The following is a 55901-nucleotide window of genomic DNA, read 5'->3' as shown; positions in this document are numbered from 1 at the left end:
CGCTCGGCGCCGACACCGATGCGGGGGAGAGCACCAACGACGTCGTGCTCACCAACACCTACGACGTCGGCGGGCTCGACCTGCTCAAGGTCGTCGACGGCCGGGGCGCGCCCACCTACGGGGCCGGACCGTTCACCCTCGCGGTGCGGTGCACGTTCGACGACGACGGCACGGGGCCCGGCGCCCCGCGCGTCGTCTACGACGACACGGTCGTGCTCGGTGCGGGGGCGCCACTCGAGGCGCAGGTCGCCAACCTGCCCGCGGGCGCGGTCTGCGACGTCACCGAGCCCGACGACGGCGGCGCGACGTCGACGTCGATCGCCCCCAGCCCGGTGACCGTGGCCGCAGGAACCACCGTGACGGTCACGGCGACCAACACGTTCGACGTCGGTGCCGTCTCGGTGGACAAGGTCGTCGACGGCGAGGGCGCCGATCTCTACGGCACCGGCCCGTTCACCGTGACTCTGACCTGCACGGTCGACGGCGAGCCGCTCACCGTGCCCGGCGGACCCACGCGCACGCTCGTGCCGGGAACGCCCGTCCTCTACGACGACCTGCCCGTCGGCGCGGCCTGCACGGTCACCGAGACCGAGGACGGCGGGGCGTCCGCGTCGACCATGACCGTCACGGTCGACGGCGGCGAGCCCGTCGAGACCGACGGCCCGTCAACCGACGTCGTCGTGACGCCTGTCGATGCCGAGGGGGCGCCCACCACGGTGGGCGTCGTCGCGACGAACACGTTCGACCTCGGGTCGCTCGTGGTCGACAAGGTCGTCGACGGCGACGGGGCCGCGCTGTACGGCGCCGGCCCGTTCGAGGTGTCGCTCGCGTGCACCGTCGACGGCCAGGCGGTCGACATCCCCGACGGCGCCGCGCGCGGGCTCGTCCCGGGCGAGCCCGTGACGTACGACGGCCTGCCCGTCGGCGCGCAGTGCGAGGTCACCGAGACGGCGACGGGCGGCGCGACCACCACGGCGGTCTCTGCGGTCGGGGAGGGCGAGCCGGGCGCCGTCGTCGTCCCGGCAGGGGACGTGGGGAGCGTCACCGTGACGAACACGTTCGACGTCGGTGAGGTCCGCGTCGTCAAGACGCTGGCCGGTGCCGACGCCGCCGAGCACCGTGGGGACGTCTTCACCGTCTCGCTCGCGTGCACCCAGGACGTCGACGGCGACCTCGTCGACGTCGTGATCCCGGGCGGACCCACCCGCACGCTCTCGGCGTCCGACGACTGGGTCGCGGTGTACGAGGACCTCCCGCAGGGGGCCACCTGCGTCGTGGCCGAGACGGACGCGGGCAGCGCGGACACGGTGCAGATCGTCGTCGACGGCGAGAGCACGCTCACGGACCCGTCGACGGCCGTCCCGGAGTCGGTCGAGTTCGACCTCCCCGTGGGGCCGGACGTCTGCGAGCCCGTGGAGGTGGTCAACACGTGGTCGCCGACGAGCGGTGGCATGGGCGGCGGGACCGTGGTCCGCAACGCGCTGACGACGGCGCTGACGCCCGCCGAGGTGGCGGTCGCGGCAGGGTGCGACGGCGCTTCACCGGACCTGCCCGGGACCGGCGCCGACCTCGCTCGGGCCGGGGTCCTGGCCGTGATCCTGCTCGTGCTCGGGACGACGGCCCTGCTGGCGGTGCGTCGCCGGGGCGCCTAGCAGGGTCGGCGGGGCGCACGGCAGAGGGGCGTGCCCCGACGAGCCTGTCGCCCGGGTGGCGAGTCGGGCCAGGTCGCCTAGGTTCGAAGGTGGTCAGGAAGTGGCCGACCGGGAGCCAGGTGCACCGCACCGCTCGACCTGGTCTCCCGGGACCAGCACGCCGGAGGCCTGCTCCTTCGCCCGTCATCATCGTGGGTTCGGCACGGTCGCGTCGCCCACGAGGAGGATCTGCATGAACGACTCAGACGCTCGCCGGCCGCGCCCGGAGCCCGCTCCCGACGACCCGCGCAAGCCGGACTCGCCCACGGATCTGCCGGTGCGTTCCTGGAAGCACGTCGCCCGGACGACCATGCGTCAGTTCTCGCGCGACCAGTGTCTCGACCTCGCGGCAGCCCTGACGTACTACGCCGTGCTCGCCTCGGCGCCCGCGCTCCTGGCCGTCGTCTCGCTGATCGGCCTGGTCGGGGACAGCCAGAAGATCGTGGACCAGGTGCTGGACGTCGCGTCGTCGGTCGTCCCCGCCGACGCGATGGCGACGCTCGAACCTCTCGTCGAGCAGGTCGTCGGCGGCAGCGACCGGGCGGGGCTCGCGCTGGTCGTCGGTGTCGTCGTCGCGCTCTGGTCCGCGTCCGGGTACGTGGGCGCGTTCGGGCGGTCGATGAACCGCATCTACGAGGTCGAGGAGGGGCGTCCCGTCTGGAAGCTCCGGCCCGTGATGCTCGTGGTGACCGCCGGCGTGGTGCTCATGGCCGCGCTCGTCGTGGTCGCGCTGGTGGTGTCCGGACCGGTCGCCCGGGCAGTCGGGGACGCCGTCGGGCTGGGCGCGACGGCCGTGACGACGTGGAACGTCGTCAAGTGGCCCGTGGTGCTGCTGCTGGTGATCCTCATCGTGGCCGTGCTCTACCACACGACGCCCAACGTCCGTCAGCCCCGCTTCCGTTGGCTGAGCGTGGGCGCGATCGTCGCGATCCTCGTCTGGGTCCTCGCGTCGGTCGGTTTCGGCTTCTACGTCGCGACCTTCGCCTCGTACGACTCGACCTACGGCGCGCTGGGAGGTGTCATCGTCTTCCTGCTGTGGCTCTGGATCACCAACCTCGCCCTGCTGTTCGGCGCGGAGCTCGACGCAGAGCTCGAGCGGGCTCGCGAGCTGGAGGGCGGGATCGCGGCCGAGCAGTCCCTCCAGCTCCCGCCCCGCGACACGCGCGCGAGCGAGAAGCGGGCGCAGAAGCTCCAGGAGGACGTCGAGCGAGGCGCCGAGATCCGCAGGGCCGCGCAGCAGGAGACGAAGGAGGAGTCCACCGGTTCCCCGACGGGGCGGGACTGAACGTCGCGGCCGGGACCTCCCGGCCGGGACGTGGCACGACCATCCGACAGGACGACGCACGAGAGGACGACGCACATGCGAGCACTGACATGGCAGGGGCGGGAGAAGGTCTCGGTCGAGGAGGTCCCCGACCCGCGGATCGAGGAGCCCACGGACGCGGTCGTCCGGGTCACGTCGACCGCGATCTGCGGCTCCGACCTGCACCTGTACTCGGTGCTGGGCATGTACCTGGACCCGGGCGACGTGCTCGGCCACGAGACCATGGGCGTCGTCGAGGAGGTCGGCGCGAACGCGACCCGGCTCAAGGTCGGCGACCGCGTCGTCGTCCCCTTCGGCATCGCGTGCGGGACGTGCTGGATGTGCACCCACGGACTGCAGTCGCAGTGCGAGACGACGCAGGTCCGCTCGCAGGACAAGGGCGCGGCGCTCTTCGGGTACACCAAGCTGTACGGCCAGGTCCCGGGTGGGCAGGCGGAGTACCTCCGGGTACCGCAGGCGCACTACGGCCCCGTCGTGGTGCCCGCCGACGGCCCGGACGAGCGGTACCTCTACCTGTCGGACGTGCTGCCGACCGCGTGGCAGGCCGTCGAGTACGCGGCGGTGGCGCCCGGCGGGACGGTCGCCGTGGTCGGGCTCGGACCGATCGGTCAGATGGCTGCGCGGGTCGCGCGGCATCGCGGGGCCGGGCAGGTCGTCGGGCTCGACCTCGTGCCCGAGCGCCTGGAGATGGCCAGGCGGCACGGGATCGAGGTCGTCGACCTGTCGGTGGTCGACGACGTCGTGGGCGCGGTCCGGGACCTGACCCAGGGGCGGGGCGCCGACGGGGTGATCGACGCCGTCGGGATGGAGGCCCACGGGTCTCCAGGGGCGTCCTTGTTCCAGAAGGCGGCAGGAGTCCTGCCGGACACCGTCGCCGGCGCGATCAACGAGAAGGTGGGCGTCGACCGCCTGGCCGCGCTCCTCACCGCGATCTCGCTCGTCCGCCGCGGAGGCACCCTGTCGATCGCCGGTGTCTACGGCGGCGCCAAGGACCCCCTGCCGATGATGGACCTCTTCGACCGGCAGGTCACGCTCCGCATGGGACAGGCGAACGTCCGCCGGTGGATCGACGACCTGCTGCCCCTCGTCTCCGACCCGGCCGACCCGCTGGGCGTCCTCGACCTGCGGACCCATCGGCTGTCGCTCGAGGATGCACCCCGCGGCTACGACCTCTTCCAGAAGAAGGAGGACGGGTGCATCAAGGTCGTCCTGGACCCCACGGTGCGGACGGCGTCCGCTCCGGACGCTCCGGACGACACGGGGTCGCGATGACCACGCCGGTCGACACCCGCCTGCTCGCGATCTATCTCGACGACCACGTGGCCGGGGCGACCGTGGGGGTGCAGCGGGTCCGGCGCATGGCGAAGGTGTACGACGGCACCGTGGTGGGCCACGCGATCGCTCCGCTCGTCCGCCAGCTCGAGGACGAGCGAGCATGGCTGGTCCGGTGCGTGCACCGGCTCGACCTCCCCGTCCGGACGTACAAGGTCGTCGGTGCGGCCGTCGCCGAACGGATCGGACGCCTCAAGCCCAACGGGCACGTGAGCAGGACGTCGCCGCTGAGCGCACTGCTCGAGGTCGAGCTGCTCCGGGGTGCGGTCACCGGGAAGAAGAGCGGGTGGCAGACCCTCCTGGCCCAGAGCACGGGCCTGGGTCTCACCCCTGAGCAGGTCGTGGACCTCGACGGCCTGGTCGCCCAGGCGGACGAGCAGGTCCGGGTACTCTCCGACCTGCTCGAGATCCTGCACGCCAGGGTGTTCCGGCGCCGGTCGCCCGACGGGGGAGGGTAGTCGCCCGGCTCACGGCGCCGCGGGGGACGACCGGTCGCGCCTGGCGCGCCGCCGCTCGGCGATCCGCGCCGCCCATCGCTCCCACGGCGGGCTGATCGACCAGTTCACGGCGAGAGTGTGCCAGGCCCAGCGGAACCGTCGGGCCAGAGCCTGCCGGGACTCGAACGTGCGCCCCGAGACCCCGACGACCAGCCGACCGTCGTACCGCACACGAGCGTCGCTCCCGAGCTGGAGGCTCAGGTCGGTGTCGTCGTGGACGTGCGGGTCGTCCCGGTGCACGAGATGCCTGACCTCGCGCCACGCGTCGACACGGATCGCCATGTTGGACCCCCACAGGGGCACGTTGCCCGACGCGGCATGCATCCCCCAGTAGTAGCAGCGCATGTAGAAGAGCTGCGCGAGGCGAGCGCGGACGACAGGCAGGTCGTAGAACCGCCCGGAGCCCGTGAGTGCCGTCAGACCAGGGTCCGCCGCGAAGGCGTCGTGCACGCGCTCCAGCCAGTCCGGCGGGGGCATCGTGTCCGCGTCGCAGCGCACGATGACACCGGACGCCACGGCGTCGTAGCCCGTCGAGGCGGCCGCCGGGATGCCGGGAGAGGGCTCGACGACCAGCCGGGCGCCCGCCCGCCGAGCCACGTGGGCGCTGTCGTCCGTCGAGGCGTTGTCGACCACCACCACCTCGCGGGGTGGCCGGCTCTGCCGGGCGACGGCCTCGAGGCAACGTTCCAGGTGCCGTGCGTCGTCCTTCACGGGAATGACGACGGTCAACGGCAACGCGTCGGCCCGGGACGTGGGGCTCATGACCCGCGCACCAGGAGGACGCCGGCGGCGAGTGCCCCGATCCCACCTGCCACGAGGTCGCCCAGCGTGTCGAGGTAGCCCACGTCGATCGCCGGGTCCACGAACGTGGTGCCCGCCCACTCGCCGACCTCCCACAGCAGGGCGAGCAGGGCCCCGAGCGCCGTCGCCGTGACGACGGCGCCGAGCCGAGGGCGCGAGAGGCCGTCCATGACAGAGCGGGTGGGTCTGCCGCCCAGGCCGTCGAGCAGGGGGCCTGGCGAGGGAAGCGCCCCCAGGAAGACGAGGACCGCGTACGCCAGGACCGTGAGCACGGCGGTCGCCACCAGGTGCACCGCGAGGTCGAGCCAGGAGAGCTGGGCGTAGAGGTCGAGCAGCGCGATCCAGGCGGCGGCGCTCAGGACGAGGCCGACGAGCGGATCGAGCGGCCCCTTGAGACCGACGGCCCGGGGGATCACCGCGCCCAGCAGGACGAGGGAGAGCAGGGCGGTCGCCACGAGCCCGTAGAGAAGGGAGCCCACCGGGATCGCGATCCCTGCGAGGACACGCACGACGTCTCCCACGGCGGTGGACACCGTGGAGCGTCTCTCGATCTGGCCGGTGGTCATCGAGCAAACGTAACGACCCCCGCGGAGTCCCGCTCAGCGGCCGGGGCGCGGGAGGTCGCGAGTCGCGCGCACCCGTGCGAGCCTGCCCAGATGTCTGCCACGACCACTGCCTCCCCGTCCACGCCCCTGAACCGCTCGGTCGGGGGCCGCCTGCTCTACGTCTTCATCCTGGGTGACGTGCTCGGTGCGGGGGTCTACGCCCTGGTCGGCGAGATGGCCGGGAAGGTGGGCGGCGCCGTCTGGCTGCCCCTGCTCGTCGCGCTCGGACTGTCCCTGCTGACCGCGGGCTCGTACGCCGAGCTCGTCACGAAGTACCCGGCCGCCGGGGGCGCCGCGGTGTTCGCCGAACGCGCCTTCAAGGTACCGATCGTGTCCTTCCTCGTGGGGTTCTGCATGCTCGCCGCGGGCGTCACGAGCGCGGCGGGTCTGTCCCTCGCCTTCGCCGGCGACTACTTCGGCTCGTTCGTGGACCTCCCCGTCGTGCCGGTCGCGCTCGTGTTCCTGCTCCTCGTCGCGGCGCTCAACGCGCGCGGCATCCAGGAGTCCTTGCGTGCGAACGTCGCGATGACCGCGATCGAGCTCTCCGGGCTGCTCCTGATCGTGGTGCTCGCGGCCGTCGTCCTCACCCGGGGCGACGCGTCACCGGGCCGGGCCCTCGAGTTCACCCAGGGCACCACCCCGGCGCTCGCGGTCCTCTCGGCCTCGCTCATCGCGTACTACTCGTTCGTCGGCTTCGAGACCTCGGCCAACCTGGCCGAGGAGGTCAAGGACGTCCGGCGGGTCTACCCCCGTGCGCTCTTCGGCGCACTGATCACCGCAGGCGTCGTGTACGTCGCCGTCGGTGTGGCCGCCGTCGCGGTGGCGCCCCCCGAGCAGCTCGCGGGCTCGACCGGGCCGCTGCTCGAGGTCGTGAAGGTCGCCGACGTCGTACCGGAGCGCGTCTTCGCCGTGGTGGCTCTCGTCGCGGTCGCGAACGGCGCCCTGCTCACCATGATCATGGCGAGCCGCCTCACCTACGGCATGGCGCGACAGGGACTGCTGCCCGCAGGTCTGGCCCGGGTGCTCCCCGGCCGCCGGACCCCGTGGGTCGCGATCGTCGCGACGACCGTCGTCGCGATGGGGCTCGTCTTCACGGGAGACCTGGGTGCGCTCGCGGAGACCGTGGTGCTCCTGCTCCTCGTGGTGTTCATCAGCACCAACGTCGCGGTCCTGGTCCTGCGCCGGGACACCGTGAAGGAGGACCACTTCCGCGTCGCGACGATCGTGCCCGTGCTCGGGACCGCAAGCTGCGTCCTGCTCCTGACGCAGCAGGCCGGGCAGACCTGGCTCCGCGCGGGGGCTCTCGTCCTGGTGGGTGTCGTGCTCTACCTGGTCACGCGGCTCGTCCGCCGGCGGACGGCAACGCCGACCCGCGGGGACTGATGATCGACGGCGGTCCCCAGATGCCGGTGGGCAGGGAGGGGCGCACGTACCTGCACGTGCAGCGACCGATCAACGACATCGTGGCCGACGAGCCAGGCGACCGCGGACCTCGAGACGGCCGACGCCGCCGACCCGCTGTTCGCGCCGACGAGCAAGGCCTAGGTGCAGGCACCGAGCCACGGTGACGAGACCCTCCGGTGCGCGTGCGGAGGGTCTCAGCCGGCCCTCACCGGCAGGACGAGGTCCTCGCGCAGGTGCCGTGCGTACCCGCCGGGAGTGCGGCCCGTCGTACGACCTGAGGTGAGGACCCGGCCCTCGTCGGAGGCCACGACGCGCGCTCCCGCGCCCCGGGCACGGGCCACGAGGTCGACGTCCTCGTGCTCGGCGACCCTCAGGAAGCCGCCGGCGGCCAGGTAGCGGTCGCCGCGGATCCCCAGGTTCGCCCCGTGCACGTGCCCGTTCGCCTGCCCGACGGGATGCGTCGCCACCCAGGCGGCCTGCTGCGCGGGGGAGAGGTCGTCGAAGTCGGGACGCACGGTGCCGATCACCAGGTCGGCCCCTGCCTCCGCGAGCGCGACCTGGTGCGTGAGCCAGTGCGGGGGCACCGCCGAGTCCGCGTCGGTGCTCGCGATCCACAGCCGTGCCGGGCGGCCCCTGCCGGTCAGCTCCGTCGCCGCCTCGACCCCGGCGGCGCGTGCTGCCCCGACCCGCCGGAATCCGGTCTCGAGCACGGTGTACGGGGACGAGCGTGCGAGCGAGGCCGACCCGTCGGTGCAGTCGTCGAGGACGAGCACGACCTCGACCCGCACGGCCGGTCGCTCGTCCCGCATCCGCGCGACGGCCGCGTCGAGCGCGGCCAGGCAGCGGGGGAGGAGCTCCTCCTCGTCGTTCACCGGCACGACGACGGCCAGTCGCGTCACGCGGTCCGGTGCGCTCATGCCAGCCCCGCCTCGGCGGCGACCGAGCGTCCCGGCGGTCGGACGAAGACCTCCAGGACGAAGTCGTCCTCGAGGTGATGCACGAGGCGCACGAGCTCGGCGCGCGCAGCGAGGGCTGCATGGACGTCGTCGCCCCGCAGCGGGTACTCGGGTACCGGGTGCCGCCAGTGGCACGCGACCAGGACGCCGTCTGCGGTGAGAGACCCGACCGCACGGGAGATCGCGGTCTCCAGGTCGCTCGCGCCGTAGTAGTACCCGACCTCGGAGAGCACCACGAGGTCGAAGAGCCCTTCGGGCCACTCGGCAGGAGTCTGGAGACGCAGGAGCTCGACCTCGTCGCCGAGGCGCTCCCGGGCCGCTGCGAGCGCGGCCGCGGCGACGTCGACCCCCACGAGACGGTCGCAGCGGGTGGCGAGATCCGCGGTCAGGACACCGGTCGAGCAGCCGATCTCCAGGCCGGCCCGAAAGCGTGCGCGCGGCAGCGACGCGAGCGTCACGGCGCGCTTGCGTTCCTCGTACCAGCGCGTCTCGAAGCCCCACGGATCGGGGCGGCCGCGGTAGAACGCGTCGAAGAAGCCGGCAGGCAGGCTCTCGGAGGACGTCGACCCCGACCCGGGTCCACGCCCCGACCCCGGTTCGGGCTCCGCCGTCGGGGACGGTGCGGACGCTGAGGGCGGGGCGGGCGACGGGCACGGTGCCTCGACGAAGACCTCCACGTCGCGGTCGGCGTGCCGCAGCATCTCCGGCCCGACGGTCGCCGCGTCTCGAGGGTCCGGGGACAGCGGCTCGACCTGCGACCGGTGCGCGGCCAGCGCGAGCCTCTTGGCTGCTCGCTCCTGCGGCGTGAGCGTGAGCGCCCGCATGTCCTTGGTGGCGGTCCGGTCGTCCGGGTTGCCCCAGTGCCACCACCAGATCGGGTACTCCAGGAGCCGTGCGCCCTGCTCGCCGGCGACCGCGGCCGCGACCTCGCCGGCGATGCGGTGGTCGCGGTGGCCGTCGCTGCGCCACGGAGCGCACAGCATCACCGGGGCGCGCTCTCCGCGTCCAGGCTCGTCCTCTGCCAACGCGCCGAGGATCGCGGACAGCTGTCGGTGCAAGGTGGGGCGGTGCTCCCGCAGGCCTCCGTCCGGCAGCCCCAGGAAGACCACGGCGGCACCGGGAGCTGCCACGTCGACCGCGTCCACGAGCTCGCGACGTCGTAGGCGCGCGAGCCGAGCAGGTGAGAGCGTGGGGGAGTCGGGGTGGGACGCCTCGCCGTCCGTCGCGACGACGACCGTGACCGGCGCGCCCCGGCGGGCGAGCCGTGCCAGGAGGCCGCCGGCGCCCAGCGACTCGTCGTCGGGGTGTGCGGCGAGCGCGACGAGGTGGGGCACGTCGTCGGGAAGGTCCAGGGGAGGCAGCCGGTCGAAGAAGCCGTCGGCTCTCCAGGCGTCCTCGGTGGTGCCCGGGTCTCGATGGTCGAACGTCACCACGGCGCGGTCCCGCGGGCCACGAGGTCACGGCCCAAGGAGGCGTCGTCGCGCTCGGCGTGGTGCTGGCGTACGTAGAGCTGCAGGTCGGCCAGACGACGGGCGTAGGCCTCGTCGGCGGTCATCGGACCCGGACCCAGGGCGTGCGAGCACCGCTGCACGGTCTCCTCGACCGTGCGCGCGACGGCGCCGCGCACCCGCCGGGCGAGCACCCCGGGGGCGACCTCGGCGTCCGCGGTGCCGTCCACGACCCGGCTCGCCTCGACGAGCGTCGTCCGTGCGCTGGTCAGCGCGATGTCGACCGCGCCCAGGTGGGCGAGCGTGAGCTGGTCGGGCTCGCGACGCGCGGTCGCCGCATACAGCTCACGCGCGAGGCCCACGGCGCCGCCCCACCAGCAGGCTGCGACACCGATGCCACCCCAGGCGAAACCAGGGCGGTCGAGGTACCACCCGGGACCCCCGACCGGGACGGCTGCTGCGCCGTCGAGACGCACGGGGGCGCTGACGATCTCCGGGAACCCGCGCGCGACCCACGGGCCGTCGTCCGGGCGGACGCCGGGAGCGCGCAGGTCGACGGCGAACAACCGCCGACCGTCCACGGTCCACGCGGTCACCAGGGCGTGCGAGAGCGTCGCGGCGAGCGAGCACCACGGCTTGACCCCCGTGAGCCGCCAGCCGTCCACGCCCTCCTGAGCCTCCAGGCGTACGCCCGGACCTTCTGCCGCGAAGACGCCCCAGGTGCTGGTCTCGTCGGCGCCGATCGAGTGCAGGTCCACCTCGTCCGGGACGTGCGCCAAGATCGCGAGCGCATCGAGGTGCGGCTCGAGGACCCGAGCGACACCGACGTCGGCCGCGGCGGTCGAGGCGAGCAGCTCCCACAGCTCGAGCGTCTGGCCGGTACCCGGGGCAGGCGTGGACCTGCCGACCTCGGCGGCCCAGGCCAGGGACTCCATGACGTCCCCGCTCATCGTCGGTACGCGCGCGACGGTCGTCGCCAGGCGCCGGGTGCGCTCGTCGTCCCGGCGTGAGGGGTCGAGGACGACGGTGAGGTGCTCGAGGACGGTGGTGCTCGGATCGGTCACGACTGCTCCTGTGGTCTACCGGGGGTTCCCGCAGACTAGGCGTGCTCCGGGTCCCTCGCACGCCGCCGGTACCGCGCGCGGACGTGAGGACGACCACCACGGCGGGCCGCGTCAGGACAGGACCGGATGGATGCCCTGACCGTTCGTGCTCGCCGGCGGTTCGCCTGCCGCCTGCCGAGGTACCGGGGCCGTCTCGAAGAACAGGTCGAGGTCGTCGGCCGTGGGCGCGGCGATGCCGGAGCCTTCTGCGAGGGTCTCCATGAGGCGGCGGGCGAGGTGCCGGATCGACTCGTTGGTGACGTTCGAGTGGTGGCGCAAGAGGTCGAAGGCCTCGTTCTCGGTCATGCCGTACACCGTCATGACCGCGCCCTTGGCCTGCTCGATCACGGCCCTGCTCTGTGCGGAGGACTTGATGGCCGCCGTCGCTTCGCGCTGGGACAGCTCGCGTTGCGTGATCGTGAGGTCGACGAAGTACCCGGAGACCTGCGTGACCTCGTCCGACCCGGGCTCCTTGCGAGCCCGGCCGACGACCCCGAGGGTCCGGGTGTGGCCGTGCGCGTCGATGATGCGGTGCACGCACGCGAACGGCTCACCCGACGAGCAGGCGTTCGTGAGGACCGCCTCGACGCGGGCGCGATCGTCGGGATGCTTGTGGGCGAGCATCAGGGCGGTGGTCGGTACCACCTCGCCCGGCGTGAAGCCGTGCATCTCGTAGAGCCCGTCCGACCACCACCAGGTTCCCGTGCGGACGGTCAGGACGAACTGACCCACGGGTTGGGGCGTCCCGGCGAGGAGGACCTCCATGAGGTCTGCGTCAAGAGGGCGATCCAGGTCGTACGAGGTCGTCATCTCAGCTCCTAGGGGGCAGGGAAGCTCAGGGAGCCTCCTTCCGGACTCCTGACCGGATGTTAGCGCCGGACCGCGACCCAGGCACGGGCGCTTCGCGGACCGCGAACGCCGGGCCGTCCGACACGAGTGCCTTCTCCGCCCGCGGCTAGAGGTGGCCGTCGGCGACGTCGGTGATCGCGATGTCGACGGTGACGGTGTCGGCCTCGGGAGCGAGGTCGCCGAGGACGATGGCAAGGTGCGAGGTGGCCGCCCGACGCACGGCTGAGGCGAGGGGGAGGAGGGGTACGTCGAACGCTGCAAGGACCTCGATCGTGGCGGTCGCGAGACGGCCGTGGTCGTCGGTCAGGTGATCGTGAGGGGAGACGCACTCGGCAGGGTGTGCGGGGCGTGCCTCCGGTCGACGAGGCGCACGGCGTCCGACGAGGTGGTCGGCCCGTGCTGCACCGCGCGACGACCGACGGCGACGACCGCGACGTCGTCCTCACGGCCCGCGTCGTCGAAGGCGGAGACGAGGCGTTCGCACATCGTCGCCGGGTCGACCCCGGCGTTCTCGGCGGCCAGCAGGGCCAGCCGGTCGAGGGCGTCGGGCAGGGAGGCCCCTCGACGCTCTACGAGCCCGTCGGTGACGAGCACGAGCAGGTCGCCGTGTTGCAGCACGTCCTGGTGCACGGGCCGACCGTCCGGGTTCGGCAGGCCGAGGAGGCGTGAGCCTTCCTTCACCTGGAGCACCGTGCCGTCCGCACGGACGACGAGAGCGGGCAGGTGGCCGGCGTCGGTGATCTCCACGGCGCCAGTCCGGGGGTCGAGCACACAGACGCACACGGTCGCGTACTCGGTGTGGTCGCAGCGCAGCGCATCGTTCAGGAGGTTCAACGCGTGCTGGGCGTCATGACCTTCTCGGAGGTAGGCGCGGAGAGTCACGCGCACCTCTGCCATCACCGTCGCTGCGCGGAGCGAGTGGCCCTGGACGTCACCGATGACGACGGCGACCCGGCCGTCCGGGAGGTCGAACGCGTCGTAGAAGTCCCCGCCCACGTCGAGGCGCGCGTCGGAGGCGTCGTACCTGGCGGCCACCTCGAGGCCGCTCACCTGCAGGCTCGACGGCAGGAGGGCGCGCTGGAGGGCGAGCGCGATGCGCTGCTCCTCCGCGAACGTCCGCAGGTTCGAGAGCGCGACGGTCGCGGCCTCGGCGAACCGTCCGACGGCCGCCTGCTCCTCGTCCGTGAGGCTCTTGTCCCCGTCCACGACCTGGATCCCGAGACCGCCGACGAGGGCACCGCTGCTGTCGACGAGCCACATGGTCCACCACTGCGACGGGCTGATCCCGGCCTCCTTCAGCAGGGGGAGCCACGGAGCCGGGACCTCGTCCGCGCCGAACATGGCCGGGTTGACGTCGCCGGGGGCGAGGACGGCCGACGGCCCGCGGCCACGGACGAGTGCGGAACCTTCCGTCACGCAGACCGAGCGCAGCACGAGCCCGGCATCGGCGACCACCATCGCGACCACGGCCCGGCCGAGGACGGCGCAGGCGCCACGGGCGGTGTGGTCCACGACGGCCTCGTACGAACGGGCCTCGTGCAGGGGGACCAGGGCGTTGGTGAGCGCTTCGAGACGGCGAGCCGTGCGCCCCGCGCCTCGCTGGGCGTCGTGGCGTCGGCACAGGGCGCTGATGGTCGCGATGAACTCGTCCCGATCGAGCGGCTCGGGCAGGTACGCGTCCGCGCCACCCTCCAGACCGGCGGTCCGGGAAGCGGCGTCGACGGCCGTCGCGGACACGTGCAGCACGGGGATGTGGGCGGTCGACGGTTCGGCCTTGAGCCTCCTGCAGACCTCACCGCCGTGGATGTCCGGCAGGTTGACGTCGAGAACCATCGCGTCGATGTGCGGGTTCGTGCGGACGAGCGCCTCGGCACCGGTCGCCGCCTCGATCACCTCGAAGCCCGCACGACGGAGCCAGCTCGACATGATGTACCGGTGCGCGGCGGTGTCGTCGACGACGAGCACGGTGTGGGGGGAGGTCACCGGGCCTCCTTCGCCCGCCGCAACGTCGCGACGAGGTTGTCACGGGAGATTCCCGCCTTGGGGAGGAAGAGGACGCCGTCGAGGTCGTCCCGCACCGGCAGGGACGCGCTCGACATGAGCACCGTCCCGGTCGCCGGGTGCACCTCGCGGATCCTCGATCGGAGCGTCGGCCCGTCCGTCCCCGGGAGACGGACGTCCAGGAGCGCGAGGTCCGCCGCGCCGTCGTGCAGCAGGGCCAGGGCGTGCGACGCGTCGTGCGCGACGCTGACGCGCGCGGCGTGGCCCTGGAGCATCGCGACGACGACCGACGCGAACGCCCGGTCGTCGTCCACGACGAGCACGTGCCCGAGGTCGCCGCCCTGAGGGACGACCTCGGCGCGCGCCGGCCTGGACGACGCCTCGGACGGGAGCGACGGCAGGCGGAGCGTGAACACGCTCCCGACGTCCGGCTGCGACGAGGCGACGAGCGTCCCACCGAGCGCCTCCGAGGTCCGCCGTGCGTACGGCAGCCCCAGACCTGTCCCGCGCACCGAGGGCTGCAGACGGTTCGGCACCTGGACGAACTCCTCGAAGACCGACTCGACGTGCTCCTCGGCAATCCCGAGGCCGGTGTCACGGACGTCGAACCGCACCAGGTCGCCCTCGTTCGCCGCGCGGAACTCGATGTGCCCCTCGTCCGTGAACTTCGCCGCGTTCGCCAGGAGGTTGCGCAGCACCCTCGCAGCGAGACGCCGGTCCGTCACGAGGACGAGGTCGGGCGGGCAGGAGGTCCTGAGCGTCACCCCGGGCCGAAGGAGAGGGAGGGTCGTCCCCTGCAGCTCGTCGAGCAGCCGGGCGACGTCGACGGGTGCCGGCTCGACGTCCTCGTGGCCGGCCTCTGCCCGTGCGAGGTCGAGCAGCTCGTCGACGAGCTGGAGCATCGTCGTGGCGCTCTCCCGCAGGTAGGTCGCCTGCTGGGCCTGGTCCGCGTCGAGGTGGGAGTCGGCGAGCAGCGACGTCAGCCCGAGGATCGAGTTGACCGGGGACCGCAGTTCGTGGCTCACGTTGCGCAGGAAGCGGGTCTTCGCCTCGTTCGCGGCCGCGAGCTCACGACCGCGCTCGTCGAGCTCGGCGTAGAGGGCGACGACCCCCGTGTTCGTCTCCTCGAGCTCGGACGAGAGCTGGTCGTACATCGCCAGCACCCCGCGGTTCGTCTCCTCGAGCTCCTCGTTGAAGCGCCGGAGCTCCTCCTTCTGCTGCGTCAGCTCGTCGAGGGTGCGCACGAGCTCGGTGTTCTGCACGCGCAGCTCGTCCAGCGCGTCGGCGACGTGGGCCGCGGCCGTGGACCGTCGGACGCGGGCGAGCGAGGCCTCGTCGACGCGGGCCGTGACGCTCAGCAGCTTCGTGAGGACGACCCGGGTGCCGGTCGGTTCGATCTCGAGGTCCCGGACGAGCCGCCGCGCCGCCGGGACGCCACCGTCGCTCGAGTCCCCGTCGAGCACGAACGCGACGTCGGGGGTGATCTCGGCGCGGAGGGTCGCCTGGGGTGTGCCCGGGACGACGGCGATGACGACGTCGGCGGTCCCGGTGGCGACCGCTGCTCTGCCCATCTCCGACAACGCGGTCGCGACACGGACCTGGTCCTGGACGTCCAGCCCGAGCTGGCGGCAGATCTCACGGCCGGCGCGGCGCAGGGCGATCACGTCGGCGTCGGAGCGGAGCTGTGTGGCGAGGATCGGCATGGTCAGGTCTCCGACCACGTGACGGGCAGCACCGCCACGCAGGAGTCGTCGGGGCGCACCGCATGGTCACGCAGCAGGACGCCGGCGACGACGAAGGGGGATCGGGCGGCGAGGCCCGGATAGTCCGCGAGCGACCAGCGGTTGGTGAGTCCGTCGCTGTGCATCACGACGACGTCACCCCGCTCGACCGGGTACGTCGTCTCGCGCAGCTGGCGCGTCGGCACACCGGCGATGCCGGGGTGGGACACCAGGCCACGAGCGCGGTCGCCGTGGACGGTCCCGGAGATGTTGCCGAGGCCCGCGTAGTGCAGCACACCATCGCTCACCTGGGCGATCGAGACGGCGGCCCCGCGCGTTCCGGACAGGGCGCGGTGCACCCGCTCGAGGAGTGCGACGGGCGATCCCGGGGGAGCGTCGAGGAACGTCCGTACCGCAGCACCGGAGGCCGCTGCGGCGAGAGGCCCGTGTCCCAGGCCGTCCGCCACCATCAGGGTCGCGACACCGGCGTCGTGCCGGACGGCGAACGCGTCTCCGCACGCCTCCTGGCCGGTCATGGGTCGGGTCACGCCGGTCGGGCGACGGGGCCCTGCCACCGTGCCCCGCCCGGTGAAGGTCGCGGCGATGACCGTGCCCTGTCCGGGCGAGGTCCACGCGTCCCACGAGGAGGCGAGGCGGGGGACGGTGCCGAGCCCGATACCGAGGGTTCCGCGGGTGGAGACTCCGTCCTGCATGGCTGCGGTGATGTCTCGCATGCCGGGGCCGGAGTCGACCGCGAGCATCTCGAGCTCGGCGGCGTCCCCGGTCCGGCAGACTCGCACGAGCACCCTCCCGGACCCGGCGTGCTTGACCTGGTTGGTGGCCAGCTCCGAGACGACGATCCCGACCTTCGCCGCACGGTCCTCGTCGAACCCCAGGTCCCGGGCGACGACGCTCGCCGCACGGCGCACGCGACCGACCGCCGACGGGTGGTCCACGGTGTACCAGGTGCCGTTCTCGACGATGCTGCGGCGCTCGTCGACTCCGCTCGATGCCGTCATCGTGACCAGGTCGCAATCTCGACGCGCGTACCGGCCCCGGCCGCGGTGTCGATCGCGAAGTGCTGGACGAGCCGGCGCGATCCGGACAGGCCCAGGCCGAGCCCGCCGCCGCTGGTCCAGCCGTCCGTCAGCGCCAGGTCGAGGTCGGGGATGCCGGGCCCGTCGTCCTTGAACACGGCGCGCACGCCTGTCCGCGGGCCGTCGGTGACCAGCTGCACCTCGGCGTCGCCGCCGCCCCCGTACACGAGCGTGTTGCGTGCCAGCTCGCTCGCGGCCGTGACGAGCTTGGTCTGGTCGACCAGGGAGAGGCGCGCCTGCTGGGCGAGGGTTCGCACGAGCTGACGCACCTTGACGACGTCGGAGTCGGTGAGGATGGGCACGCGTTCGACGGTCGCCGTCGGGGTGCTCATCTCTCCTCGCGCTCAGCGGCCGCGAGGAGGATGTCCTCCGCAGACTCCTCGACCGTGCCCAGGAGCGCGAGGGCACGTTCGACGTCGAGCGCGGTGCGGACGTTCCCGAGGGAGAGCCCCAGCTCGACCATCGTGATCGCGACGGCAGGCCGCATGCCGACCACGACGGTCGTCGCGTCGAGCACGTGGGAGATGCTGGCGGCCGAGGCCAGCATGCGCCCGATGAACGAGTCGACGATCTCGAGGCCGGAGATGTCGATGATGACCCCGCGCGCTCCGGTCTCCGTGATCCGCGTCGCGAGATCCTCCTGGAGCTGCAGGGCGGTGTCGTCCTGCAGGTCCACCTGGATCGAGACGAGGAGCGTCGAGCCGATCTTGAGGACGGGAACGCCGTCGGTCACGCGGGCAGGCCCTTCTGACGTGCCCCGCGGCCTGAGCGGAGTGCGTCGACGAGGGCGTCGGCGAGCGTCGCACGTGTGCGGATGTCGCCGAACTCGATGCCGAGAGCCACGATCGTCTGCGCGATCTGGGGTCGGATCCCGCTGATCGTGCACTCGGCCCCCATGAGGCGTGCCGCGACCACGGTCTTGAGGAGGTGCTGCGCGACCTGGGTGTCGACGGCGGGGACACCTGTGATGTCGATGATCGCGTGCTCGCTGCCCGTGTCGACGAGCGTGTTGAGGAGGCGCTCCATGACCACCTGGGCGCGGGCGGAGTCGAGCGTCCCCACGAGCGGCACCGCGACGATGCCCTCCCAGAGCTTGACCACGGGGGTCGAGAGCTCGAGGAGCTGTTCGGCCTGTTCGGTGATGATGGACTCGCGGGCCGCGGCGAAGGCCTCGAACGTCAGGAGACCGAGCTGGTCGACGAGCTGCAGCAGCGGCACGATGTCGGTGTCGGGGGAGGCGAGGGGGTACAGGCCGTCCTTGAGGGCGAACAGACCGATCGCCGTCTCGCGCGGCGTGAACCCGAGCCGGGCGCGCACCGCCGAGACGTCGGCGAGGATGCCGCGGAGCTGGTCGAACGCAGCGTCCGTCACGACGGTGCCACCTGCCCGAAGTCCGTCGACCAGGGCGTCGAAGATCTCGGCCTGCTCGCGCTCGAGCTCACCTCGTGAGGTGCGACCGTGGAGCTCGCGTGCGGCAGCCTCGAGCCACACGCCGCGGATGTCGTCCGCGCGGGTGGCAAGTGTCTGGGAGAGGGCTAGGGGTGCAGCTGTGGCGACGTCGGCCATCGACATTCCTTCCATGTCTCTGCCGCCTGCTCAAGTTCTCCAAGCAGTGGCGAGGGCTCATTCTAGCGGGGGCGGACCGGGACTTTTCCACCGTCCAGGACGCCGGGCCTCGGAGCGTCGGCCACCGTGTCGCGCGGCGGGTTCAGTCGCTCGGTGCAGCGGATCGGAGCCTGTCGAGGAGCGGCTCGGCCGCCTGGTCGAGGAAGTCCTGCTGCCCCTCGTCGCCGACCTGGACGAGCGCGATGTCGGTGAAGCCCGCCTCCCAGTACGCCGACACGGCGTCGACGATCGCGTCGAGGTCGGGCCCGCACGGGATCGACTCCGTGAGGTCCTCGGGCCGGACGAACGCGCTGGCGCTCGCGAAGGCCTGCGTGGTCGGGAGGTTGGCGTTGACCGGCCATCCCAGGCCCGACCAGCGGAACTGGTCGTGCGCCCTGGCGAGGGCGCGCTCCTGGTCGGTGTCCCAGCAGATGGGGATCTGGCCGATCTTGCGCGACGGTGGGAGGTCGGCCGCGTCGCGCGCCCGGTCCCAGGCGGTGACCAGGTCAGGCTTCGGCTCGGTGGCCACGAGGTGGTCGGCGAGTGTCGCGAAGGCAGCCACCGACTGCGCGCCCGAGACCGCGATCCCGATCTCGACCGGGGCGGCGGGCAGGTCCCACAGGCGGGCCGAGTCGACCTGGAAGTACTCACCCCGGTAGCTCAGCAGCTCGCCCGTGAACAGCTCGCTGATGATGTCGACCGCCTCGACCAGCAGTCCGTGCCTCTCGTCGATCGCGGGCCAGCCCCTGCCCACGACGTGCTCGTTGAGGTTCTCCCCTGCGCCGAGCCCGAGCGTGAAGCGACCGTCGGACAAGATCCCCAGCGTCGCCGCCTTCTGGGCGACCACGGCAGGGTGGTAGCGGATCGTCGGGCACGTCACGTACGTCATCAGGTCGACGCGCTCGGTCGCGTGGGCCACCGCACCCAGCACCGTCCAGGCGTACGGCGAGTGACCCTGGCTGTCGAGCCAGGGGAAGTAGTGGTCGGAGGACACCTCGAAGTCGAAGCCGGTCCTCTCTGCGGCCACCGCGTAGTCCACCAGGTCCTTGGGCCCGGACTGCTCGGTCATGAGGGTGTAGCCGAATCTGGTCATGCGTCGATCCTCACGCCGGCGCTGGAGCCTCGCACCTCGACCGCAGCCCTGCGCGTCGGCCTCTTCGGGGCTCAGCGGGTCCGGTAGCGCGCGTAGATCAGACCGCTGTCGAACGCTCGCTCCTCGACCAGCTCGAGATCGAGGCGCATGCCGTCGGGGAAGAACCGCTTGCCACCGCCGACCACGCTCGTGGTGACGAACAGGTGGTACTCGTCCACCAGGCCGGCCTTGATCGCCTGGGCTGCGAGGTTCGGGCCGTCCACGGTGAGGTCGTGCTCGGACTCGGCCTTGAGCCGGTGCACCGCCTCCGGGTCGAAGGTCCGCTCGATCCTGGTCCTCGCGCTGGACACCGCATCCAGCGTCGTGGAGTAGACGACCTTCTCCGCGGCCTGCCATCCCCGGGCGTACCGGACGATGAACGGCGGTGCGTCGGGGTCGGTGTGCGCGGTCTCCCAGAAGACCATCGTCTCGTACATCCGTCGGCCGTAGAGGTACGTGCCGACGTGGCGAAAGACGTCGTCGATGAAGGTGTGGACCTCCTCGTCGTCGGCGCCCACGCCGAGGTCGCCCTCCGCCGCCTCGGCGTAGCCGTCGAGCGAGGTGATCATCGAGTAGATGAGCCGTGCCATGCCGTCTCCTCCGGGTGTGAGCGTGTCGACCGATGACGGCCGTGCAGGCAGTGACCTCGGCACGCGGAGGAACTCATCGGTCGGACGGGCTTCGGCAGGGGGTGCCGGGGCCACCCGCCTGGCCGTCGGTGCCGGTCACCGTGCAGCACGAGGCCCGTACGAGCACCGCAACCGTTCACGGCACCCCGTTCACCCGCTCGACGGGCTCGTGTCGGCACGGACGGGCAAGGTCCTACCTGCGAGCTACGGGCCCGTCGTGCTCACACCGTGCTCTGCCTGCTCTGCGGTGTAGCCCTCGAACCTGAGCTGGTCGACGAGTCCGGAGCGTGAGAATGAGGTGAACTCCAGGTAGTTCGCCGCGCTGGCCGCGGCCTGCGCGTTCCAGTCGACGCCGCCTTCGGTCTCCAAGCGGGCGATCGCGAACTCCGCATCCGGGGCGCTGAAGCCTTCGAACTCCAGCTGGCCGGCAAGGCCGGAGCGGGAGAAGGCTGTGAAGTCGAGATAGTTCACGGCCGATCGATAGGCATTCTGCTGGGCGACCGAACCCTGCCGGGCGGCCTCGGCGGCGGCGGCCTCGGCAGCGGCTGCCTCGTCCGCCAGACGCTGCTCCTCCGCGAGGCGGTCCGCCTCGGCCTGGGCCCCAGCCGCCGCGTCCTCCTCGGCCAGACGCTCAGCCTCGGCGGCCTCTTCGGCAGCAAGGTTCTTCGCGGACTTCTCGTCGTCCTGGGTCTGCGTGGCGGCACTGTCCGCGACGGGCTCGTCGGGATTTCCGCCGCCGCCTCCGCTCAGAGCGGCAACCAGCACGATGAGCAGAACCGACGCTGCGCCGATTCCGGTGAGAATCTTGTGGCGGGCGAACCAGGAATTCGTCGTCGGCTTTCCCGTGAATGGTGGAGGAGGAGTTTTCGTCGGTCCTGTCGAGGCGGACGGATGCCCCGGTGCTTCCGCGAAACCGTCGACGGAGTCCTCGACCCAGAACTCCCAACCCTGTGGCGCTGGCTCCCACGAGGGATCGGGCTTCCAGCCTGGCGGAGGTGTCCATCCAGCCGGGGGCGGGGGCCAGTTCGGCGGGGCGGTGTATCGCAGTGCCATGGCCACTCCTCTGGACATTCCGGTACATTAGTTTGAGAAGTCTGGCACGGTGAGAGGTCGGGGTATATGGCGAGGGGCGGCGAACCGCCGGTGCGGCGGGTGAATTCGGAGGTCTTGAACGAATCATGGGGGGTTTGCCCCGCGGGGCTGCCGCCTGCATCTGCAGAGCGTGGAAAGACGGAGCGGGACCTGGCTGTCGGATCGCGTGTTTCGTGCTGACTCCTGCTTCGAGCTGCCCTCGGCACGCAAGGATTCGTCGTGCTTCTTGTCTTGACGGAAGGGCCGGGTGCGCGCCAGGGCATGATGGCCGCCTTGGTGTTGGGGGTTCTTTCTTTCGAACATGCGGTGGTTGCTTGCCGCTTGCGTGGTCGAGGAGGCGGAGGCCTTTCACGCGCAGCTTCTGGCAGATACCCGCCTGCGGCGGTCTGGGGTCGTCGTGGAGTTCGCGATGCGTGCCCGCGTGAGCGGGCACATCATGGCGAGATGCTGCGTGGTTCGGAGTGGGGTCGGAGGCTCGCTGGGGTGGTGTTGCTCGTCCTGATGGCAGGAGGTTGCGCAGCCTCGACGAGGGCGTCCTCGACCGGGTCGCTGGGCTCGATCTCCGAGAGTCTGGACGAGTCCACCTCGGCGACGGCGACGGCCGTGCTCGTTGCCGAGCTCGTCTCTGCCGGTCGGATGCCGACCGTGACGGCGGACGCCGCATTGGAGGACGCGGTGAGCGCGTCCGACGCAGCCACTCATGCGCTGACCACGATCGTCGTCCCGGACGCCGAGGCTCTTGCTGTGCAGGAGCGTGCACTGGAAGTCGCTCAAGAGGCTGCGCGTGCAGTGGTCGCGACCCGCGTCTGGGTCGGAGGTGGGAGCCCCGAGGGGTCCGGCGCGGTCCGCGAAGCGCTCGAGAAGTCAGGGTCGGACCTTGAGAACATCACTGAGCAGGTGCAGGGCCTCCTCGAGGACGGCGAGTCGTGAAGCGCCTGTTCGCGGTCGCGCTCGGGATCCTGACGGCGATCGGTGGCTTTCTGGATGCGGGCGACCTGGTGACGAACGCGGTCGTCGGGTCCCGTTTCGGTCTGTCCCTGGCCTGGGTCGTCGTGGTGGGCGTCGTCGGCATCTGCGTGTTCGCCAACATGTCGGGCCGGGTGGCCGCCGTCAGCGGACGGGCCACGTTCGAGATCATTCGCGAACGCCTCGGCCCCCGGGTGGGCGCGGCGAACCTCCTCGCGTCCTTTGCCGTCACGTTGCTGACCCTCACCGCCGAGGTCGGCGGGATCGCTCTGGCGCTCCAGCTCGCGAGCAGCGTCGAACCGAGGCTCTGGATGCCGGTCGCCGCCTTGGCGGTGTGGCTGGTGCTGTGGCGGGTCAAGTTCAAGACCATGGAGAACGTGACCGGTCTGCTGGGACTGACGCTGGTCGCGTTCGCCATCGCCGTCTTCCTGCTGGGACCGGACTGGGGAGAGCTCGCGGCCTCGTTGGCACCCACGTCCGCGCCAGGCAGCGAGAGCGTAGCCGTGTACTGGTACTTCGCGATAGCCCTGTTCGGGGCGGCGATGACCCCGTACGAGGTGTTCTTCTTCTCCTCGGGCGGGGTCGAGGAGCGTTGGACCGTGAAGGACCTCGCCACGACGCGACTCAACGTCCTGATCGGGTTCCCCTTCGGTGGGATCCTCTCGATCGCGATCGCTGCGTGCGCGGCGATCGTCCTGCTTCCGCTCGGCGTCCAGGTCGACTCGATGTCGCAGATCGTCCTGCCGGTGGCACAGGCCGGCGGCACGCTCCTGCTCGCCGTGGTGATTCTCGGCATCGTCGCGGCGACGTTCGGCGCTGCCCTGGAGACGGCGCTGTCGAGCGGCTACACCATCTCCCAGTACTTCGGCTGGTCGTGGGGCAAGTTCCGCCGGCCGGCACGGGCCGCGCGCTTCCACCTCACGATGATCATCGCCCTGCTGCTCGCCCTGGGGATCCTTGCGACCAACGTGGACCCGATCGCGGTGACCGAGTACTCGGTCGTCTTTTCTGCGGTCGCCCTGCCCCTGACGTACCTGCCGGTCCTGGTCGTCGCCAACGACCCCGAGTACATGGGCAAGCACGTCAACGGCCGGGTGACCAACCTTCTCGGCACCGTCTACCTGGTGCTGATCCTCGTCGCCTCCCTCGCGGCGATCCCTCTCATGATCATCACGGAGGCCGGCGCATGAGGAACCCCGTCCAGCAGACGCCGCTGTTCCCGGAGCCGGAACAACCCGGGCGCATCCTCGACGCGCGGCTGCACCTGCTGGACCGTCAGGTCCTGGACGTCGACGGGGTGCCGGTGACCACCGTCGACGACCTCGAGCTCGAAGCGGTGGAGAACCTCCCCGGAGAGCGGACGACGATGCTCACCGCGATCCTGACGGGCCCCGTGCTGGCGACCCGCGTCTTCGGCGGCCGGCCGCCCGCATCACGCTGGGTCCGCCTCCCGTGGTCGGTCGTCACCGACGTCGGCACGGCCCTGCATCTCGGTGTCCGGGGCGCCTCGCTCGACGCGACCTGGACCGAGCGCTGGGTCCGTGACCACGTCATCGCCCGCATTCCTGGAGGACGACATGATCCTGGGTGACCTGCTCGACGCTGCCGTGCGCGACGAGAGCGGCCAGCTGGTCGGCTACGTGAGCGACGCGCGCCTCGTCCTCGACGGACCACCTCCCGCGGGGGGCGAGTCGAGCCTGTCGGCGGCACGGCTTCACGGCCTGATCGTCACCCCCAGGAGAGCGGGGTCCTTCCTGGGGTACGAACGCAACGCCGTCGGTGCACCATGGCCGTTGGCCCGGTGGCTGCGATGGCGCCACCGCGGGACGTTCCTGATCCACTGGACGGACGTCGTCGCCGTCCCCGACCCCGAAGACCCGGACCGTGTCGAGCACGAGAACGTCGTGGTCGTACGCGACGGTCACCGGCGGTACGACCCTGCACTCCGACCGGCCGGCGGGCCATGACCTCGGACGGCCAGTCGCACGGGGCCGGTATAGCGTGAAGCCTGGCGTCGAGAACAGGCACCCACCGAACGCGGGCCACCACACGGTCTTCCGCCGCCGAAGGAGCCACCCCCATGAAAGCCGTCGTGCTCAGCTGCACCCTCAAGCCCTCACCTGCCGAGTCCAACACCGAGATGCTCGGAAAGGTCGTCGTCGAGGCGCTGCAGGAGAAGGACGTCGAGGTCGAGACCATCCGGGTCGTCGACTTGCACGTGCCCCCGGGCGTCGATACAGACATGGGTGAGGGTGACCAGTGGCCGACGGTCCATGACAAGATCCTCGCTGCCGACATCCTGGTCGTGGCCACCCCGACCTGGGTCGGGCACCCCTCGTCGATCGCGCAGCGCATCATCGAGCGCATGGACGCGATGATCAGCGAGACCACGACCGACGGGGCACCCGTCGCCCTGAACAAGGTCGCCGGCGTGATCGTCACCGGCAACGAGGACGGCGCGCACCACGTCATCTCCGAGGTGTCCGGAGCACTCGGGGACATCGGCTTCACGATCCCCGGCCAAGCCTGGACCTACTGGAACCAGGGCCCAGGCCCAGGGCCCGACTATCCCAGGACCGGCCACGGCCACGAGTGGTCGCGCACCACCGGCCGCACCATGGCCCACTACCTGCACGGCGCCGCCACGGCCCTGCAACGCTCCCCGATCCGGCCGGTCACGCAATAGCGAGGCCGCCCGATCCGCCGGTGCCGACAGCAAGGACTGCCGCACAGGGCGATCTCCGGTCGCCCTGACCAGACGTGCGAGTGCTCGCGGGCCGTGCCTACGGTGGCGGGTCCGCAGGCTCCGGACGCCACGAGCGACCGGAGCACCTCCGGACCGACCACCGACGACACGACCGAAGGGATCACCTATGAGCGCGCGACGAACCCCCGACCAGGAGCCCCCGGCGGACGTGAGCCCCACGGGCGTGCCCGCCGCCCGAAAGGACCCGGACCCCCGCGCCGAGCAGGGCGACCGGCTGACCACGGCCCAGGGGCTGCGGGTCCACGACACCGACCATTCCCTCAAGGCCGGACCTCGAGGACCGGTCCTGCTCGAGGACCACCACCTGCGCGAGAAGATCACGCACTTCGACCACGAGCGGATCCCGGAGCGGGTCGTGCACGCGCGGGGCGCGGCCGCCCACGGTGTCTTCACCTCGTACGGCAACGCGTCCGCGGTCACGAAAGCCGGCTTCCTGGCGCAGGAGGGCAAGGACACCGAGGTCTTCGTCCGCTTCTCGACCGTGGCGGGGTCGCGGGGCTCGGCGGACACCGTGCGCGACGTCCGGGGATTCTCGACGAAGTTCTACACCGACGAGGGCGTGTACGACCTGGTCGGCAACGTGATCCCGGTGTTCTTCGTCCAGGACGCGATCAAGTTCCCCGACCTCATCCACGCGGTCAAGCCCGAACCCGACCGTGAGATCCCGCAGGCGCAGAGCGCGCACGACACGTTCTGGGACTTCGTGTCCCGGCACACCGAGGCGCAGCACACGACGATCTGGGTCATGTCGCCTCGCGGTCTCGCGGCGTCGTATCGGACGACCGAGGGGTTCGGCGTCCACACCTTCCGCATGGAGAACGCCGCCGGGGAGACCTCGCTGGTCAAGCTCCACTGGAAGCCCGTGGCGGGCGTGCACAACATGGTCTGGGAGGAGGCGCAGCTCGCGGCGGGCTTCGACCCCGACTTCCACCGTCGTGACCTGGCGGACGCGATCGAGGCGGGTGCGTTCCCCGAGTGGGAGCTGGGTCTGCAGGTCATGCCCGACACCCCGGACGAGATGTTCATGGGCATCGACCTCCTGGACCCGACCAAGATCGTGCCCGAGGAGCTGTGCCCGGTGCAGAAGGTGGGGCGGCTGCGGCTCACCGCGAACCCGTCGAACTACTTCGCTGAGACCGAACAGGTGGCGTTCCACCCGGGTCACCTGGTGCCGGGCATCCAGGTGACGAACGACCCGCTCCTCCAGGGGCGCCTGTTCTCCTACCTGGACACGCAGATCAGCCGCCTGGGCGGGCCGAACTTCGCGCAGCTCCCGATCAACCGGCCGCACGCGCCGGTCGATGACATGCTGCGCGACGGGATGCACCAGACGGCGGTGCACGAGGGGTTGGGGACGTACCAGCCGAACACCCTGGCGGACGGCCTGCCGACCGTGTCCGACCCCGGTGAGCCCGGCGTCTACGTGACGCTGCCGACCCCGGTCTCGGGCGAGAAGGTCAGGGAGAACCCGGTGTCGTTCGCCGACCACTTCACGCAGCCCCGGATGTTCTGGAACTCGCTCACGCCCATCGAGCAGACGCAGACCGTGGCCGCCTACACGTTCGAGCTCGGGAAGTGCGAGAGCGTGGACGTGCGGGTGCACCAGCTGCGCGCACTTGCGAAGATCGACGCCGACCTGGTCGCGCGCGTCGCGACGGGCCTGGGCCTGCCGTTCCCCGAGGGGGAGCCGGGCGACGGTCGCGACGGCGCGGGCGAGGGGCCGGGGGCGGGGGAGCCCGACGGCCTCACGCGCACGGGGGCGATCTCGGAGGTCAGCGACGTGCCGGGGCCGATCGCGGGGAGGAACGTCGGCGTCTTCGTGGGAGACGGCGCGGGCGCCGGGTTCGGGGCGCTGAAGGATCGCGTCGAGGCGGCGCAGGCCCTGCTCAAGGTCGTCGCGTCGCACGGCGGCACGGTCGGCGCGGGCGACGGCGCGCTCACGGTCGACAGGACGCCCGCGACGGTCCGCTCGATCGAGCTCGACGCCGTGGTGATCGTCGACGGCGCTGCCGGATCGGCCCTCGCGGAGCACCCGCGCACGCGGACCGTGCTGCAGGAGGCCTTCCGCCACGGCAAGGCGATCGCGGCCTGGGGCGATGGCGTCGACGTCCTGGTCGCGGCCGGCATCGACACAGACGCCGAGGGGGTCCTGACGGCTGTCGAACCGTCGGACGACCTGCTCGACGACCTGGTGCAGGCCGTCGGCCTGCACCGTGCGTGGGGTCGGCTCTCGGCGCTGGACGCCGCGGGCACCCAGGCCTGGTAGCCGTCCCGCGCGTCAGCAGGGTCGTCGTCAGCAGCCCGCCCGACGGCGGAGCGTGCCTTCACGCCGAAGGCGCACCCCGCCGTCGGGCGGGCGCGGTCCTCCGCGAGCGTTCAGCGTCGCGGAGGAGTGCTGCCCCGGCGATCATCTGTGTGTCGTGGTCGGCAGAGTTCGCCCGGCGGGCCGGGGTATGCCGATCAGGGCGTCGACGCCGGGCGAGACGTGGACGAGCGGCTCGACCTGGGGGGCGGGCAGGTCCATGGTCTCGAACACGTTCGTGTCGAGGAGGTCCAGGGTGGCTCGTCGCAGCGGCCACGGCGGATGGGTCACGGGGACTCGCCACACGCGCCCGGCACGGACGGCGTAGGCGTTCCACCTGCCGGTCAGTCGGCCCTCCAGCTCGGTCGGTGCGCTGATGTGCGCGCCTGCCCGGACAGCTGCCCGCAGCCGGAGCGGTCGCGCGGGAGTTCCGAGCGCGGGGCGGGCGTCGTAGAGGAGGCTGGCGTCCCCTACCGGCCGGATGGTCGCCTCGGTGTGATGGTAGGGGAGCCCGATCATGCGCATCGCGGCGTTCATCGCTCGACGCGTCGACCACAGGCCGAGGAACCACAGACCGTCGGTGCCGTCGTCGTGACGCACGTAGGTCCGCAGGTTGATCTCGGGGAACGTCGACCAGCCCGGGGCCGGGGGTAGGGGCGGCACACGGACGTCCTGCATGAGGAAGGGCGCCAGCCCGATCCACGCGGTGCCCTCGTACGTCTGCACGTGCAACCCACGGGGCAGCCGCTCCTGGATCACGGCCGCTGCGACAGGCCAGTGCAGGAAGGTCAGGGCCGACCAGCGCTGGGCGTTCACGGGCAGGCGGATCGTGTTCTGCGGAGTCGGCCCGCTCATCACGCACCCCCTCTTGTGCTGGGATCTTCGTGCCGGGAAGAGGTCCCAGCAGACTCGCACGTAGCCCGTCGGCTCGCACCCGCGCCGGTGAGCGTCGGTCCTGGTACGCATCCCGTGCGAGTGCCGCCCGACCCGCCTAGCGTCGGAGATGCTCCGAACCCGCTCGTCCAGGAGGCGGCGAGCTTCTGCGGGGCACGCGACGACAGGAGCCGCGATGAGCACCGAACCGTACGACCCCGAGGTCGACCCCGACGTCGACCCGGACAGCCTCAACCCCCGCACCGACGAGGGCACCTCTGACCTCGAGGACTTCGAGGACCAGGACGCCGACCCCGAGGGCCTCAACCCCCGCAGCCAGGGTGCCGAGGACGAGCCGCAGGTCGGCGACGACCCCACGGGGTTCGACGACTGAGAAGCCGCTGCGGCGGATCATTGAAGGGAGACGAAGCATGGCGACTGGAGAAACCGGGTTCGACGACGTCACGTTTGACCTGATCTCGGTGCAGTACCACTCGCTCAAGGCGGGCCACGACTACGGCCAGTACGTGCGTGATGCCCGCAACGCCGGCAAGGACGAGATCGCGGACTTCTTCGAGTCCGTGATGGCACAGGACTCCGAGCGCGCCCAGCGCTGCCACGAGTTCCTCGCCGACCTCACCCAGCACGGCACCTCGGCCACCTCACCCCAGCAGGGCAGCGGGGGCTGATCCCAGGACCCGTCGGGGTGGTGACGAGAGCGAGGACGCGAGAGCGAGCGTGACAGGTGCGCGGGACGTCTTGTGCGGACGAGCCGCCCACCCTCGCCACCACCCACGACGGCATCCACGGTCTCCTGGCTGACGGTCAAGCAGCGGCGCCGCCCCGCTCACCCCGTAGTCAGTGGAACTCATGCCCCGCCGCGTCGTACCCGATCGCAGCCGTGGCGGGCCCCTCGCCTGGCGTCTCGGGGGCGTGGACATGCATCTGCACATCGACGACGTCCTGGCACTGCGGGCACATTCGCTGTTCCAGCCAGGGCTGAAGCTGCATGGTGGTCTCCTCGGGATCGCGTATCGCAAGAAGAGCTGAGCCGGCCCAGGGGCGGGCCACTCTGTACGAAGCCGGCGACCGACGGTCCGGTTGCCAAGAGTGAGGATAGTGCCAGCCCAGGGCGCCAGAAAAGACGCGCCGACCGTCGCGCCCGATGCTCACGCCGGGGAGGATCGTCGCTCCCGAGGGCAGGGGAGTGGTCCGGGGGTGCATGGCGAGGACGGTGCCGGTCCCGTGCCCTGGTGCAGTCGCCGACCGGGTGAGATATGGCGTCGGCCGGCCGTGTGGCAAGAGTGCGGCACCCCGGTCGCCACATAGGGCGGCCGGGGTGCCGTCACTGCAGGGAGCTCGCGACTACCACCGCGAGCACCGACGATCAGAGGTCGTAATACAGCTCGAACTCGTGGGGGTGCGGACGCAGACGGATCGGGTCGATCTCGTGCGTGCGCTTGTAGTCGATCCACGTCGCGATGAGGTCCTCGGTGAAGACGTCGCCCACCGTGAGGTAGTCGTGGTCGGCCTCGAGGGCGTCGAGGGCCTCGCCGAGGGAGGCGGGGACCTGCTGGATCGCCGCGTGCTCCTCGGGGGGCAGCTCGTAGAGGTCCTTGTCGATCGGCTCGGGGGGCTCGATGCGGTTCTTGATGCCGTCGATGCCGGCGAGGAGCTGTGCGGCGAAGGCCAGGTACGGGTTGGCCGACGGGTCCGGCACGCGGAACTCGACGCGCTTGGCCTTGGGCGAGGAACCGGTGACCGGGATGCGGATGCACGCGGAGCGGTTGCGGGCCGAGTAGACCAGGTTGACGGGGGCCTCGTAGCCGGGGACCAGGCGGTGGTAGGAGTTCACCGACGGGTTCGTGAAGGCGAGGAGCGAGGGCGCGTGCTTGAGCAGGCCGCCGATGTACCAGCGGGCGAGGTCCGACAGGCCGCCGTAGCCCTTCTCGTCGAAGAACAGCGGCTCGCCGTCCTTCCAGAGCGACTGGTGCGAGTGCATCCCGGAGCCGTTGTCACCGAAGATCGGCTTGGGCATGAAGGTCGCGGACTTGCCGGCCTCCCAGGCGACGTTCTTGATGACGTACTTGAACTTCATCAGGTCGTCGGCCGCTGCGGTCAGCGTCGAGAAGCGGTAGTTGATCTCCTGCTGGCCGGCGGTGCCCACCTCGTGGTGCGCGCGCTCGACGTCGAGGCCGACCTGGTCGAGGACGGCGCACATCTCGTCGCGCAGGTCCGCCATCTGGTCGTTGGGGGAGACGGGGAAGTAGCCACCCTTGTAGCGGGTCTTGTAGCCGAGGTTGCCACCCTCCTCGACGCGACCGGTGTTCCAGGCCGCTTCCTTGGAGTCGAGGTGGTAGTACGACTCGTTCTGGCTCGTCTTGAACCGGACGTCGTCGAAGATGTAGAACTCGGCCTCGGGGGCAAAGAACGCGGTGTCGGCGATGCCGGTGCTGCGCAGGTACGCCTCGGCCTTGAAGGCGACGTTGCGCGGGTCGCGCGAGTACGCCTCGTCGGTGAAGGGGTCCACGATCGAGAAGTTCACGATGAGCGTCTTGCGCTTGCGGAACGGGTCGACGTAGGCCGTCGTGACGTCGGGGATGAGCTTCATGTCCGACTCGTGGATCGCCTGGAAGCCGCGGATCGAGGACCCGTCGAACATCATGCCGTCCGTGAAGGCGGACTCGGCGAACTGCGAGATCGGGATGTTGAAGTGCTGCATCACGCCCGGCAGGTCGCAGAACCGGACGTCGACGAACTCGACGCCTTCGTTCTGGGTGAAGGCGATTGCCTCCTCCGCGTTCTTGAACATCCGTAACTCCTTGGTAGTGGGTCCTCTGGCCGTACCTCCAGTGGCGCCTCGAACCTAGGCCTCAGGGGTTTCCCCACCGTGTACCGAGTGTTTCGTCCGTGTTACACAGCGGCGGGCTGTGTGACATCGGCGCGACGGCGCACGACGGCGGGCCCTGTGCGGGCCTGGTGGGCCTCCCTCGACCGGGACGAACCGGTCGGGCGCCGGAACCCGCCTCACCGCCACGTAGGCTGGTGCCGTGGTGTCGCGTGAAGATGTGGGTTCCTGGCTCGAGGGTACGCCGACCGGCGGGGAGAACGGTCGAGGCGGTCGCCTCGGCCTGCCGTCCGACGGTCCCGGTTCGTTGGCGACGGTCGGCCGTCGTGCGGTCGCGCTCGTCGTCGACTGGGTGCTGTGCCTGCTCATCAGCTACCTCGTCTTCGACGCGAACTCGATGGCGACGCTCGGCGTGTTCGCGGTCGAGAACCTGCTCCTGGTGAGCACGCTCGGCTACACGGTCGGTCACCGCGTCATGGGCCTGCAGGTGCGGGTCCTGGGCGGCGAGGGTCGCATGGTGGGCCTGTGGCGGGCTCTGGTGCGCACGGTGCTGCTGTGCCTGGTCGTCCCGGCCGTGGTGTGGGACGGCGACGGTCGCGGCATGCACGACAAGGCCGCCGGCACGGTCATCGTCCGCGCCTGACGCGTTCTCCAGGTACGCACCGGCAGGCATCGGCAGCACCGGCAGGTGGCACCCGTGCCCGACGGCGCCGCTCGCCTCGGCGCAGGGCCCGCCTCAGCCCTCGCCCGCCCCGGGTGCACGCCAGACGAGCGTGTACCGCCAGTAGAGCCGGCGGCGCAGCCGTGCGCCGGGCAGGATCTCCCGTGCTGCCGTACGCAGCTCGGCGTGGCTCGTGGTGACCTCCGCGATCGGCGAGCCGTGCTCCCACTCCCCGCGGCGCCGTCGGGCGATCTTCGCGGCGGGGACGCCAGCCGCGCTGACCGCCCAGTCCCAGGCCGTGCGCGGCCGCGTCAGCCCCACGACGGCGAGCGTCCCGCCGGGGGCGACCAGGTCGCGCAGGCGCCGCAGTCCCGCGTCGAGCGGGAGGTGGTGCAGCGTCGCGACGGTCGTGACGACGTCGAAGGGCTCGGCGAGGCCGGGGAGCGGGTCCAGGACGTCGCCCGCGAGGTAGTCGAGGCCGGTCGGGGAGCCCTCGGCGGCGCGGCGCGCACGGTCCACCTGTTCGGGGTCGAGGTCGAGCCCCAGCACCTCGGCGGCTCCGGCGGCGCGGAGCCGTCGCGTCAGGAGCCCCTCGCCGCAGCCCACGTCGAGCGCGGTGCGGGTCCCGGGACCCACGAGCCGCGTCAGGACGGGGAAGTAGTGGGTGCTGTGGTTCCAGTACGGGTCGCTCACGGGGGCCTCCTTGCTGCGCCGGCCCCGTCGTCGGCGCGGGACGGGGATGCACGACGGCCCGCCGGTCACCGGGAGGTGACCGACGGGCCGGGTGCCAGGCGGTGCGGGGTCAGCGCCCGCGCATGCCCTTGCGGTCGGGACGCGCACGGGTGGGGTCGATGCCCTTGGGGATCGGCAGCTTGGCGCCGCCGAGCGCCTTGAGGCGCTTGAGGACCTCGGCGGTCTCCGGCTTGGTGAGCGTCGGGCGCAGCTTCTGCACCGTGCGCGAGACCTTCTTGAGCGGGACCTGACCCTCGCCGTTGCCGCACTGGATCGTGGTGACCGGGACGTTGGGCAGGACGCGCGTGATGCGGCGCTTCTCGCCGTCGAGCAGCTTGGTGACGCGGTGCGTCGGGCCCTCGCCCACGAGCACGACCCCGGCACGCCCGACGCCGCGGAACACGAGGTCCTGCTGCGGGGTCAGGGCGACGGGCTCGTCGTCGAACGTCCAGCCGCGGCGGATCGTGCCGAGCGCGGCGCGCGCGGCCCCGGGCTGGCCCTCGATGCGGCTGTAGGCCGCGGTCTCCGCGCGGCGCGTCAGGACGAACAGCGAGCCGAGGAACGCGAAGGGCAGACCCACGATGAGGGTGTAGACCCACGGCCCCCAGGCCAGACCGATCCCGATCGCGACGGCGAGGATGCCGACGAACACGGCCAGCATGATCCACGTGACCGCCGGGTCCTCGGCACGCGTCATCTTGTACGCGTCCCAGACCTGGTGATACCAGCGCTGCTTCTTCTGCTTCTTCGGCTTGGTGCCGTCGACCCCGGTCGAGGGGTCGGTGCTCTTGTTGCGGGCCATGGTGCCTCAGTCTAGTGGTGGCGGAGAGTGCTCCGGTGAAGGGGTGGGGACGGCGGCGAGCCGGACCCCGCCCCCGATTCTCTCGCACGTCGGCGGGGGAACGGGAGCGAGGACCGGCTCGGGCCGATCAGGAACCCGTGAGGTCAGCGAGCCAGCAGGCTCGCCGCCTCCTGACGGGCCGTCGTGGGCTCGGTCAGGTGCGCGAGCGCGGCCGGGATCTCCATGCCACGACGCTTCATGGCCTGGCCCCACAGGCGGCCCGCGCGGTACGAGGAACGGACCAGCGGGCCGGACATGACACCGAGGAACCCGATGCGCTCGGCCTCGTCCGAGAGCTCGACGAACTCCTCGGGCTTGACCCAGCGCGAGACCGGGTGGTGGCGCAGCGACGGGCGCAGGTACTGAGTGATGGTGATGAGGTCGCAGCCTGCGTCGTGGAGGTCCTGCAGGGCCTCCTTCGCCTCGTCGATCGTCTCGCCCATGCCGAGGATGATGTTCGACTTGGTCACCAGGCCGGCCTCGCGAGCCCGCGTGATGACCGACAGCGAGCGCTCGTAGCGGAAGCCCGGCCGGATCTGCTTGAAGATGCGGGGCACGGTCTCGACGTTGTGCGCGAGCACCTCGGGGCGCGACTCGTTGACGGCGTCGAGCAGCTCGGGGATCGCGTTGAAGTCCGGGATGAGGAGCTCGACGCCCGTGCCCGGGTTGAGCGCGTGGATCTGACGCACGGTCTCGGCGTAGAGCCACGCGCCGCCGTCGGCCAGGTCGTCGCGCGCGACGCCCGTGATGGTCGAGTAGCGCAGACCCATGGCCTGGACCGACTCGGCGACGCGGCGCGGCTCGTCCGCGTCGAAGTCGGCGGGCTTGCCCGTGTCGATCTGGCAGAAGTCGCAACGGCGCGTGCACTGGTCGCCGCCGATGAGGAACGTGGCCTCACGGTCCTCCCAGCACTCGAAGATGTTGGGACAGCCGGCCTCCTCGCAGACCGTGTGCAGGCCCTCCTTGCGCACGAGGCCCTTGAGCTCGGTGTACTCGGGTCCCATGGTCGCCCGAGTCTTGATCCACTCGGGCTTCTTCTCGATGGGTGTCGCAGAGTTGCGGGCCTCGACCCGCAGCATGCGCCGCCCTTCAGGTGCGATCGTCACGCGGTGTCTCCCAGTCCGTGGTGGGCGGTGGCCCCCTGGAGTCGTGCCCGGTATCGGGTGAAAGTCAGACTACGCCAGGAGCCTGCGGGAGGGCGGTGGTGTCCACGTGGGCCGGACGTGACCTGAGCGACAGCCCGGTGACGACGAGCAGCACCGCGGCGACGGCCGGCAGCGCGAACGCGGCCGCCGTCCCCACGCCCTCGGCGACCTGGCCCCCGACGCTCGCGCCGAGCGCCACGCCCACGACGTTCGCGCTCGCGAGCATCGTCATGGCGGCGCCGCTGCGGCTGCTCGGGCTGAGGTCGCCGCCGACCGTGAAGATCGTGACCATGACCGGGCCGACGAACAGGCCCAGCAGCGCGAGCGCGCCGATCAGGGCGCCGAGCGACCCGCTGCCGCCCGCGAGGAACGCGAGGACCGCGGTGACCGTGAGGCCCGAGGCGAACGAGACCCAGCGCGAGCGTGCGCCGAAGCTCGCAGGCAGCGCGACCACGGCGAGCGCCGTGATGGCCGACCCGAAGCCGAGCACCGCGTAGACCAGACCGGCCTGCTCCTCGGCGCCCGCGTCGCGCATGAACGACGTGACGGCCGTCTGGGTGCTGCCGAAGAGCATGCCCATCGCGAGCATCCCGAGGACGGGGACCAGCACTCGGCGCAGGAGCCCGACGAACGAGCCGTGGGCGTCGGCACCCGCCGCGGCCTGCGCCGCGGCGGACGGCTTGGGCGCGCCGGGCGTCGCGGTCGGGTGCAGGGCGAAGGCCAGGCCGAAGATCGCGCACACCGCGGCGGCGAACAGCATCGCGGCCTGCGGGGACCACACGCTCGCGAGGATGCCGACGAGGGCCGGGCCGAGCACGAAGCCGATCTCGTCGGCCGTGCTCTCGTAGCCCATCGCGGCGAGCAGCGTGCGAGGGCGGTGCTGGGTCATCGCGATCCAGCGCACGCGCGCGAGCGGGCCCACCTGCGGGGCGAACGCGCCCACGAGCGCCGCGGCGCCGAGGATCACGCCCGACGTTGCGCCGGTGCTCGCGGCCTGGACGAGCGCGACGACGGCCAGGACGTTCAGCGGCACCACGACGAGGAGCACCTTGCGCTGGCCGATCCGGTCCGCGAGGGATCCCTGCGTCGGGCCGCCGAGCGCCGTGCCGACGGCGGCGGCGGCGCTCGCGAGCCCGCCGAGGGCGAGCGAGCCCGTGGTCGTCGTGACCAGGAGGAGCGTGCCGATCGTGATCATCGAGAAGGGCAGCCGCGCGAGGAACGCGATCGGCAGGAACGCCTTGCCGGCCAGGCGGGGAAGCTCGCCGTACGTGGCGAGGGTGCCGCGGCGGGGTTCCGCGGGCTCGGGAGCCTGAGCGGGGGCGCCGGGGGCGCCGTCAGCCGTGACGTCGGGGCGCGCGGGCGCGAGGGGACTGGGAGTGCGGGTCATGAGGGTCCTTCAGGGGTCAACCGTTCCGCGCACCGACCCACCCGTACTCCGGTTGCGCAATGATTCCCTTGAGGTGATCCCCATCCTAGCCGTGAAGGTCCCGGAAGGGGAGGGGTGCGTCCCCGCGCCCCAGCCTGCCGAGCGCACCGAGGGGACGGACGCGGCGGCTGCTCAGGCCGTGACGGACGCGCCGGTCGTGGCGGAGGCGCCGGTCACACCGGACGCGGAGGTCGCGGCCAGGAGCGGACCCAGGTGCTCGTGCAGCGCGGGGACCAGGATCGGCGTGGCCTCGTCGATCGTGACCCGTCGACCGGTCTCGAGCGTCAGGGACGTGACGTCGGCGTCGGAGATGCCGCACGGCACGATGCGGGAGAACTCCCCGAGGTCGGGGGAGCAGTTGAGCGCGAGGCCGTGCATGGTCACGCCGCGCGCGACCCGCACGCCGATCGCGCAGACCTTGCGCTCGCGCCGGGTCGGGGTCGCGCCCAGCCACACGCCGCTGCGCCCCTCGACGCGGTGGGTCGTCAGACCCAGCACGGTGCAGACGTCCATGACCGCGGACTCGAGCGCGCGCACGTAGGCGACGACGTCGACGGGCTCGGCGAGCCGGACGATCGGGTAGGCGACGAGCTGTCCCGGCCCGTGCCAGGTGATCTTCCCGCCGCGGTCGACGTCGACGACGGGCGTGCCGTCGTCGGGGCGGTCGGCGAGGTTGGTGCGCCTGCCGGCGGTGTAGACGCTCGGGTGCTCCACGAGGATCACGGTGTCCGGCGCGATGCCGTCCACGACGTCCTGATGGACCTGGCGCTGGAGGTCCCAGGCGTCCTGGTAGTCGGTGAGGCCGGGGCCCTCGGTGCGCAGGTGCATGCGGTCAGGCTAGCCCTCACCCGGTCGGGGGTGGGCCTCGACCATGGTGATGAGGATCTCACGCAGCGTGGCGATCTGCTCCTCGCTCAGGCCCCGGGTGCTGAGCTCCTCGGCGGGGCGCGGGCTCGCGGCGGCGAGCGCGGCGGTGCGGCCGCCCGGGGTGATCGCGACGGCGCGCCGGCGCCGGTCGTTCACGTCGTCCTCGCGGGTGATGTACCCCGAGCGTTCGAGGCGCGCCAGGATGCGGCTCATGGTCTGTTCGGTGATGTGCGACTCGGCCGCGAGCTGACGCTGGGTGCGCGGGCCTGCGAGCAGGTGCAGCAGGACGGGCATCGAGGCGTGGTTGAGGTCCCAGCCGTCGAGGTGGTGGTTCCACTCACGCTCGATCCGGCGGGTCACCGCCGACAGGAGCCGGCCGGTGGGCCAGTCCTTCGGTTCCCTGCTGACCGGGTTTGCGTCCACTTGCTTCTGAGACCTCCGTCGTCAATAGTACTCAGCATGCTGAGTAATCGCTGGAGTGGTGTGCTCCGAGGCCTGGTCATTGTCGCAGTGTTGGGAGTCTGGCTCGCCATCGGGGCGATCGGGGGCCAGGCGCAGGGCAAGCTCAGCACCGTCCAGACCAACGACTCCGCGGCCTTCCTGCCGTCGAGCGCCGAGTCCACCCGCGCAGCCGAGAAGGCCCAGGCGTTCGTGTCCGACGAGTCGCTGCCCGCCCTCGTCGTCGCGGTCCCCACCGACGGCGGAGCCGTCACGCCCCAGCAGCTCGAGACCCTCCAGGCCGTCGCCGCCGACCTGCCGACGCTCCCGCTCCCCGGCGCCGGTCCAGACGACCCCCAGACGGTCGGGGACGCGCTGACCGGCGACCCCGTCGTCGTGCCCTCGCAGGACGGCGAGGCCGCGATGATCGTCGCGTCGCTCGACGCGTCGCAGTCCTCGGACCTCATGGCCGACGACGAGCGCGTCAACAACGCCGTGGTCGCCGAGATCCGGGCCGAGCTCGAGACCGCCCTCGCCGACTCGGGCCTCCAGGCGTGGGTCACCGGGCCCGCGGGCTTCGTCGCGGACCTCGTCAACGCGTTCGGCGGGATCGACACGGTCCTGCTGCTCGTCGCGCTCGGTGCCGTGCTGATCATCCTCGCGATCGTCTACCGCTCGCCGATCCTGCCGTTCATGGTGATCCTCACCGCGGTCTTCGCGCTGTGCCTCGCAGGCCTGGTCGTCTACCTCCTGGCGGACGCCGGCACGCTGACGCTCAACGGACAGGCGCAGGGCATCCTCTCGATCCTCGTCGTGGGCGCCGCGGTCGACTACTCGCTCCTCGTCGTGGCGCGATACCGCGAGGAGCTGCGCGCCGTCGAGAGTCCCTACACGGCCGTGCGCCGCGCCCTGCGCGCCTCGATCGAGCCCATCGCCGCCTCGGCCGGGACCGTCATCGCGGGCCTGCTCTGCCTCCTGCTGTCGGACCTCGCGTCCAACCGCTCCCTCGGGCCCGTCGGGGCGGTCGGCATCGCGGCCGCGTTCCTCGGTGCGCTCACGTTCCTGCCTGCGCTGCTCGTGGTCGGCGGCAAGCGCTCGCGGGGCATCTTCTGGCCGCGCAGGCCCGCGTACGACCCGGCGGCCGCCGACGAGGCGACGACCGCCGCCCTGGCGCCCGCGCCCGCCACCGGCGCACCGGAGGGCGGGCGCGACGTCGCCCTCGCCGCGAGCCACGACGTCGAGGTGCACGTCGCGGGCCACGGCGTCTGGTCCCGCGTCGCGAGCTTCGTCGGGCGCCGCGACCGTGCCGTGTGGATCGTCACGGCCCTCGTCCTCGCGGGGTGCGCGGCGTTCGTGCCGACGTTCCAGGCCGAGGGCACGAGCGACTCCGACGTCTTCCTCACCCAGGTCGACTCGGTCGACGGCGAGCAGGTGCTCGAGGACCACTTCGGGGGAGTGGGCGTCCAGCCCGCGATCGTGATCGCCCCCGAGGCCGACCTCGACGCCGTGCTCCAGGCCGCGACCGCGACCGACGGCGTCGCGTCCGCCGCCGCCGTGACCGAGGGCGGCACGGGCGGAGCGCCCGGCGCCCCCTCGCAGGGGCCGCCGCTCGTCGTCGACGGCGACGTGCGCGTCGACGTCGTGACCGAGGACCCGAGCGACACCAACGCCGCGACGCAGACCGTCGCCGCGCTCCGCGACGCCGTGCACGAGGTCTCGCCCGACTCGCTCGTGGGCGGGGCCAGCGCCGAACGGCTCGACACCCAGATCGCGGGCGACCACGACCTGCGCGTCATCGTGCCCGTGGTGCTGGTCGTGATCCTGGCGATCCTCATGCTGCTGCTGCGCTCGGTCCTCGCGCCGGTCCTGCTCATGGCCGCCAACGTGCTCTCGTTCGGCGCGGCACTCGGGGTGTCGGCGATCGTGTTCAACCACGTGCTCGACTTCCCGGGCGCCGACCCGACCGTCCCGCTCTACGCGTTCTGCTTCCTCGTGGCGCTCGGCGTCGACTACTCGATCTTCCTCATGACCCGGGTACGCGAGGAGTCCGGGATCATCGGCACCCGCCGCGGCACGCTGCGCGCGCTCGCCGTCACGGGCTCGGTCATCACGTCGGCGGGCGTGGTGCTCGCCGCGACGTTCGCGGCGCTCGGGGTGATCCCGCTGCTGTTCCTCGCACAGCTCGCGTTCATCGTCGCGTTCGGCGTCCTCGTCGACACCCTGATCGTCCGCAGCCTGCTCGTCCCGGCCCTGGTGCACGACGTCGGGCGAGCGGTCTGGTGGCCGGGAGCGCTGCGCCGCAGCGCACCCTGAGGAGCCGCGGGCCCGGGCGGGCCGACCTCGCGTCGGGCGGCTCGTCCGGGACCCGCTCCCGGCTCACGGTCCGCGCAGGTCAGCTCCCGGTGGGCAGCGGCTCGGACGGGCAGTCACCGAGCACGGCGGTCATCGCGTCGCGCTCGGACGGGGTCACCCACAGCTCGTAGGTGACCTTGACCGCGATCTGGCGCGCGATGTACGTGCAGCGGAACGCGTGGTTGGGCGGGAGCCAGGCCGACGCGTCGCGCGCGCCCTTCGACTGGTTGGCCGACCCGTCGGAGGCGAGCAGGTTGAGCGGGTCGTTCGCGAAGCGGCGACGGGTCTCGTCGTCCCACGACTGGGCGCCCTTGCGCCAGGCGTCCATGAGCGGGATGACGTGGTCGATCTGGACGGCCGAGCTGGTCTTGTTGCCCCGCACGAAGCTGATCGTCTCGCCCGTGTAGGGGTCGTCGAAGGTCCCGGTGCGGACCTCGCACGCCTTGTCGCGGGTCGAGTACGTGAGGTCGGTGAGGTCGCGCGCGAGGATGTCGTTGCGCGTGTCGCAGCCGTTGCCGTCGACGTCGGCCCAGGCGGACCCGAAGTTCTCGCGCTCGTAGCCGGTCGCCGCCGCGATCCCCTTGACGTCGAGCGTCTCGAGCGCTGCGAGAGCCGTCCCGGTCGCGGGGGCCTCGTTCGCCTCGATCGTCGGTTGGTTCACCGCGTTGGCGATGACGATCCCCAGCGCCAGGGCGATGAGGGTGATGCGCAGGGCGCGCCGCAGGCGCGCGCTCTTCCTGCTCGTGGGGCTCGTGCTCTTGGTGCTCAACGGACGACCTTCCCGAACTCGGACACATGCCGAGAACGACAGTTCCAGGAGGATTCGGTACATTCTGCCAGCCTTCCGGAGTGCTCCGGGACGACGGCTAGATTGGTCGGCATGACGACGACGAGTGCGCAGGGACAGGCCCGGGGCAGTGAGCCGGTACGGATCGGTCTGGTCGGGTACGGCGGGGCGGGCCGGGGGATCCACGCGCGCCTGGCCCGGGAGGCCGGGCTCGTCGTGACCGCGGTCGTCGCCCGGAACCCCGAGCGCCGCGCGACGGCCGAGGCGGACTGGCCCGGCGTGCGGCTGTACGACGACCTGACCGGGCTCCTCGGCGATCGTGGCGCGTTCGACGTCGTCGTGGTCGCGAGCCCGTCGGCGCTGCACGCCGAGCACGCTGCCCAGGTCTCCGCCGCCGGTGTCCCGTTCGTGCTGGACAAGCCGATCGCGCTCGACGGGGCGCAGGCCGCCGAGGTCGTCGCGACGGCCGACGCTGCCGGGACACCCTTCACGGTCTTCCAGAACCGGCGCTGGGACCCCGAGCAGCTGACGCTGCGGTCGGTGCTCGCGTCGGGCGAGCTGGGGCGCGTGCACACGTTCGAGCGTCGCTGGGAGCGGTGGCGGCCGGTGCCGCAGCAGCGCTGGAAGGAGAACGACCCGGTCGGCGGCGGGCTCCTGCTCGACCTCGGCCCGCACCTCGTCGACTCGGCCACCCAGCTCTTCGGGCCTGTCCGGTCGGTGTACGCCGAGCTGCGCGCCCTGACGACCCCGACCGAGGACGACGTCTTCCTGACGCTCCACCATGCGCCGTCGGACGGGCGTGAGGTGGTCAGCCGGCTCTGGGCGGCCTCGGTCGTGGGCGCGCCCGGTCCCCGGACGCGCGTGCTCGGGGACGCCGGGGCGTACGTCGTGACGACGTTCGAGAACGACGCGTCGCCCTTCGAGGTCTTCGACGACGCGGCGCCGGACGGGACCGAGGGGTGGGTCACGCACGGGCGTGAGCGCAGGCCCGTGCCGCGCGCCCCGGGCGGGCACGCCGACTTCTACCGCGCGGTCGCCGACTGGGTCGACGGCGGCCCGGTGCCCGTCGACCCTGCCGACGCGGTGCGGACCGCGCACGTCCTGGACGTGGCGCGGGAGAGCGCGCGGAGCGGACGGCGGCTGGAGGTCTGACGGGTCCGGGCCGGGAGGGGTTCGACGGGATCGGTCGGGTCCGGCCGTGCACGGGCCATGGCGGCCGAGATCCCGGGCTGTGGACAACCGGTCCGTCGGGTCGCGCTCTGCTGGGATGGGGCGATGTCGAGCGTCCGCCCGCCCCGTGCATCCTGGCCCTCCCGCGCGAGGGATCGGGAGGGTGCCGACCCGTCGGCACCACCTCCGGCGGTCCAGGACCTCCTGACGCGTCGAGGCTGGGCCGTCGTCGGGCACGGTGAGGCGGCGGCACCCGACGGGGCGGCGGCGCGTCGCTGGGTCGCCTCCGACGGCGCGGGGCGCTGCCGTGACGTCGACCTGGTGCACGTGCCCGCCGAGCCTGCGGCGAGGGCCGTGCTGGTCGAGCGGCTCGACGCTCTTCGACAGCTCGACCACGAGCACCTCGCGCACGTCGAGGAGGTTGCCGAGGGTGACGTGGGCGACCTCGTGCTGGTCTCCTCGCGGCCGCCGGGCGTGGGCCTGCCGCTCCTGCGAGCCTGCCGGGGTCCCTTCGAGGCCGGGGAGGCCGTGACCCTGCTCGTGCCCCTCGCGCAGGCGCTGGCCGCGCTGCACGCGTCCGGGCTGTCGTACGGCGGGGTCGCGGAGTCGGACGTCCTGCTCGACACCGAGGGGCGGGCCGTCCTGCGGATGCCGCTCGACCTGTGCGCCGTTCCGCCGGCCGACGACGTCAGGTCGCTCGCGGAGCTCGTCGTGGGGGTCCTCCCGCATCCCGCCGCCGCGACGGTCCCGGCCGGTGGCACTGCCGAGGGGCCCGACCTGCGGCTCACGGCCCTGCACGCCGAGCTCGCCACGGCCTGCCGTGCGGACCCTCGTACGCGGCCCGAGGTCGGGACGTTCGCGGCGCTCTGCTACGAGGCCGCGTCCCCGTCCCCGATCGCGATGCCCGACAGCGCCCGGCTCGCCGCGGCGACCATCGCCGCACGGTCGGGGCGCGCGTCACGTCGGAGGGAGCGGTCGCCCGAAGGCGACCGGGCACGCGACGACACGGTCGCCCGGCCCCCGGGGGCGTCCGGCCGGAGCGCCCCGGAGTCCCGTGTTCCCCCCGGTCCGGGCGGGAAACCGTCGCCCACGCGACGGGAGCACGCCGCCCGACGACGTCGCTCGGCCTCAGGTTCTCGGCATCACCCCGCGCTCGTCGCGGGCCTCGTCCTGGTCGGGTGCTCGGTGCTCGTCACGGGAGCGCTGCTCGTGGGACCGCACCGTGCGGGGGACGTCGCCGGTCCGCACACCGGGTTGACCCGTCCCGGGGCCGAGCGCGCCGAGGCTATGGACTCCGCTGCCCCCGACCCCGTCCTGCTCGACCCCACCCTGCAGGCCGACGACCCGGCCGGTGCCGCCGTCGAGCTCACCGAGCGCCGCGTCGAGCTGCTGGCAGGGGGGCGAGAGCCGGCGGAGGTCCTGGCGCCCGGTTCGCCCGCCGAAGCGGCGGACGCCGACCTGCTCGACCGGGTCGCCGGGTCAGGAGTCGTGATCGACGGAGCGACGGCCTCGGTCGTGGGGGCGCGTCCGGTCGCCCCGGACGAGGAGAGCGCGGCGCCGGCTCTCGGCGCGGAGCCCGGACCCGGGACCGAGACGCAGGTCGACGTCACCTACTCGGTCTCCGAGCACACCCAGCGGGCGGCCGACGGCTCGGTCACGACGGTGCCTGCGACCATGGCGTCGACGGCGCGCCTGACACTGCGGTGGACCGATGTCGGATGGCGGGTGAGCGCGGTGGTGTGACGGTGGTCCGCTCAGCCTGCGGCGACCCAGCGGGCCGCGGACTCCAGGTCCGGGTGCTCGAACGCGAAGCCGCTGGCCTCCAGGGCCCGTGGCAGGGCACGCTGCGACCCGAGGATGTCGGACGCGAACTCGCCGAGCGCGACCTTGAGCGCGACCGACGGGACGGCCAGCGCCGCGGGGCGGTGCAGGGCGGCGGCCAGCGCCCGGGTGACCTCGGCGTTCGTGGCGGGCGCCGGGCCCGTGAGGTTCACCGGCCCGTGCACGTCCGTCTCGAGCAGGTGCAGCACGGCCGAGACGTGGTCGCGCAGCGTGATCCAGCTCCAGTACTGGCGCCCGCTGCCGAGCCTGCCGCCCACGCCCCACCGCAGGAGAGGCAACATGCGGGCCAGCGCTCCGCCGTCGGGCGTCATGACGATGCCCGTACGCAGGTGCGCGACCCGCACCCCCGCGTCCTGCGCAGGGCGCGTCGCGGCCTCCCACTCGGTGACGACGCGCGCCAGGAAGCCCGCACCCGGGCCGGACGTCTCGGTCAGCACCTCCGCGCCCCGGTCGCCGTAGTACCCCACGGCGGTGCCCTGGAGGAAGACCGGCGGGGGAGCGTCGAGGTGCGCGAGCGTGCGCGCGAGCAGGCCTGTCGTGCGCGTCCGGGACTCCAGGATCGTGCGCTTGTACTCGGCCGTCCAACGGTGGTCGCCGACACCGGCTCCCGCGAAGTTGACCACGGCGTCCGCGCCCTCGAGCGCGCGCGGGTCCAGGGCGTCCTCGTCCGGGTCCCAGAAGTGCTCGTGGGCAGTCTGCGGGGGCCTGCGCACCAGGCGGCGCACCGTGTCACCGCGCTCCCGCAGACGTTCGAGGAGCTCCGTACCGATGAGACCGTGCGACCCGGCCACGACGATGTCCATGCGACCACGGTACGGCCCCGGCGGAGGGCCTGCGACGCCCACGGCCCGTCGGACCCTCGACCGGCCGCCCCGAGCCCTGGAGACGCGGCAGGCCCCCCGACCCGAAGGGTCGAGGGGCCTGCCGCGTGGTGGGCTCAGCGAGCTCCGAGGGTCAGAGACCGACCTCGGACTCGAAGGCGCCCTCCTCGATGCGGGTCTTGATCGCACCCAGGAAGCGGGCCGCATCCGCGCCGTCGACCAGGCGGTGGTCGTACGACAGGAAGATGTAGCTCATCGAGCGGATCGCGATCGACTCGTTGCCGTCTGCGTCGGTCACGACGACCGGGCGCTTGACGATCGTGCCGGTGCCCAGGATCGCGACCTGGCCGCCGGGGACGATCGGCGTGTCGATCAGCGCGCCACCGGAACCGGTGTTCGTGATCGTGAACGTCGCGCCGCCCAGCTCGTCCGGCCCGATCTTGTTGATGCGGGTGCGGCCGGCGAGGTCGGCGATCTTGCGGGCGATCCCGGCGAGGTTGAGGTCACCGGCGTCCTTGATGACGGGCACGACCAGGCCGCGCTCGGTGTCGACCGCGATGCCGACGTTCTCCTGCGGGTGGTAGACGACCGAGTCGCCGTCGATGCTCGCGTTGATCTTCGGGTAGGCCTTGAGGGCCTCGACCGCGGCGAGCGTGAAGAACGGCAGGAACGTGAGGTTGGCGCCCTCGCGTGCCTTGAAGTCGTTCTTGGCCTTGGCGCGCAGCTTGGCGACCTTGGTCACGTCGACCTCGACCACCGTCGTGAGCTGGGCCTGCGTCTGCAGGGCCTCGACCATGCGCGTCGCGACGAGCTTGCGCAGGCGCGACATCTTCTCGGTCGTCCCGCGCAGGGGCGAGACAGCCGGGACGCTGGCCGCCTTGGGCGCGGAGCCCGACGGCGCAGCAGCGGCAGGTGCCGGGGCCGCCTTGGCAGCCTCCGCCTTGGCGGCCGCCTCGAGGACGTCCTCCTTGCGGATGCGGCCACCGACGCCCGTGCCCGTGAGGGACGCGACGTCGACACCCTTCTCCGCGGCGAGCTTGCGCACGAGCGGGGTCAGGTAGGAGCCGCCGGTCGAGCCCGAGGTGGCACGCGAGGCAGGGGCCGCGGGAGCGGCGGGCGCCTCTGCTGCCGGGGCGGGCGCCGCTGCCGGTGCAGGTGCGGGCGCTGCGGGAGCGGCCGGGGCCGGTGCAGCCTCCGGTGCCGGTGCCGGTGCCGGGGCGGGAGCCGCCTCGGGGGCCGGTGCGGCGGCGGCCGGAGCCGGTGCTGCCGCGCCCGAGCCGACGATCGCGAGGACGGTGCCGACCTCGACGGTCTCGTCCTCCTGGACGAGGATCTGCTGGACGGTGCCCGCCACGGGGGAGGGGACCTCGGTGTCGACCTTGTCGGTCGAGACCTCGAGCAGGGGCTCGTCGACCTCGACGGTCTCGCCGACGGCCTTGAGCCAGCGGGTCACGGTGCCCTCGGTCACGGACTCGCCGAGCGCCGGGAGCTTGATCTCCTCGCCGCCCGAGGCGGCGGGCGCCTCGGCTGCGGGAGCGGCCGCCGGAGCCTCGGCCGCGGGGGCCGGTGCCGGCTCCGCCGCGGGGGCGGGCTCGGCTGCCGGGGCGGGAGCCTCGGCGGGTGCTTCGGCGGCGGGAGCCTCGGCAGCGGCCGGGGCTGCGCCCGCGCCGGAACCGATCACGGCGAGGTCGGTGCCGACCTCGACGGTCTCGTCCTCCTGGACGAGGATCTGCTCGAGCACGCCGGCGAACGGCGAGGGGATCTCGGTGTCGACCTTGTCGGTCGAGACCTCGAGCAAGGGCTCGTCGATCTCGACGCTCTCGCCGACGGCCTTGAGCCAGCGGGTGACGGTTCCCTCGGTGACGGACTCGCCCAGTGCGGGCATCTGCACGTTGTCAGACATGACCTCTCGGGTCTCCTTCGATCGTTGGGTCAGTTGTGGGCGTGCAGCGGCTTGCCGGCGAGGGCCAGGTGGGCCTCTCCGAGAGCCTCGTTCTGCGTGGGGTGCGCGTGGACCAGGGCGGCGACGTCCTCGGGGTACGCCTCCCAGTTCACGATGAGCTGGCCTTCGCCGATGAGCTCGCCGACGCGGGCGCCGACCATGTGCACGCCGACGACGGGGCCGTCCTTCTGGCGGACGAGCTTGACGAAGCCCGTGGTCCCGAGGATCTTGCTCTTGCCGTTGCCGGCAAGGTTGTACTCGAGCGTCTCGACGCCGTCGGCGCCGTGCAGCTCCTTGGCCTTGGCCTCGGTCAGGCCGACCGAGGCGACCTCGGGCTCGCAGTACGTCACGCGGGGGATGCCCGACTCGACGATCGGCGTCGGGTTCAGGCCCGCGATCTGCTCGGCGACGAAGATGCCCTGGGCGAAGCCGCGGTGCGCGAGCTGGAGCCCGGGGACGATGTCACCGGCTGCGTAGATGTTGCCGATGCCCGTGTGCAGGCGCTCGTCGACGATCACGAAGCCACGGTCCATGGTGATGCCCTGGGCCTCGAAGCCCAGGTCGGCGGTGCGGGGGCCGCGGCCGACGGCGACCAGCAGGAGGTCGGCGTCGAACGTCTTGCCGGACTCGAGGGTCACGTGCACGCCCGAGTCGTCCTGCGTGACGCCCGAGAAGCGGTCGCCCAGCGTGAAGCCGATGCCGCGCTTGCGGAACGCGCGCTCGAGCGCCTTGGACAGCGACTCGTCCTCGTTCGGGACGAGGTGCGGGAGCGCCTCGATGATCTGCACGTCGGCGCCGAACGACTTCCAGACGCTCGCGAACTCGACGCCGATCACGCCGCCGCCCAGGACGATCGCGCTCTGGGGCACGTAGTCGAGGGTCAGGGCCTGGTCGGACGTGATGACGCGGCCGCCGATCTCCAGTCTGGGGAGCGAGCGGGCGTAGGAACCCGTGGCGAGCACGACGTTCTTGCCCGTGTAGCGCTGGCCCGCGACCTCGACCGTGTCCGCTGCGACGAGCGTGCCGTGGCCCTCGATCACCGTGATCTTGCGGGACTTGATGAGACCCTGCAGGCCCTTGTACAGCCCGGCGATGACGCCGTCCTTGTACGAGTTCACGCCGTTCATGTCGATGCCCTGCAGCTGGCTCAGGACGCCGTACGCGCTGCCCTCGCGGGCGTTGTCGGCGAGCTCGGCGGCGTGCAGCAGAGCCTTCGTGGGGATGCAGCCGTTGTGCAGGCAGGTCCCGCCCAGCTTGTGCGCTTCGACGAGAGCGACGTTCAGGCCGAGCTCGGCGGCACGCAGCGCGGTGGCGTAGCCGCCGCTGCCTCCGCCCAGGACGAGGACGTCGAAAGGTGTGCCGGTCTCGGCCACGTGCAGCTCCTTAGGCATACGAAAAGAGGGAGAGCAAAGTTCTCGTGACATCTTGGCACTTCGGTCAGCCGTACCCCAATCGGAACGCACACTCTTGCGTGTGATGCTCAAGACAGCCACGCCGGGCGTCCGGTCCGCCCCCGTGGTCCGGACGGTCCCGGCGGGCGGGCTCCCCGGGCGCGACCTGCCGCTCCCCGCCCTGCGGCTCCCCGCCCTGCGGCTCCCCGCCCTGCGGCTCCCCGCCCACAGGCGGGGCCGAGCCCGATCCCAGGAACGCTCCAGGCGGAGCAAGTACCCTTCCTCCATGTCCAGGCTGTCGCAGCTCTTCTCCCGCAAGCCCGCGAACGGTGCCGGTGCCCCCGCCGGTGCCCCGTCGACCGCGGACCAGCGCCGCGCGACCGTCGAGCACCTCGCCGACTTCGCACGCACCCGCGTGGGTGTCGAGGCGTACATCGAGCCGCCGACGAACGACACCCCCACGACGCTCATGCTCATCGCGACCACGGGGGAGTGGACGAGGCGCCGGGTCCCCGACGCCAGGACCGCGCGCAAGGTCGCCGAGCAGCTCGAGCTCCCCGTCTACGACGTGAACTTCACGGGCTACCCCCAGCGCATGCGCGACTGGAACTCCAAGCAGCGCAGGCGCTGAGCCCCATCCGCAGTCGCTGACCCCGCCCGCAGGTGCGCGCTTCGCCGGGCGGTTGGCCGGAGCTCCCACGGAACGAGATGCGGTCAACCGGGGTCGAGGCCCTTCCCCGACCCCGGTTGGCCGCAACCCGACCTCCCGGCCGGACGCAGAAGCTGCGCCCGACGACTCCGGCGCGGTCCGGACCCGATGCCAGCCGGAACGACGGACGGGCACGACCCCGAGAGGTCGTGCCCGTCCTTGTCCCGGGAGCGGTCCGCGGAGCGCGGCCGCCGGGCGACTACTTCTTCGCCGCGCGCGCCTCGAGCAGCTCGACGAGCGTGCGGACCGCGACGCCCGTGCCGCCGACCGGCGTGTAGCCGAACGCCGAACCCTCGTTGAACGAGGGGCCCGCGATGTCGAGGTGCGCCCACGGCGTGGTGCCCACGAACTCCTGCAGGAACAGCCCTGCGACGAGCATCCCGCCGAAACGGTCGCCGATGTTCGCGATGTCCGCGACCTTCGACTTCATCGACGCGGCGAGCTCCTCGGGCAGGGGCATGGGCCAGAACTGCTCGCCCGCTGCCTCGGCCGCCGCGACGACCTCGCCGCGGACGTCGTCGGACCCCATGACGGCCGAGACGCGCGTGCCGAGCGCGACCATCTGCGCACCCGTGAGGGTCGCGACGTCGAGCACGACGTCGGGCTTCTCCTCGACCGCGGCGACGAGGCCGTCGGCCATGACGAGGCGACCCTCGGCGTCGGTGTTGAGGACCTCCACCGTCTTGCCGCCGCGGATCGTGATGACGTCCGAGGGGCGCTGAGCCGTGCCCGACGGCATGTTCTCGGCGAGGCAGAGCCAGCCGGTCACCGCGACGGGCAGGCCGAGCTTCGAGGCCGCGAGCACGGTGTGCAGGACGGCGGCCGCACCGGCCATGTCGGACTTCATGGCCTCCATGCCCTTGGCGGGCTTGATCGAGATGCCGCCCGAGTCGAACGTGATGCCCTTGCCGACCAGCGCGACCTTGGCGTGCGGGCGTGAGGGGGAGTAGGACACCTTGACGAGGCGCGGGCCACGCGAGGACCCCTGGCCGACCGCCAGGATGCCGCCGTAGCCGCCCGACGCGAGGCCCTTCTCGTCGAGGACCGTGACCTTGACGCCCGTGCCCTTCGCGGCGGCCTTCGCGATGTCGGCGAAGGCCGCAGGGAACAGGTCGTTCGGGGCGGTGTTGACCAGGTCGCGCGTCGCGTGGACCGCGGCGGCGATCGTCGCGGCACGCTCGACCGCGGCCTTCGCCTTGGCCCCGCGGGCGAGCGAGGTGAGGACCTCGATGCTCGAGACGACACCGGCAGGCTTGGTCGAGCCGGTCGTGCCCGACGCGTCCCGGTAGCGGGTGAACGAGTACGCGCCGAGGAGTGCGCCCTCGGCGATCGCGGCGACCTCGGCCTCGTCCTTGGCGGGCAGGGCCACCGCGACCGACGCCGCACCCTTGAGGTCGCGCACCGCGGCACCCGCCGCACGGCGCAGCGTCTCCGCCGCGAACGAGCCCGACTCGTCACGGGCGCCGAGGCCCGTCAGGACCAGGACACCGGCCTTGAGGTGAGAGCCTGCGGGCACCGTGCGCACCTCGTCGCGCGCACCGGTGATGCCCAGCACGGGGGCGAGGGCCTCGAGCTCGGCGACCACGTCGCGAGGGAGGTCGTCCCCCACGACGGCCACGCCGTCCGAAGTCGTCTGGGTCCCGACGACGAGCGCGTCCACCTTCACGCCGGTCGGGTTCTTGCTGGAGAGAGTGAGTTCAGCCACGGCTCGATGCTAGCCGCTGCGCGGACCAGGGCCACCGGTGGGGCGAGCGGCGGGCGATTCCTGCCCGCGGGCCGGACGCCGGTAGGCTCGGCGTCGTGGTCCTCCCCCTCGTCCTCCTCGTGGTCGCGCTGTGCGCGGCCCTCACCGGTTGGGCCGGGTGGTTCGTCGCCCGCGACCGTGCCGTCGTCCTCAAGCAGCTCTGGGGCGGTGCCGTCATCGAGGGCGCGATCGTCCTGCAGATGATCGTCGCGGGCGTCCTCGCCGCGACGGGGAGCTCGGCGAGCGACCCCGTGAAGCTCTGGGGCTACCTGATCACCGCCCTGTTCATCCTGCCCGTCGCCGCCGTGTGGGCGTTCGCCGAACGCTCCCGCTGGAGCTCGGTCGTGCTCGCGGTCGCCGCGATCACCGTCGCGTTCCTCGAGTGGCGGCTGTGGCAGATCTGGACCGCCTGAGGAGAGATGGCGTGACCCACCCCGAGAACCCCGAGACCGCACCCGACCCGGCGACGCGTGTGCCGCCGTCGGGCGGCCCCGACGTCCCCGACGTCCCCGACGTCCCCGACGTCCCCGACGCGCAGGGTGCCCACGACGCGCCCCGCAGGACGGGCAGCGGTTTCGGCCGCGTCCTGGTCCTCGTCTACGGGATCTTCGCGATCTCCGCGACCGCGCGCGCCTCGATCCAGCTCCTGCGCGACTGGCACGAGGCCCCCGTCGCCTACGGGCTCTCGGCGCTCGCGGCCGTGGTCTACATCGTCGCGACGATCGCGCTGGCCCGCGGGTCGGCGACGTCACGGACCGTCGCCTGGACCGCCGTCACGGTCGAGCTCGTGGGAGTGCTCGCCGTGGGCGCCTGGTCGCTGCTGGATCCCGCGGCGTTCCCCAAGCCCACGGTGTGGTCCGACTTCGGGATCGGCTACGGGTTCGTGCCGCTGGTCCTGCCGGTCGTGGGCCTCACCTGGCTGTGGCGCACGCGCCCGCCCCAGACCTCCACCACCGAACCGAAGGATCGCGCATGAGCCGGCTCTACTCCCTCCTCTTCAACGGCGTCTTCAAGCACATGGACCCCGAGAAGGCGCACGAGGTGGTGTTCCCGCTCATCTCCCTCGCTGGTCGCACGCCCGTCGTGGGTGACGTGATCCAGGGGGCCGCGGCCCCGTACCTGGGCCGCGGCGCGAACGGCCCGGGCAGCGTCCAGGCGCTCGGCCGCTCGTTCCCGGCGCCGTTCGGGCTCGCGGGCGGTTTCGACAAGAACGCCAAGGCGATCCGCGGGCTCACGATGCTGGGCTTCGCGTTCATCGAGATCGGCACCGTGACCGCGCACGCCCAGCCCGGCAACGAGAAGCCGCGGATGTGGCGCGAGCTGTCGATGCGCGGCATCCGCAACCGCATGGGCTTCAACAACGAGGGGGCGGCCGCCGCGGCACAGCGCCTCGAGGCCTTGCGCCGGTCGGCGTCGGGTCGCGCGATCATGATCGGCGCGAACATCGGCAAGACCAAGGTCACCCCGGCCGAGGACGCCGCGGGCGACTACGCGACGAGCGCCGCGCTCCTCGCGCCGCACGCCGACTACCTCGTCGTCAACGTGTCCTCGCCCAACACCCCGGGCCTGCGCGACCTGCAGTCGACCGAGGCCCTGCGCCCCATCCTCCAGGCGGTCCGCGAGGCCGCCGACGACGCCACGCGCACGTCCGGCGTCCGGCGCATCCCGCTGCTCGTCAAGATCGCGCCGGACCTCGCGGACGAGGACGTCGACGCGGTCGCCGACCTCGCGCTCGAGCTCGGCCTCGACGGCGTCATCGCGGTCAACACGACGATCGGGCACGACCTGGGCCCCGGCGGGCTCTCGGGTCCGCCGCTGCTCGCCCGGGGGCTCGACGTCGTCGCTCGCCTCCGCGGCCGCCTCGGCCCCGACGTCACGATCGTCGGCGTGGGCGGCATCTCGACCGCCGACGACGCGCGCGCCTACCTGGCGGCCGGAGCCGACCTCGTGCAGGGTTACACCGGCATGATCTACAACGGTCCGTTCTGGGCCGCGAGCATCAACCGGTCCCTGGTGCGTGACACGGCCCGGGGGACCCGAGGCGGAGGCGCACGATGATCCGACCCCAGTGGGTGTGGGAGCTCGACGACGCGGACGGGCGCCCGCTCACGACGCCCGTGAGCCCGGCGTTCACCAACCAGTTCGACGCCGAGCAGTGGCTCGGCGAGACGTGGCGCGAGCTCGCCGCGCAGGGGGCGGTCGCGGCGCGGCTGCTCAACGACGGTGCGCAGGCCACGGCGACCGTGGAGCTGCGCACGGCGTAGGGCTGGGCCGTGCAGTGGGTCGTCGTGGTCGGTGCGCCGTCGTCCTTGCCGGACGACGGCGCACCGAGTGTGCAGTTCGGGCTGTCGATCGAGCCTGGAGACGACCCGAACTGCACACTCGACGGTGCGTGGCGCCGACGAGCATGCGGTCGGCACCGAGGGGCCGCCGAGGGCCGCTAGCCCGCCACGTGCTCCCAGGCCGCCACCAGGCGGGGCACAGCGCGCCGGATCGCCTCGGCGTCGGGTGCGAAGGTGAGCCGGACGCGGGAGGTCGCTGCGCCGTCGGGCGTGAGGGACGGGCCCGGGTTGATCACGAGGCCCCGCACCGCCGCAGCCGCCGCCAGGGCGTGCGCGAGCGGGCGCCCCAGGTCGACCCACAGCGAGAGCCCGCCCGCGGGCGCGGTGACGTGCCACGACGGGATCGCGGCCGTGACCGCCGAGCGCAGGAGGTCGCGCTGCGAGCGCAGCAGGGGCAGGCGTTCGGCGAGGACCTCGTTGCGCCGGGCGAGCAGCTCGACGACCGCGAGCTGCTCGAGGACCGACGTCGCGATGTCGGCCGCGCCGCGCACGCGCGCGAGGTGCGCGACGACGTCGGGGTGCGCGCGGACCCATCCGACGCGCAGCCCGCCCCAGAACGTCTTGGAGGCCGACCCCACGGTGAGCAGGTGGCTCGTCGCGGACCCGTCGCCCGCGAGCGGCTCGGGCGCGGGGCCGTCGAGCGCGATGTCGGTGAGGGTCTCGTCACCGATCACCGTGACCCGGTGCCGCAGCGCGATCCGCCGGACCTCGGCGCGCTCGTCGGGCGAGAGGCTGTAGCCCGTCGGGTTGTGGAAGTCGGGGACGAGGTACGCGAGGCGGGGTGTCGCGGCGCGGATCGTCGACTCGAACAGTGCGACGTCGAACCCCGGACCGTCGCCCGGCAGGCCCGCGCCCACGGGGAAGCCGACGACGCGCGCCCCGCGCGCGACCATCGCCTCGATGCCGTGCGCGTACGTGGGCGACTGGACCACGACCCGGTCGCGCGGCCCCAGGAGAGACTGGGCGACCGTCGAGATCGCGTGCTGCGCGCCCGTGGTCACGAGGACCTGGTCCGGGGTCGTGGGCGTGCCGCGCTCGGTGAGCCGCTGCGCGACGGCCTCGCGCAGGGGTTCGAGGCCGAGCGGCTCGTACCCGCGCCCCGACAGGTAGCCGGGGAGGGCCTCGAGCGCGCGACCGTAGGCCGCGTGCAGCTGGGGTGGGGCGGCAGGGGCGGCCTGCCCCAGGTCGACGAGGTCCTCGGGCGGCTCGACGCCCACCGGCACGGGCGCGTCACCGCCGCACCACCGCGGCTGGGCACGGCGGGTGGGTCGGGGCAGGACCGCGACCGTCCCGACGCCCGTGCGGCTCGTGACGAACCCGCGCTCGCGCAGGGCCGCGTACGCCGCGGCCGTGGTGGTCCGGGAGACGCCGAGCGCCGCGGCGAGGTCGCGCTCGCTCGGCAGCCGGGTGTGCGGGGCGACCGTGCCCGACAGGACCGCGCCGCGGACGGCGTCGGCAAGCGCGGCGTACGCGGGCCCACCGGACTGCCAACCGGCGACGAGCGCGGCCAGGGCGGGGGCGGACAGGCGCCGGTGCACGGGGGGATGGGCCGGGGCGACGGCCCCGGGGGCGGTGGCGAGCGAGGTGGCCATGAGGCCACTCTCCCCGAATTGGCTATGGATCACCAGTCCACTGCGGGTGCACAGTAGGGGAGTGTCGACGAACTTCAGCCCCCTGCGCCGGACCGTCCAGCTCACGCTCGGACTGTTCGGCTTCTCCCTGACCATGGCCATGCTCATCCATTCCGGCATGGGCGCCATGCCGTGGGACGTCTTCCACCAGGGCGTGGCCCTGCGGTCCGGGCTCGCGCTCGGCGTCGTGGTCGTCGCGTCGAGCGTCGTGGTCATGCTGCTGTGGATCCCGCTGCGCCAGCGCCCCGGCCTCGGCACCATCGCCAACATCGTCGTGATCGGCGCGACCCTCGACCCGTTCCTGCTGCTGCTCGAGCGCGTCGACCCCGACCCCTCCATGGCCGGACGCGTGGCGCTCGCAGTCGCGGGCGTGGCCCTCAACGGCGTCGCGACCGCGGCCTACCTCGGGGCGCGCCTGGGCCCGGGCCCGCGCGACGGTCTCATGACAGGTCTCGTCGCCCGCACGGGGTGGCCAGTGCGCCGGGTCAAGACCGCGATCGAGGTCCTCGTGGTCGCGATCGGCTTCGCGCTCGGCGGGACGCTCGGTTGGGCGACGGTCCTGTACGCGTTGGGCGTGGGGCCTGTGGTCCAGGTCGCGGCACGGTGGCTCGCGCCGCACCTGCGTCCGGCGGTCGTGCCGTTCTCGTCCTCGCCCGACGGCGCCGCGCACCTCCCGGGGCACCTCGCCCCGGGCGAGGGTTCCGGGGAGGCGGGTGGTGCGCCCCGTGCGGGCGGCCGGGGAGAGGTCCCGGGCGAGCCCGAGCCGAACGCGGCGTAGGGCCGGGTCCCGCTCGGCCGGTCGCGTCCGTCGCCGCGGGGTGACTCCCCGGCGGCGCCGGGGGGGGGGCCCGGCCGGGGGCGCCCCCGGGGGGCCCGGGGGGCGCCCCGCCGTCGGGCGGACAGGGGAGCCGGCCGCCGTGAGGGCGTCCGGCGGACGTCCGGCGGACGTCCGAGGGACGACCGGGGGGTGACAGCCGGACGTCCCGTCCGGACTAGTGCTGGTGCGCCGCCTCCGCATGATGGTCGTGGTCGTGGTCGTGGGTGTCCTCGGCGTCCCGGTCCGCGCGGACGTTGACCTTCCCGGCGGTCCAGTACCCGACGACCTGGTGCCGGTCGCGGGCCATGCCCCACGCGGACCGGAGCGTGCGGCGGATGTCACGGCTCGCGGCGCTCTCGCACGCGACCCACGCGTAGCCCGGGGTCTCCAGGACGGGCAGGGCGCGCACCGCCTCGACGAGCGCCGCGCCCGGGCGCGCACCCTCCGGGGTCACGAGCCACGTGTACGTCACGTCTCCGCGGGTCTCGAGCTCCTGGCGGTCCTCGGGCGTCGGCACCTCCACGATCGCGTGCGCGACGCCGCCCGGCGGGAGCTCCTCGACGATGCGCCCGAGCCCGGGCAGACCGGTCGGGTCGGCGACGAGCAGACGCCACTCGGCGTCGGCCGGTGCGTCGTAGTAGCTGCGGGACTCACCTCCTGCGAACACGCCGAGGACGTGGCCCGGCTCGGCGCGCTCGGCCCAGTCGGACGCGAGGCCGCCCGGGTGCACGGCGAGGTCGACCACGATCGTGCGGCCCTCGTCGTGCACCCGGCGGGCCGTGTAGTGGCGCCACGGCGGCTCGGTGCCCTCGACGGGCACGACCCCGTAGTCGTCCTGGTTGAAGAACTCGATCTCCGCGACGGTCTGACCGGGGGACGGGAAGGCGAGGTCGATGCGCTCGTCGCCCTGACCGTCGGTCGTCCACCTCCAGTCACCGACGACCTCGAGGTGGACACGGACCATGTGCGGCGTGATGCGCGTCGCCGTGACGACGCGGGCCGGGAAGCAGGGGGAAGCCATCCGGCCACGGTAGGCCGGGACAGGGTGGCCTGTGGGGACAGGGTGTACCGCGAACCGGCCAACGCAGGACGTGGGCGGCCCCCCCCGCCCCCCGGGGGGCCCCCCGGGGCGGCCGGCGGGCGCCCGCCCCCCCCCCCCGCGGGGGGGCGCCCCGGGCCACCGCGCCCCGCGCCCCGGGG

54 protein-coding genes (1 of these 54 running past the window's edge) are annotated in these 55901 nt (G+C 72.5%); 23 read left to right on the top strand and 31 right to left on the bottom strand.

All coding sequences use genetic code 11. The annotated features are described in order from the left end of the window. From WFH32_RS03190 to WFH32_RS03175, 4 genes are all read left to right on the top strand, one after another. On the top strand, window positions 1–1652 hold the final stretch of the coding sequence (locus tag WFH32_RS03190; protein ID WP_336706215.1) for a DUF5979 domain-containing protein. 5860 nt of this gene lie to the left of the window's left edge; the window shows 1652 of its 7512 coding nt (coding positions 5861–7512); the start codon falls outside the window, past its left edge; the stop codon is at window positions 1650–1652. Between the two features lie 232 nt (window positions 1653–1884). Further along, a complete protein-coding gene (locus WFH32_RS03185) occupies window positions 1885–2976 on the top strand; it encodes a YihY/virulence factor BrkB family protein (RefSeq protein ID WP_336706214.1) in 1092 nt (363 codons plus the stop codon). A gap of 75 nt (window positions 2977–3051) precedes the next feature. Beyond that, on the top strand, window positions 3052–4287 hold the full coding sequence (locus WFH32_RS03180; RefSeq protein WP_191796480.1) for a zinc-dependent alcohol dehydrogenase: 1236 nt from the start codon (window positions 3052–3054) through the stop codon (window positions 4285–4287). Continuing rightward, window positions 4284–4805 (top strand): hypothetical protein, encoded by a 522-nt coding sequence (locus WFH32_RS03175; protein ID WP_336706213.1) that lies wholly within the window; start codon window positions 4284–4286, stop codon window positions 4803–4805. Before WFH32_RS03180 ends, WFH32_RS03175 begins: the two co-directional genes overlap by 4 nt. Before the next feature lie 9 nt (window positions 4806–4814). On the opposite strand, the gene WFH32_RS03170 is transcribed toward WFH32_RS03175, so the two are convergent. Continuing rightward, window positions 4815–5606, bottom strand: a complete 792-nt coding sequence (locus tag WFH32_RS03170; protein WP_336706212.1) for a glycosyltransferase — start codon at window positions 5604–5606, stop codon at window positions 4815–4817. Then, a complete protein-coding gene (locus WFH32_RS03165) occupies window positions 5603–6211 on the bottom strand; it encodes a hypothetical protein (RefSeq protein ID WP_336706211.1) in 609 nt (202 codons plus the stop codon). Before WFH32_RS03165 ends, WFH32_RS03170 begins: the two co-directional genes overlap by 4 nt. Before the next feature lie 90 nt (window positions 6212–6301). Between WFH32_RS03165 and WFH32_RS03160 the strand changes: the two genes are divergently transcribed. Next, on the top strand, window positions 6302–7633 hold the full coding sequence (locus WFH32_RS03160) for an APC family permease (protein WP_336706210.1): 1332 nt from the start codon (window positions 6302–6304) through the stop codon (window positions 7631–7633). 215 nt (window positions 7634–7848) lie between these two features. Here WFH32_RS03160 and WFH32_RS03155 read toward each other — a convergent pair whose 3' ends face one another. The 13 genes from WFH32_RS03155 to WFH32_RS03095 form a co-directional block, all read right to left on the bottom strand. Then, window positions 7849–8571: a glycosyltransferase gene (locus WFH32_RS03155; RefSeq protein WP_336706209.1), complete on the bottom strand. Its 723-nt coding sequence runs from the start codon at window positions 8569–8571 to the stop codon at window positions 7849–7851. Then, a complete protein-coding gene (locus WFH32_RS03150; protein WP_336706208.1) occupies window positions 8568–10043 on the bottom strand; it encodes a bifunctional PIG-L family deacetylase/class I SAM-dependent methyltransferase in 1476 nt (491 codons plus the stop codon). Before WFH32_RS03150 ends, WFH32_RS03155 begins: the two co-directional genes overlap by 4 nt. Continuing rightward, a complete protein-coding gene (locus WFH32_RS03145; RefSeq protein ID WP_336706207.1) occupies window positions 10037–11122 on the bottom strand; it encodes an acyl-CoA dehydrogenase in 1086 nt (361 codons plus the stop codon). Before WFH32_RS03145 ends, WFH32_RS03150 begins: the two co-directional genes overlap by 7 nt. A gap of 111 nt (window positions 11123–11233) precedes the next feature. Then, entirely contained in the window at window positions 11234–11971 is a 738-nt protein-coding gene (locus WFH32_RS03140; RefSeq protein WP_336706206.1) for a PAS and ANTAR domain-containing protein, read from the bottom strand. A 342-nt stretch (window positions 11972–12313) separates the two neighbouring features. Beyond that, window positions 12314–13993 carry a SpoIIE family protein phosphatase gene (locus WFH32_RS03135; RefSeq protein WP_336706205.1) on the bottom strand — a complete coding sequence of 560 codons (1680 nt, stop codon included), beginning with the start codon at window positions 13991–13993 and terminating at the stop codon, window positions 12314–12316. After that, window positions 13990–15714, bottom strand: coding sequence for an ATP-binding protein (locus tag WFH32_RS03130; RefSeq protein WP_336706204.1), 1725 nt, complete (start codon window positions 15712–15714; stop codon window positions 13990–13992). The genes WFH32_RS03135 and WFH32_RS03130 overlap by 4 nt, the downstream gene beginning before the upstream one ends. A gap of 2 nt (window positions 15715–15716) precedes the next feature. Further along, on the bottom strand, window positions 15717–16751 hold the full coding sequence (locus WFH32_RS03125) for an ATP-binding SpoIIE family protein phosphatase (protein WP_138824208.1): 1035 nt from the start codon (window positions 16749–16751) through the stop codon (window positions 15717–15719). Further along, window positions 16748–17161: an ATP-binding protein gene (locus WFH32_RS03120; protein WP_191796496.1), complete on the bottom strand. Its 414-nt coding sequence runs from the start codon at window positions 17159–17161 to the stop codon at window positions 16748–16750. The genes WFH32_RS03125 and WFH32_RS03120 overlap by 4 nt, the downstream gene beginning before the upstream one ends. Continuing rightward, window positions 17158–17562, bottom strand: a complete 405-nt coding sequence (locus WFH32_RS03115) for an STAS domain-containing protein (RefSeq protein ID WP_051703261.1) — start codon at window positions 17560–17562, stop codon at window positions 17158–17160. Before WFH32_RS03115 ends, WFH32_RS03120 begins: the two co-directional genes overlap by 4 nt. Continuing rightward, window positions 17559–18395, bottom strand: coding sequence for an STAS domain-containing protein (locus WFH32_RS03110; protein ID WP_191796497.1), 837 nt, complete (start codon window positions 18393–18395; stop codon window positions 17559–17561). Before WFH32_RS03110 ends, WFH32_RS03115 begins: the two co-directional genes overlap by 4 nt. 142 nt (window positions 18396–18537) lie before the next feature. Continuing rightward, complete coding sequence (locus WFH32_RS03105) at window positions 18538–19527, bottom strand: TIGR03557 family F420-dependent LLM class oxidoreductase (RefSeq protein WP_336706203.1); 990 nt, start codon at window positions 19525–19527, stop codon at window positions 18538–18540. A gap of 71 nt (window positions 19528–19598) precedes the next feature. Beyond that, window positions 19599–20156: a dihydrofolate reductase family protein gene (locus WFH32_RS03100; protein WP_336706202.1), complete on the bottom strand. Its 558-nt coding sequence runs from the start codon at window positions 20154–20156 to the stop codon at window positions 19599–19601. A 243-nt stretch (window positions 20157–20399) separates the two neighbouring features. Further along, entirely contained in the window at window positions 20400–21248 is an 849-nt protein-coding gene (locus WFH32_RS03095) for an Ltp family lipoprotein (protein ID WP_336706201.1), read from the bottom strand. A gap of 483 nt (window positions 21249–21731) precedes the next feature. Between WFH32_RS03095 and WFH32_RS03090 the strand changes: the two genes are divergently transcribed. The 6 genes from WFH32_RS03090 to WFH32_RS03065 all read left to right on the top strand — a co-directional run bounded on the left by WFH32_RS03090 (window position 21732) and on the right by WFH32_RS03065 (window position 27286). After that, entirely contained in the window at window positions 21732–22217 is a 486-nt protein-coding gene (locus WFH32_RS03090; protein ID WP_336706200.1) for a hypothetical protein, read from the top strand. Further along, complete coding sequence (locus tag WFH32_RS03085) at window positions 22214–23443, top strand: Nramp family divalent metal transporter (RefSeq protein WP_336706199.1); 1230 nt, start codon at window positions 22214–22216, stop codon at window positions 23441–23443. The genes WFH32_RS03090 and WFH32_RS03085 overlap by 4 nt, the downstream gene beginning before the upstream one ends. Next, on the top strand, window positions 23440–23844 hold the full coding sequence (locus tag WFH32_RS03080) for a hypothetical protein (protein WP_336706198.1): 405 nt from the start codon (window positions 23440–23442) through the stop codon (window positions 23842–23844). Before WFH32_RS03085 ends, WFH32_RS03080 begins: the two co-directional genes overlap by 4 nt. Next, entirely contained in the window at window positions 23795–24220 is a 426-nt protein-coding gene (locus WFH32_RS03075; protein ID WP_336706197.1) for a PRC-barrel domain containing protein, read from the top strand. Before WFH32_RS03080 ends, WFH32_RS03075 begins: the two co-directional genes overlap by 50 nt. A gap of 113 nt (window positions 24221–24333) precedes the next feature. Beyond that, the gene (locus WFH32_RS03070) at window positions 24334–24939 is read left to right on the top strand and encodes a flavodoxin family protein (RefSeq protein WP_336706196.1); all 606 of its coding nucleotides are present in this window, start codon (window positions 24334–24336) and stop codon (window positions 24937–24939) included. A 187-nt stretch (window positions 24940–25126) separates the two neighbouring features. Continuing rightward, window positions 25127–27286, top strand: a complete 2160-nt coding sequence (locus tag WFH32_RS03065; protein WP_336706195.1) for a catalase — start codon at window positions 25127–25129, stop codon at window positions 27284–27286. A gap of 141 nt (window positions 27287–27427) precedes the next feature. On the opposite strand, the gene WFH32_RS03060 is transcribed toward WFH32_RS03065, so the two are convergent. Then, window positions 27428–28177, bottom strand: a complete 750-nt coding sequence (locus WFH32_RS03060; protein ID WP_336706194.1) for a YqjF family protein — start codon at window positions 28175–28177, stop codon at window positions 27428–27430. 214 nt (window positions 28178–28391) lie between these two features. On the opposite strand from WFH32_RS03060, the gene WFH32_RS03055 reads away from it, so the two are divergent. Further along, window positions 28392–28589, top strand: coding sequence for a hypothetical protein (locus WFH32_RS03055; RefSeq protein WP_336706193.1), 198 nt, complete (start codon window positions 28392–28394; stop codon window positions 28587–28589). 37 nt (window positions 28590–28626) lie between these two features. Then, window positions 28627–28884, top strand: a complete 258-nt coding sequence (locus WFH32_RS03050; RefSeq protein WP_336706192.1) for an acyl carrier protein — start codon at window positions 28627–28629, stop codon at window positions 28882–28884. 169 nt (window positions 28885–29053) lie between these two features. On the opposite strand, the gene WFH32_RS03045 is transcribed toward WFH32_RS03050, so the two are convergent. Next, a complete protein-coding gene (locus WFH32_RS03045; protein WP_336706191.1) occupies window positions 29054–29206 on the bottom strand; it encodes a hypothetical protein in 153 nt (50 codons plus the stop codon). Between the two features lie 376 nt (window positions 29207–29582). Then, a complete protein-coding gene (gene glnA / locus WFH32_RS03040; RefSeq protein WP_138824214.1) occupies window positions 29583–31007 on the bottom strand; it encodes a type I glutamate--ammonia ligase in 1425 nt (474 codons plus the stop codon). 238 nt (window positions 31008–31245) lie between these two features. Here glnA and WFH32_RS03035 point away from each other — a divergent pair, with 238 nt between their 5' ends. Beyond that, the gene (locus WFH32_RS03035; protein ID WP_191796501.1) at window positions 31246–31686 is read left to right on the top strand and encodes an RDD family protein; all 441 of its coding nucleotides are present in this window, start codon (window positions 31246–31248) and stop codon (window positions 31684–31686) included. 93 nt (window positions 31687–31779) lie between these two features. On the opposite strand, the gene WFH32_RS03030 is transcribed toward WFH32_RS03035, so the two are convergent. From WFH32_RS03030 to WFH32_RS03005, 6 genes are all read right to left on the bottom strand, one after another. Beyond that, on the bottom strand, window positions 31780–32397 hold the full coding sequence (locus WFH32_RS03030) for a class I SAM-dependent methyltransferase (protein ID WP_191796502.1): 618 nt from the start codon (window positions 32395–32397) through the stop codon (window positions 31780–31782). Between the two features lie 109 nt (window positions 32398–32506). After that, complete coding sequence (locus tag WFH32_RS03025; RefSeq protein WP_191796503.1) at window positions 32507–33238, bottom strand: DUF4191 domain-containing protein; 732 nt, start codon at window positions 33236–33238, stop codon at window positions 32507–32509. A gap of 143 nt (window positions 33239–33381) precedes the next feature. Next, window positions 33382–34383, bottom strand: coding sequence for a lipoyl synthase (gene lipA, locus WFH32_RS03020; protein WP_030153123.1), 1002 nt, complete (start codon window positions 34381–34383; stop codon window positions 33382–33384). A 64-nt stretch (window positions 34384–34447) separates the two neighbouring features. Next, window positions 34448–35809: an MFS transporter gene (locus WFH32_RS03015; protein WP_191796504.1), complete on the bottom strand. Its 1362-nt coding sequence runs from the start codon at window positions 35807–35809 to the stop codon at window positions 34448–34450. 171 nt (window positions 35810–35980) lie between these two features. Continuing rightward, a complete protein-coding gene (gene lipB / locus WFH32_RS03010) occupies window positions 35981–36676 on the bottom strand; it encodes a lipoyl(octanoyl) transferase LipB (protein ID WP_336706190.1) in 696 nt (231 codons plus the stop codon). A 9-nt stretch (window positions 36677–36685) separates the two neighbouring features. Continuing rightward, complete coding sequence (locus WFH32_RS03005; protein WP_191796506.1) at window positions 36686–37138, bottom strand: MarR family winged helix-turn-helix transcriptional regulator; 453 nt, start codon at window positions 37136–37138, stop codon at window positions 36686–36688. Window positions 37139–37174: 36 nt separating this feature from the next. Here WFH32_RS03005 and WFH32_RS03000 point away from each other — a divergent pair, with 36 nt between their 5' ends. Then, on the top strand, window positions 37175–39466 hold the full coding sequence (locus tag WFH32_RS03000; RefSeq protein WP_442946296.1) for an MMPL family transporter: 2292 nt from the start codon (window positions 37175–37177) through the stop codon (window positions 39464–39466). 79 nt (window positions 39467–39545) lie between these two features. Here the strand turns inward: WFH32_RS03000 and WFH32_RS02995 are convergent, their stop codons facing one another. Further along, window positions 39546–40274, bottom strand: coding sequence for an HNH endonuclease family protein (locus WFH32_RS02995; RefSeq protein ID WP_336706188.1), 729 nt, complete (start codon window positions 40272–40274; stop codon window positions 39546–39548). A 111-nt stretch (window positions 40275–40385) separates the two neighbouring features. On the opposite strand from WFH32_RS02995, the gene WFH32_RS02990 reads away from it, so the two are divergent. Beyond that, window positions 40386–41444 (top strand): Gfo/Idh/MocA family protein, encoded by a 1059-nt coding sequence (locus WFH32_RS02990; protein ID WP_336706187.1) that lies wholly within the window; start codon window positions 40386–40388, stop codon window positions 41442–41444. A 123-nt stretch (window positions 41445–41567) separates the two neighbouring features. Continuing rightward, window positions 41568–43205 (top strand): hypothetical protein, encoded by a 1638-nt coding sequence (locus WFH32_RS02985; RefSeq protein WP_336706186.1) that lies wholly within the window; start codon window positions 41568–41570, stop codon window positions 43203–43205. Window positions 43206–43216: 11 nt separating this feature from the next. Here the strand turns inward: WFH32_RS02985 and WFH32_RS02980 are convergent, their stop codons facing one another. The 3 genes from WFH32_RS02980 to lpdA form a co-directional block, all read right to left on the bottom strand. Then, the gene (locus WFH32_RS02980; protein WP_336706185.1) at window positions 43217–44107 is read right to left on the bottom strand and encodes a TIGR01777 family oxidoreductase; all 891 of its coding nucleotides are present in this window, start codon (window positions 44105–44107) and stop codon (window positions 43217–43219) included. A 151-nt stretch (window positions 44108–44258) separates the two neighbouring features. Continuing rightward, window positions 44259–46028, bottom strand: coding sequence for a 2-oxoglutarate dehydrogenase, E2 component, dihydrolipoamide succinyltransferase (gene sucB / locus WFH32_RS02975; RefSeq protein ID WP_336706184.1), 1770 nt, complete (start codon window positions 46026–46028; stop codon window positions 44259–44261). 29 nt (window positions 46029–46057) lie between these two features. Beyond that, a complete protein-coding gene (gene lpdA, locus WFH32_RS02970; RefSeq protein WP_336706183.1) occupies window positions 46058–47458 on the bottom strand; it encodes a dihydrolipoyl dehydrogenase in 1401 nt (466 codons plus the stop codon). Window positions 47459–47744: 286 nt separating this feature from the next. Here lpdA and WFH32_RS02965 point away from each other — a divergent pair, with 286 nt between their 5' ends. Further along, on the top strand, window positions 47745–48089 hold the full coding sequence (locus WFH32_RS02965; RefSeq protein WP_138824226.1) for an oxidoreductase: 345 nt from the start codon (window positions 47745–47747) through the stop codon (window positions 48087–48089). 277 nt (window positions 48090–48366) lie between these two features. Here WFH32_RS02965 and WFH32_RS02960 read toward each other — a convergent pair whose 3' ends face one another. Beyond that, a complete protein-coding gene (locus tag WFH32_RS02960) occupies window positions 48367–49872 on the bottom strand; it encodes a leucyl aminopeptidase (protein ID WP_191796514.1) in 1506 nt (501 codons plus the stop codon). 95 nt (window positions 49873–49967) lie between these two features. Between WFH32_RS02960 and WFH32_RS02955 the strand changes: the two genes are divergently transcribed. From WFH32_RS02955 to WFH32_RS02940, 4 genes are read left to right on the top strand one after another with little or no spacing between them, the layout of a single operon-like run. Next, complete coding sequence (locus tag WFH32_RS02955) at window positions 49968–50324, top strand: hypothetical protein (protein ID WP_030153088.1); 357 nt, start codon at window positions 49968–49970, stop codon at window positions 50322–50324. An 11-nt stretch (window positions 50325–50335) separates the two neighbouring features. Then, the gene (locus WFH32_RS02950) at window positions 50336–50887 is read left to right on the top strand and encodes a hypothetical protein (RefSeq protein WP_442946295.1); all 552 of its coding nucleotides are present in this window, start codon (window positions 50336–50338) and stop codon (window positions 50885–50887) included. Further along, window positions 50884–51969, top strand: coding sequence for a quinone-dependent dihydroorotate dehydrogenase (locus WFH32_RS02945; protein WP_336706182.1), 1086 nt, complete (start codon window positions 50884–50886; stop codon window positions 51967–51969). Before WFH32_RS02950 ends, WFH32_RS02945 begins: the two co-directional genes overlap by 4 nt. Continuing rightward, entirely contained in the window at window positions 51966–52175 is a 210-nt protein-coding gene (locus WFH32_RS02940; RefSeq protein ID WP_138824230.1) for a hypothetical protein, read from the top strand. The genes WFH32_RS02945 and WFH32_RS02940 overlap by 4 nt, the downstream gene beginning before the upstream one ends. A 176-nt stretch (window positions 52176–52351) precedes the next feature. On the opposite strand, the gene yczR is transcribed toward WFH32_RS02940, so the two are convergent. Beyond that, the gene (gene yczR, locus WFH32_RS02935; protein ID WP_336706181.1) at window positions 52352–53845 is read right to left on the bottom strand and encodes a MocR-like transcription factor YczR; all 1494 of its coding nucleotides are present in this window, start codon (window positions 53843–53845) and stop codon (window positions 52352–52354) included. Between the two features lie 61 nt (window positions 53846–53906). On the opposite strand from yczR, the gene yczE reads away from it, so the two are divergent. Further along, complete coding sequence (gene yczE, locus WFH32_RS02930) at window positions 53907–54662, top strand: membrane protein YczE (protein ID WP_191796518.1); 756 nt, start codon at window positions 53907–53909, stop codon at window positions 54660–54662. Window positions 54663–54876: 214 nt separating this feature from the next. Here yczE and WFH32_RS02925 read toward each other — a convergent pair whose 3' ends face one another. Beyond that, the gene (locus WFH32_RS02925; protein ID WP_336706180.1) at window positions 54877–55722 is read right to left on the bottom strand and encodes a siderophore-interacting protein; all 846 of its coding nucleotides are present in this window, start codon (window positions 55720–55722) and stop codon (window positions 54877–54879) included. Between the last annotated feature and the right edge of the window lie 179 nt (window positions 55723–55901).

This window comes from Oerskovia sp. USHLN155, assembly GCF_037145535.1.
Taxonomy (GTDB): Bacteria; Actinomycetota; Actinomycetes; order Actinomycetales; family Cellulomonadaceae; genus Oerskovia; species Oerskovia rustica.
The sequence above is the reverse complement of the archived record's forward strand: the minus strand, read 5'-3'. Positions and strand labels throughout refer to the sequence as shown.

Excerpts from the sequence above, each read along its gene's own strand:
- WFH32_RS03185 (WP_336706214.1), top strand. The coding sequence starts at position 1,885 with ATGAACGACTCAGACGCTCGCCGGCCGCGCCCGGAGCCCGCTCCCGAC.
- WFH32_RS03180 (WP_191796480.1), top strand. The coding sequence starts at position 3,052 with ATGCGAGCACTGACATGGCAGGGGCGGGAGAAGGTCTCGGTCGAGGAG.
- WFH32_RS03175 (WP_336706213.1), top strand. The coding sequence starts at position 4,284 with ATGACCACGCCGGTCGACACCCGCCTGCTCGCGATCTATCTCGACGAC.
- WFH32_RS03170 (WP_336706212.1), bottom strand. The coding sequence starts at position 5,606 with ATGAGCCCCACGTCCCGGGCCGACGCGTTGCCGTTGACCGTCGTCATT.
- WFH32_RS03165 (WP_336706211.1), bottom strand. The coding sequence starts at position 6,211 with ATGACCACCGGCCAGATCGAGAGACGCTCCACGGTGTCCACCGCCGTG.
- WFH32_RS03160 (WP_336706210.1), top strand. The coding sequence starts at position 6,302 with ATGTCTGCCACGACCACTGCCTCCCCGTCCACGCCCCTGAACCGCTCG.
- WFH32_RS03155 (WP_336706209.1), bottom strand. The coding sequence starts at position 8,571 with ATGAGCGCACCGGACCGCGTGACGCGACTGGCCGTCGTCGTGCCGGTG.
- WFH32_RS03140 (WP_336706206.1), bottom strand. The coding sequence starts at position 11,971 with ATGACGACCTCGTACGACCTGGATCGCCCTCTTGACGCAGACCTCATG.
- WFH32_RS03130 (WP_336706204.1), bottom strand. The coding sequence starts at position 15,714 with ATGCCGATCCTCGCCACACAGCTCCGCTCCGACGCCGACGTGATCGCC.
- WFH32_RS03125 (WP_138824208.1), bottom strand. The coding sequence starts at position 16,751 with ATGACGGCATCGAGCGGAGTCGACGAGCGCCGCAGCATCGTCGAGAAC.
- WFH32_RS03120 (WP_191796496.1), bottom strand. The coding sequence starts at position 17,161 with ATGAGCACCCCGACGGCGACCGTCGAACGCGTGCCCATCCTCACCGAC.
- WFH32_RS03110 (WP_191796497.1), bottom strand. The coding sequence starts at position 18,395 with ATGGCCGACGTCGCCACAGCTGCACCCCTAGCCCTCTCCCAGACACTT.
- WFH32_RS03105 (WP_336706203.1), bottom strand. The coding sequence starts at position 19,527 with ATGACCAGATTCGGCTACACCCTCATGACCGAGCAGTCCGGGCCCAAG.
- WFH32_RS03100 (WP_336706202.1), bottom strand. The coding sequence starts at position 20,156 with ATGGCACGGCTCATCTACTCGATGATCACCTCGCTCGACGGCTACGCC.
- WFH32_RS03095 (WP_336706201.1), bottom strand. The coding sequence starts at position 21,248 with ATGGCACTGCGATACACCGCCCCGCCGAACTGGCCCCCGCCCCCGGCT.
- WFH32_RS03090 (WP_336706200.1), top strand. The coding sequence starts at position 21,732 with ATGCTGCGTGGTTCGGAGTGGGGTCGGAGGCTCGCTGGGGTGGTGTTG.
- WFH32_RS03080 (WP_336706198.1), top strand. The coding sequence starts at position 23,440 with ATGAGGAACCCCGTCCAGCAGACGCCGCTGTTCCCGGAGCCGGAACAA.
- WFH32_RS03070 (WP_336706196.1), top strand. The coding sequence starts at position 24,334 with ATGAAAGCCGTCGTGCTCAGCTGCACCCTCAAGCCCTCACCTGCCGAG.
- WFH32_RS03065 (WP_336706195.1), top strand. The coding sequence starts at position 25,127 with ATGAGCGCGCGACGAACCCCCGACCAGGAGCCCCCGGCGGACGTGAGC.
- WFH32_RS03060 (WP_336706194.1), bottom strand. The coding sequence starts at position 28,177 with ATGAGCGGGCCGACTCCGCAGAACACGATCCGCCTGCCCGTGAACGCC.
- WFH32_RS03055 (WP_336706193.1), top strand. The coding sequence starts at position 28,392 with ATGAGCACCGAACCGTACGACCCCGAGGTCGACCCCGACGTCGACCCG.
- WFH32_RS03050 (WP_336706192.1), top strand. The coding sequence starts at position 28,627 with ATGGCGACTGGAGAAACCGGGTTCGACGACGTCACGTTTGACCTGATC.
- WFH32_RS03045 (WP_336706191.1), bottom strand. The coding sequence starts at position 29,206 with ATGCAGCTTCAGCCCTGGCTGGAACAGCGAATGTGCCCGCAGTGCCAG.
- glnA (WP_138824214.1), bottom strand. The coding sequence starts at position 31,007 with ATGTTCAAGAACGCGGAGGAGGCAATCGCCTTCACCCAGAACGAAGGC.
- WFH32_RS03025 (WP_191796503.1), bottom strand. The coding sequence starts at position 33,238 with ATGGCCCGCAACAAGAGCACCGACCCCTCGACCGGGGTCGACGGCACC.
- WFH32_RS03015 (WP_191796504.1), bottom strand. The coding sequence starts at position 35,809 with ATGACCCGCACTCCCAGTCCCCTCGCGCCCGCGCGCCCCGACGTCACG.
- lipB (WP_336706190.1), bottom strand. The coding sequence starts at position 36,676 with ATGCACCTGCGCACCGAGGGCCCCGGCCTCACCGACTACCAGGACGCC.
- WFH32_RS03000 (WP_442946296.1), top strand. The coding sequence starts at position 37,175 with ATGCTGAGTAATCGCTGGAGTGGTGTGCTCCGAGGCCTGGTCATTGTC.
- WFH32_RS02990 (WP_336706187.1), top strand. The coding sequence starts at position 40,386 with ATGACGACGACGAGTGCGCAGGGACAGGCCCGGGGCAGTGAGCCGGTA.
- WFH32_RS02985 (WP_336706186.1), top strand. The coding sequence starts at position 41,568 with ATGTCGAGCGTCCGCCCGCCCCGTGCATCCTGGCCCTCCCGCGCGAGG.
- WFH32_RS02980 (WP_336706185.1), bottom strand. The coding sequence starts at position 44,107 with ATGGACATCGTCGTGGCCGGGTCGCACGGTCTCATCGGTACGGAGCTC.
- sucB (WP_336706184.1), bottom strand. The coding sequence starts at position 46,028 with ATGTCTGACAACGTGCAGATGCCCGCACTGGGCGAGTCCGTCACCGAG.
- lpdA (WP_336706183.1), bottom strand. The coding sequence starts at position 47,458 with ATGCCTAAGGAGCTGCACGTGGCCGAGACCGGCACACCTTTCGACGTC.
- WFH32_RS02965 (WP_138824226.1), top strand. The coding sequence starts at position 47,745 with ATGTCCAGGCTGTCGCAGCTCTTCTCCCGCAAGCCCGCGAACGGTGCC.
- WFH32_RS02945 (WP_336706182.1), top strand. The coding sequence starts at position 50,884 with ATGAGCCGGCTCTACTCCCTCCTCTTCAACGGCGTCTTCAAGCACATG.
- WFH32_RS02940 (WP_138824230.1), top strand. The coding sequence starts at position 51,966 with ATGATCCGACCCCAGTGGGTGTGGGAGCTCGACGACGCGGACGGGCGC.
- yczR (WP_336706181.1), bottom strand. The coding sequence starts at position 53,845 with ATGGCCACCTCGCTCGCCACCGCCCCCGGGGCCGTCGCCCCGGCCCAT.
- WFH32_RS02925 (WP_336706180.1), bottom strand. The coding sequence starts at position 55,722 with ATGGCTTCCCCCTGCTTCCCGGCCCGCGTCGTCACGGCGACGCGCATC.